This is a genomic window from Undibacterium sp. SXout7W, from assembly GCF_049339385.1.
In the GTDB taxonomy this organism is placed as follows: domain Bacteria; phylum Pseudomonadota; class Gammaproteobacteria; order Burkholderiales; family Burkholderiaceae_D; genus Undibacterium.
Genome location: NZ_JBMPPF010000007.1, coordinates 1 through 57,671 on the forward strand (window position 1 = coordinate 1; position 57,671 = coordinate 57,671).

Sequence of the window (57,671 nt, forward strand, 5' to 3'; positions counted from 1 at the left end):
GGCGCTTGATGCGCCTGCCATAGTGTGCCGATTGTGCGAGAAATCGCGCAAGAACAAGAAAAATTGGAAACATTCGCTCCAATTTCCACTATAAAACATGCTCTCGCGAGCATGTTTTATGAATGAGCGGCACTTAGTTTCGAAGTTTAAGAAAATTAGAACTTAATCAGACTTTCCTTATTATTAATGAAGCCAAAATATCATTTGCAATCAAATACTCGGAAAATCTCTGTTTTGCTGTTAAAAATCGATCATATTTTATTATTGTGATAAGTATGAGTAATACTCCAGCATGTGAAAATCAGATTAAAAATGAATTTTCTGACATCGCCTGAATCTGGTGTAATCTTAGCCCTTTGCTGCAAATGCACAATCGAATTGATGCGAATCAATTATGACTTTGATCTTGTTTGACACAATTCACCATCACTGAAAAGAGGAAATGCAGATGAAGTCCACGCAAGTGACACCAATGACATCAACCAAGGATCAGGATAAGCCGCACCACCTCTGCTATCTGACAGGCGATGAGATTGCCGTCAATCCGATTGATATGGCGCTGCAAAACCAGATTGCCAAACTGACTGGTGGTATCTCCCCTGCGAGTGTCTTGCTGGCGTGGACAGACTGGGCAATTCATCTGGCGGTTTCTCCCGGAAAACAAATGGATTTAATAAACCTGCTACAAAAGCAGGTGCTGGAATGGCCGGGCTTTTTAAGTGCAATGTTGCCAGCGGAGAGCAAGGAAAATCCTCCAGCACAGCCCCCCGCCGCACAAGACAATCGCTTTCAATATCCGGGATGGAATAGCTGGCCCTATAACGCAATGAGCCAGACCTTTCTGCAAAGCCAGCAATTCTGGCATGAGGCAACGATGGGGATACGCGGTGTTACAGGACATCATGAAAACGTCGTCAATTTTACTGCCCGTCAATTGCTTGACATGATGTCTCCATCCAACTTTCCGTTACTCAACCCGGAAGTCATTGAGGCCACCAAAGAAAGCGCCGGTAAAAATTTGCTGTCGGGCGCAGCGCACTGGATGCAGGATAATGGTCTGGAAATGAAGTCTCCCGATAATCATCAGCATACACGTCCTTCAGACCAGCTAGCCTATCAACCAGGCCGCGATGTTGCGCTTACCCCTGGAAAAGTGATCTTCCGCAATCATCTGATCGAGTTAATTCAGTACTCACCGCAAACCAGTAAAGTCTATGCTGAGCCTGTTCTGATTGTCCCTTCATGGATCATGAAGTACTACATTCTGGATCTGTCACCACACAATTCCATGGTGCGGTTTCTGGTCGAACAGGGACACACCGTTTTTATGATTTCATGGCGCAATCCAGATCGCAATGACCGTGATCTGGGGATGCATGATTATCTGGAACTTGGGCTATACGCCGCGCTGGATAAAATTGCTCATGCAACACATCATCAACCCATCCATACAGTAGGCTATTGTCTTGGTGGTACCTTACTGGCGATCGGCGCAGCAGCGCTTGCCAAAGATAATGCCACCAACACCAAACCAGCGATAGCGCCTATCGCGACAGTCAGCTTACTGGCGGCGCAAACTGATTTCCGCGAACCCGGAGAACTAGGCTTATTCATTGACGAAAGCCAGCTGGCGATGCTTGACGCGCAAATGTGGGAGCAAGGTTATCTGGCAGGCGAACAAATGACGGGTTCGTTCCAGCTGCTTAATTCACGTGATCTGATCTGGTCGAAACTAATGCGCGACTATCAGCTTGGCATACGTAACGAGCCAAATGATCTGATGTCCTGGAATGCCGATACCACGCGGATGCCTTATCGGATGCATAGCGAATATCTGAAACATCTTTTCCTGCACAATGATCTGGCGGAGGGTCGCTACGAGGTCAACGGCCACGCCATTGCACTCAATGACATTCATGCCCCCATGTATGTCGTCGGCACGGCAAAAGACCATGTCTCACCTTGGCGTTCGGTATATAAGATTCACTTTTTGACTGGTGCACCGATAGAATTTATCCTTGCGTCCGGTGGCCACAATGCAGGCATCGTATCTGAACCAGGTCACGCGCATCGCAGCTTCCAGATACAACCCCAAAACCAGCATAGCAAAGCCTATGCTGATCCGGATGAATGGCTAGGGCGAGCACAAACACAGCCAGGCTCGTGGTGGATACACTGGCAGGAATGGCTGAAGAAACATTCCGAGGGAAATCAAGTCAAGGCCCGACATCCGCATGCCGATCCAGAACTCGGCGACGCACCGGGCACTTATATTTTTGAAAAATAAAATAGACTAAAGTGCTCCCTGTTTGGGATCAATGCACAACTCAGCTTGAGGACGACTGTCGAGCCATATCAAAGTAAGGCAGTCGATTAACGATCATCAACGTGATCTTGACGTTGATGTCGTGTATGAAAGAGCTGAGTGTCAATAACTCGTATCACGGCAAAACAATACACGCCAAATGCCAAAAAATTGGCAGGCATTAACCACGTGATCTCGACCTTTATATTGAGTTCATGCACCGGCACAAATGATGTAGCTGAACAAGCTTCCTGAAGTGCCAACATAATTCAACATTCAGTTCAATGCCGAATCACGCTGATCATGCTGATCATGCTGATCATGCTGACAGTATCGTATGCAAGGCTTGCCACACGCGGACTGCGTCTAATTTCTGCATGCAGTCCTGATGCCCCAGAGGGCACTCACGTTGCTTACAGGGCGCACAAGCTAATCGTAGAGACAACGAGTAGGCGATATCTGAAAAAGGTGGTGCGTGATCTGGATCGGTCGGGCCGTAAATAGCAATGACGGGCCGATTCAATGCAGACGCGATATGCAACAGACCTGAATCATTGCTGACCATAGCCTTTGCCGAGGCAATTAAAGTGATCGCCTGAGTCAGCGAGGTCTTACCTGCCAGATCGAATATCTCAGGTCTGAGCGCTTTAATTTCATCACACACAGTCCTGTCTTTCGGCGATCCCAGTAAAACAATTTGTGCGCCAGGCAATGACAGCAATATCATTTTTGCCAGCTCTGCAAAGTGACTGGCAGGCCAGCGTTTGGCATTTCCAAATTCTGCGCCAGGAGCAAAACAAATGACGGGACGTTGCTCAGATAAACTCAGACTGTTCAACGTGGCACTAATCTGCTGCTGACTGACTGACAGCATTGGCCTTGGAAGATTGATGGGTGCCTGAGATGCAGGTGCCTCAGCAAGTGCGGCATAAAAAGGTACCATCGCACGCGGCTTTTCGGCATCATCATGATGCATCACATTGATTAAACCGTAGCGGCTCTCGCCTTTATAGCCAATCCGTTTTTTAATGCCGGCCATCCATGGCAGCAAAGCGAATTTCAGGGTATTCGGCAGCACATAGGCAAATACATATCGCTGCTGACGCAGGAGTTGCGCATAGCGCCAGCGCTCACGCAATTGAAGAGCACCATGTTTAAACGGTGTCTCCAGAACAGTATCGACCTCCTTCATTGCACGTAATACCGGCGCGACCCAAGACGCTGCCAGTACATCAATCGCATGTTGAGGATATTTTTTTTTCAGCAATTGCAGTAAAGGCTGCGCCATTACAGCATCGCCTATCCAGTTCGGTGCAATCACTAATATGCGTGAGGATGGCATCGCCTTTTCCCAGCTCATTTTGGCGCTCGTCCCATCAGAAAAAATTCTTCGTTGGGACGCATGGAAATCACATTCGCCATCCGGTTTGATAATCCGAAAAAGGCGGTAATGGCAGTAATATCCCAGATATCTTCGTCATCAAATCCCTGTTGATACAGGACGGCATAATCAGCATCAGTAACTTGATGGGAATTCAGGCAAACCTTGATTGCAAAATCCAGCATCGCTGACTGGCGAGGAGTGATATCGGCCTTCAGATGATTAACAGCTACCTGATCGGCAATCAATGGATTCTTTGCATAAATACGCAAAATGGCGCCATGTGCAACTACGCAATACAGACAATTATTTTTTGCACTGGTCGCAGTCACAATCATTTCTCTGTCGGCTTTTGTCAGATTACCTGTCGTCTTCAGCATCAACGCATCATGGTAAGCAAAAAAAGCTCGGAATTCGTCTGGTCTGTGGGCCAGTGTCAGAAACACGTTTGGTACAAACCCCGCTTTTTCCTGTACAGCCAAAATTTTTTCCCGGATGTCTTGCGGTAAATGTTCAAGATCAGGAACTGGGAAGCGTGAAATAGGAAAGGTCATTATTTTTTATCCTCACTTATCAATATGAGTACAGCGTCCATACATAGAACTTACGCGAAATTGCTCCAGCGAGCCAAGGCGACACAGGCAGTATAGGCTTGTAGCTGCTTGTAAAATTTACACTTCCGTGAACCAGACACCGCCGCTACTATTTTGTGTCTGTTCTGATATAAAAATGATGATCGGCAAGTGATTCAGGCAGCAAATTGCAAACGGTGCAAATTGGCATAGACGCCCCCTTTTTGCAACAGTTCCGCATGGGTTCCGACTTCCGCAATCTGCCCATCACTCATGACCACAATACGGCTTGCACGTTCTATGGTGGATAAGCGATGCGCGATCACTAAAGTGGTTCTGCCCATCATCAGTTCATCTAATGCCGCCTGCACTGCCCGTTCGGATTCACTATCAAGTGCTGACGTCGCTTCATCAAGAATCAGTATTGGCGCATCCTTATAGATTGCCCTGGCAATGGCCAGACGCTGACGCTGACCGCCAGAGAGGCGCATACCGTTATTCCCGACAAACGTATTCATACCATCAGGTAAATCACGAATCACATCGGTCAGATGCGCTGCCTGTACTGCGGCGGCAATACGTGCGCTATCAGGATGCGCATCGCCATAAGCAATATTCGCAGCGACCGTGTCATCGAATAACACCACGTTCTGACTCACCATGGCAATCTGTTCACGTAAGCTGCCGAGCGCAATAGATTGTAAGGAGCGACCATCGAGCAAGATATCACCTGAGGTCGGCATATAAAACCGTGGTACCAGATTGACCAGCGAGGTTTTACCGCCACCCGACATTCCCACGAGAGCGATCGTCTCGCCAGGGAGTATGCTCAGGTTAATGTCTTTTAATGCCTCTTGTTCCTGCTCAGGATAAGAAAATCCGGTATGAACAAATTCCAGTCGGCCACTGGCACGACCCTGCAGGACTTCGCCATCACCTGACTCCGGTGCCGTATCCATCAGGCCAAATACTGATTCCGATGCTGCCAATCCACGTTGCATAGGACCATTCAGATCAGCGAGACGTTTCAGCGGCGTCAACAGTAGCATCATTAAACTGACAAATTCAACGAAATGACCAACGGTTGTAGCGTCTTCCGTCGCCTGTGAGACGGCAAACATAATAACCACCGCGACTGCCACAGCCGCTGCAAGTTGTGTCAGCGGCGTGGTAGATGCAACAGCAACTGTGGTCCGCATTGCGTATCCGCGTAATTTTTCATTTTTTTCTTCAAAACGCTGCTGTTCATACTGCTGACCACCAAATATGCGAATGACCTGGCTGGCGCGTGTCGCTTCTTCTATCACTTGCGTCAGTTCATTATTAACATCCAGCTGACTCTGATTCAAGCGACGCAAACGCTTACTGACACCACGTACCAACAACGCCATCACCGGCATCAGTACCAGTGCGACGATCGTGAGCTTCCAGTTCCGCCACAGCAACGCGGCCATCAACACCATGACTGTCAGGGAGTCCCGAAACAGGGTTGTCATGGAGACTTTCAACATTTCCACGATCTGTTGAGCCTCAAACATGATCGTGTTAATAATACGACCACTGGATTCTCCATGATAAAAACTGACGGGGACGTTTAATATCCGGTCAAATACCTTGGCTCGCAATTCGTTCAGCAGTCGTGTGGATACCCAGGTCATCAGATAACTGGTGGTAAACGTGCACAAACCTCGCATCAAGAATATTCCGATGATGGCAACTGGTACCTTCCAGATTGCCAAATGGCTGGCATCACCTTTGAAGCCATGATCGAGTATGTAGCCTAATACTTTCGGGAACATCACCTCGGTCGAAGCAGTCCCCAACATTGTCAGTAAAGCCCACCATATCCGTGAACGGTAGGTTTGTACCAGTGTCCACAAACGTCGAAAAACAGTAATCGTTTCTTTATTAATTAATCGCATAAATCCATTGTTTTGTTTTACCTGTGCATCTGCATATATCTGTATGTGACAAAGAATTCATCAGCCCTTGCGGGAGGACGGAAGTATTGATCTTCATCGCATCGCCGCTTATCTGCCTGATACAGTAATATCTCGTTCACTCCGCATTCATGATGATTTCCGCGCCAATGACCGCCAACTGATTCCCGATAATGGAATGGCCAGCAAAATCATGAACGCCATACCAAATACACCATCACGCAAAATCGCATTAAACATCCCGCCAACCATCATGGCAACGGTCAGCATCGTCAACAACATCGCATGATCTCGGATGCTGGCATCATCAATCTGACCCGCTTGACTCACTTGACTCACCTGACTAACGTGACTCATATGGCGTGCAATGAATAACTGCATACCAAAAATCCCCAGTAGGGCCAGCAAACCACCTGCGCCTAACTCTGTCATATATAGCAAATAATCATTATGCGGCGTTGTCATGGTAGCGCTACTCAGTCCGACAGCACGCTGTCGGTAGTGCATCATCCAAGTGGCGACGCCATGCCCTGTCCAGGGTTTCTCTGCAATAATCTCTGCGGTGATTTTGTATATTTCCAGACGCATTCCATCTTCATTGACTTTTCGCCCCTCTGAAAAATCTCTGAGCTGATGAATGGTACACAAGGAACGCAATTTAAAAATCTCCCATGGCCCAGCCTGTACTAACCTGACTTCGCAGGTTGCCGGTGCAGGTAATCCTGTGGCATATTTCCAACCGCCATACAACAACAATCCAAATACGAACGGTATCAGCAAGCTACGCCACGACCAACGCAAGCGGCTCAACAGCAGGCACGCACATAACAATACAAACATGAGGCTGGCGGTTCTGGTTTTTGCCAGCAAAACCAAACTGATCACGACATACAGAAATGCCAGGGCGCGTAATATCGTGTAATCGCGGCGCAGTCGCCATTCGTGCAACATCCAGCCAGCAGCAACTGCCAGCAGGATGCCGAGCAAGATCGATTTATTTCCTTCATAAATCACATAACTTCTGAACAGTGTATTCGCCGGCAAAAGGTGAAAGAAGTTTGCGACAAATAAACTTGCCGCCATCAACGCGCCAGCAAAAAAAACATACACTGCCCTGCGCTGCCAAACACCCGCGCCTACTATTAAAAATGGAAACAAAAACAGATAGGTTTGATAATGTGAAAATCCCGGCCAGAATTCTTTGGCGATCTCCGGACTATGTTCCTGCGTTAATCCAATCAGACTACTGACAACGGTTAGTAACAACACCGGTATCAACATCGGACTATGGCGTATGCGTTGCCATTTTTGTGACCACTGCCCAGACACCGACAAAGCTGCATAAAACAGCAGCACGCCACCATACATAACGCCGACTGGAAAAAACAAAGTCAGTGGTAGCAAGGTCAGTATCTGCTGCGGCAAATTCTGTCGCACTCCTGCTTGATTGCCATATTGCTGACCTTGGTTGTCAGTACCTGAAACATACGCCTTGCCTGTATTCGACATGCCACTCGTCCTCATAGCCATGGTCATAGCATTACGCGTATTCGATGGCAACATGCTTGGCAGACAACCACTCGCTCAGACTATATTGCAAATGATCATCCGGATTGACGCGCCACTGATCTGACAAATACAACTCCGCGCTTGCTTCACTGTTCTGATAGCGAATCAATACTGGGCAACCATCCGGATTCAAATGAGGCTTGAGCAATTCCTGTAACTTCTTCGTATCAGCCATGGATGTCAGACGTAAACACAAGCCTTGAGAAAACTGTACTCGCGCCCGGCCTATGTCCATGACTTTTTCGGCTGAAATACGCAAGCCACCAGAAAAACGGTCTTCAGACACTTTACCCAACACAGCAAGAAACTCGTCTTCCTTGAACAGGTTTTTAAATTCATCGGCGATTTCGCTGTATACAGTGACCTCGACAGTCGCAGTACCGTCATCCAGCGTGACGATCAGAATTTTTCCACGTTGCGTCAGCTGCGTACGAACACCAGCAATGACGCCGCCAATCAAGCGCAAATCGCGCGAAGGCTCCAACTTGAGCAAAGTCGTCTTGATAAACTTGCGCACCTCTGGCGCATAGGCATCAAACAAATGTCCGGAGAGATAAAAACCAAGTGCCAGCTTCTCTTCGGTCAACCGTCGTTTATCACTCCATACAGGCACCTGTATGTATTCTGGTGGCGGAATCATGTCATTATCGTCACCAAATAAACTGACCTGATTTGCAGCGGCTTCTGCCTGTTCCGCAGCTTCCATTGCAAGCGCCATCGTTGCCAGTAAGATCGCGCGATCTTTTCCAAGACAATCCATCGCGCCAGCACGTATCAATGATTCTATGGTGCGACGATTAACCTGACGTTTATCAATGCGCTTACAGAAATCAAATAAATCGGTAAATGGCCCACCTGAAGTTCGCGCAGCGACAATACTTTCAATCGCATTCTGCCCCGATCCCTTGACAGCACCCATGCCATAACGAATTTGCGAAGCTTTTTTGCCAGGCTCACCGACTGGCATAAAGCGATATTCAGACTGATTGATATCTGGCGGCAGCATTTTCAGCTTGCAGACATCGATCGCATCTTCGACCAGAATTTTGACCTTGTCGGTATCGTCCATCGCGAGCGACATATTGGCTGCCATAAACGCGGCAGGATGATGCGCTTTCAGGTACGCGGTGTGATACGACAACAGCGCATAGGCGGCGGCATGGGATTTATTAAAACCGTAGCCCGCGAATTTTTCCATCAAGTCGAAAATTTCGTCGGCTTTTTCTTGTTTTAGTCCGTCTTTAGCAGCACCATCGCGGAAAATCTGGCGATGTTCTGCCATCTCTTCCGCTTTCTTTTTACCCATCGCACGACGCAGTAAATCCGCGCCGCCGAGTGAATAACCACCAACCACCTGCGCCATCTGCATCACCTGCTCCTGATACACCATGATGCCGTAGGTTTCCGACAAAATGCCTTCAGTACGCGGATCGGGATAATCAAACTTCTCGCCGTGCTTACGCTTACAGAAGTCAGGAATCAGATCCATAGGACCCGGACGATACAAAGCCACCAGCGCGATAATGTCTTCAAAGCGATCCGGACGCGCATCTTTCAACATGCCTTGCATGCCGCGGCTTTCCAGCTGGAATACGGCGACGGTTTTCGCTTTGGTCAGCAATTCATACGATGCTCTGTCATCCAGTGGCAATTTCGCCAGATCAAACTCCGCCATCGAAGGATCCAGCATTTTGATATAGCGTACGGCACGATCAAGAATCGTGAGTGTCGTCAAACCCAAAAAGTCGAACTTCACCAGACCGACGGCTTCGACGTCATCTTTATCGTATTGCGAGACCACGCCCGAATCGCCACCTTGCGTGTACAGCGGGCAGAAATCCGTCAGCTTACCGGGCGCAATCAACACACCACCGGCATGCATACCGATATTGCGCGTGATGCCTTCGACTTGCTGCGCCAGATCGAGCAGGGTTTTGACTTCTTCTTCGTTTTCCTGACGTTCGGCCAGCAGCGGTTCTTCGACGATGGCTTCTGCAATCGTGACCTGCTTACCCGGTTTGAATGGAATCAGTTTCGAGACGCCATCGCAAAACATATAGCCGAAATCCAGTACGCGCCCAACGTCGCGAATTGCGCCTTTCGCCGCCATCGTTCCGAAGGTGGCGATCTGAGATACGGCTTCCTTGCCATAGCGATCTTTTACATACTGAATAACGCGGTCACGACCTTCCTGACAGAAATCAATATCGAAGTCGGGCATCGATACCCGCTCTGGATTCAGGAAACGTTCAAACAGCAAGTTATATTGCAAAGGATCGAGATCGGTAATCAACAATGAATACGCAACGAGTGAACCGGCACCAGAACCACGGCCAGGGCCAACAGGCACACCATTATTTTTTGCCCATTGAATAAAGTCGGCAACAATCAGGAAGTAACCAGGGAAACCCATCTTGATAATGGTGTCGGTTTCAAACTTCAAACGCGCCTCATAACGGGCGCGCTCTTTTTCGCGCTTTTCTTCATTCGGGAACAAATGCTGAAGACGGAACTCCAGACCACGCTTGGCTTCGAACACCAGAAAATCGTTGATATCCATGCCATCAGGTGTCGGAAAATCAGGCAATTTTGGCTTACCAAGTTCCAGCTTGAGGTTACAGCGTTTGGCAATTTCGACTGAATTTCGCAAGACACCAGGCATATCGGCAAACAAAGCGGCCATTTCTTCCTGTGTCTTAAAGCATTGCTGGTCATTAAAACGACGAACACGTTTACCATTGGCCAACATATCGCCCTCAGCGATACACACTCTGGCCTCATGCGCCGTGTAGTCGTCCTTGCTCAAAAATTGAATCGGATGGGTAGCAACAACCGGTAACGAGAGTTGGCGGGCCAATACAATGACGGAACGAATATGATTTTCCATATTCGCCTGCCCGGCTCTTTGTATTTCAAGATAAAAATGATCCGGGAAAATTCTTGCCCAACGCTTGGCATGTGCTTCGGCCAGCGCCAGGTTTCCGTTATCAATGGCAACACCGATATCGCCAAAATGTGCACCGGAAAGCGCAATCAAACCACCGCCCTGACCTTGCTCATGCAATTGTTGCAGCCATTCGTAACGTATTTCAGCCCGACCGCGATGCTGGTTGGTCAGCCATGCCTGCGCTAACAGTTCACACAGCTGAAGATAACCAAGACGATTTTTGACTAACAACATCAGTCGTGTTGGTTTGTCGCGGTCAGCCTCGTTGGTAATCCAGACATCGCATCCGGCGATAGGCTTGATACCTTTACCACGTGCGGCCTTATAAAATTTCACCATCGCGAACAAATTCGCCAGATCAGTGATCGCCATCGCGGGTTGCTTGTCTTTGACCGCCGCTTTGATCACATCATCAATACGCACAAGACCATCCACAATCGAGTATTCAGAGTGAATCCGCAAATGGACGAATGTTGGATCAGGAGGTGTGGATGGGATAGTGGCAACAGTTGCAGTGCCAGCATCGGGAGAAATTGTCAGTTCTGTATTCATCTGCGTATTTTACAGCCTTGACCACCGGTATCAGAAGCACTGACCGGTATCCATCCGGAATTATCATCAAAACTTCGGGCAATATTTTCTTTTTTATATCATTACAAATGCAAATACCTTTAACGTCGGCTAAAAATGAGGGCTAATAATTTTAGTTTGTCTCAGAACGTTAAAAGTTGCTGCAACGCCACATTAAAAGGCAGACCTATGTGGTACGCTCCTTTCAGCCCGGTTGTCATCTGGAGAACACTTTGTTAGTAGAAATTCTGAGGCAGGTATATCGTCCTTCTCGACGTAGTCTGTTTGCTGCTTGCGCAATAACGATCTGCCTGCCATTTGAAGCAACTTTTGCTCAAGATAATGCCAGCAAAGAAGAGTCCATTTTCCTTGACGACATCCCTGTTATTCTTTCTGCATCACGCTTATCGCAACCGATCAATGAAGCGCCTGTGGCTGTCACGATTATTGACAGGCAGATGATCAAAGATTCAGGGGCATGGGACTTATCAGAGGTATTCAGGTTAGTACCGGGCATGTACGTCGCTTATCATGCCGATCCGTATTTTTCTGCCGACAGTACGGTTGCATATCACGGTATGGTGACCACCACCACGTCAGACCGCATGCAAGTACTGATCGATGGCCGCTCCGTCTATTCTAGCTTGTTTGGCGGAGTCAACTGGAGTGATTTGCCTATCGTACTGGACGATATTGAGCGTATTGAAGTCATCCGTGGGCCAGACTCGGCCAGCTATGGTGCTAACTCCTATTCCGGCGTGATCAACATCATTACCCGTCATCCTGCTGAATCGCAAGGAGCCTCCGTTTCTCTCAGTGAGGGCCCGGGCAGATCAGAGGGTGTGTTTCGTTATGCAGGCAAGGAAGGCGCGCTCAGCTACCGCCTGAGTGCCAGCGCAAGACACGACAAAGGCGAAGCAGATTTGGTAGAAAGACCGACCTCGCTCTTTAAATTCTGGACGCTCAATAAATACGATAATAAAACGATACAAAACTTTACCTTGCGTACCGATTACCAGGTCAATGCAGATGACACGCTGGAATTCCAGTTCGGTTATAACGGCGGACCGCGTCAGGTGGGTGAATACGGCAACGTATCAGCCGTTCGCCGGCAAGCAGAAAACCATTTCGAGATGCTGCACTGGCGCCGGGTTCTGGACAATGGCGGCGAATTATCTGTGCAGGCATTCCATACCGTAGAGCGCGTCTCGGCAACGTTGCAGGACTCTGATGGCTACAGCAACGGAGATGCCACGTTGCGCAGGTTTGATCTGGAAGTGCAGCATACCTTTTCACCATTTAAAAATACCCGGCTGGTCTGGGGTGGCAGCGTACGTTATGACCAGACAACAGCGCCGTATTATCTGGGTGTAGGTGACAATCAGTATCTGTTCGGCGATTTCCCTTATCACTTGCGACGGGCGTTTGCCAATGCTGAATGGCGTGCAACACCTGATCTGGTGCTGAATATCGGCGGAATGGCAGAAAACAATACCTACACCGGCACAGACATCACACCGCGTATCGCCGCGAACTGGCATTTTCAGCCCGGACATACCCTGCGCCTGAGCCATTCTCGTGCAACGCGCTCACCGTCGGCCTATGAAAAAGTCTATGAAGGTTATTGGCGTGGTGCTGATTTTTATCCAGACTTGCCGATACTACGGCCAGAACGCGTGCGTTCCACCGAAATTGGCTATATGGGTAAAATTGGAAAAATCGATGTGGATATGCGCTTATTCAATGACGACTACAGCGATCTGATTGATGTCCGCAATCAACTTTCTCCTGCCAGTGGTAATCTGAATGCAGGCTCGGCTATGATGCGTGGCTATGAAATGCAGATCAAAACACCTATCGGTGACAACACCCGCGTGATTTATGGCTTATCTGGTGGTCGGGTCAACAGTAACAATGTCAATGGTGTGATCTACAGCGACTCCTTGCCGCAATACAGCCATAGCCTGATGATCAGCCATGATTTCAATGCGCGTTTGCGTGGCAGCGTCGTCGCTTATCAAGTTGCAAGAACAAAATTTAATGCAACCGACTACAATCCCTCACAAAACCGTTATTATTTCATAGATGCCAACAAACGCATTGATGCAAGACTAGGTTATCAGTTCAATCTTGGCAATACACGTGCAGAACTGGCACTGATCGTACAAAACCTGGCCAATGCCCATTATTTTGAATATCGCCATGACAATGAATTACCAGGGCGACTTGCACGACTGAATTTAAAACTCGACTTTTAATACATGCCTGAGCCGTATCACCGCTGCGCTTCCATCAAATCACTGTCAAGCAAATCCACATTTGCTTCCGTTATTCTGATGGCACTCACAGCGTTGACGGCGTTAGTACTCAGCCTGCCCTTGAAAGCGGCAAACAGCACCAATACCCTGGCAATTGAAGGGATTACCGTGCTTCTGAGCGAAGATGCCGGTGCTTATTCTGAATTCGCACAAAACCTGATCAACTCGCTGGCACTACCGGGTAACAGCAAAACCAGCGTCAAGATCATTCCCCTCGCCTCTTTCAAGATCGAAGACTTATCCAGATCAGCGAATGGTCAACTCCTGATCGCCGTCGGCACACCTGCCATGCATGCGCTGCAACAAAAGCCTCCGGCGATGTCCGTGTTAAACGTACTGGTTCCCCGCACCAGCTATAACAAAGCCATCAAACAAACGGCAAAACCTCTTGATCCTCATCGGTTTTCGGCAATCTACGTTGATCAGTCCTGGAATCGCCAGATGGCGTTAATACGCGCTGCGATGCAAAAGATACAGCCACGCGTTGGCATGCTGATAGGAAAAGAATCGACAGAATTCATCCCTGGCTTGCAAGCCGCAGCCAAAGAAACTGAACTCAGCCTGCAATTTGAAACCATCAACGAGGATGCCGATTTATTACCGGCGCTCAGAAAATTACTGGTCAGCAGCGATGCCATTATGGCGATTCCAGACCCGGTCATTTATAACCGTAACAATATTCCCAGCATTTTGCTGACCAGCTACCGCCAGCAAATTCCGTTATTCGGGTTTTCAGCGTCCTACGTCAAGGCGGGCGCGCTGGCAGCGGTCTACAGCCTGCCTGCGCAGATCGCTCAGCAAGTCGCAGAGATCATACAAACCATGCCATCCAGCGGCTATCTGCCGCTACCGCAACATCCAAAATATTTCTCAGTCAATGTCAATGCACAAGTGCAACATTCGCTGGGACTGGCGATGGATAGCGAGGCTGAACTCGTCAAAAAAATCAAACATATTTCGGAGCGCGGGCAATGAGAAACTGGAAACTCAAGCATCGCATCCTGTTTCTGGCATTAATGCCGGTATGGCTGATCTCGGTGTTACTCACCATTCTGATCGTCGTTGTCGGTACAACAGAGATTGACGGCGCACTCAAAGCGCGTGGCGCAGTGATCGTGCGTCAACTCGCGCCAGCCAGTGAATACGGTGCATTTTCGGGTAATCGCGAAGTATTGCAGGCACTCACACAATCGGTCATGAAAGAAGACGATGCGCATGCCGTGATCATCACCGATCCGCAACACAAAATACTCGCTGTCAGCGGTAAGCCTAGTCGCCTGGAAGCGGCACATGCAGAGGCCGCGGACAGGGGAATAATTATTCGCGGCAAGAACCATTCACTCATTTTTGCCGCACCTATTTATCAAGGACATGCAGAACTCGACAGTTTCGACTTATTAGACCGTAGCCCCACTGATACCGTCAGCATCGCACCAAGTAATAAATTACTGGGTCGCGTCTATGTCGAACTCAGCACTGTCTCCAGCGAACAAACCAAGAGCATGTTCGTCATCATCAGCATACTGATCGGGCTCATCGGCACTGCCTGCGCATCCGTACTGGCTTTGCGGATGAGCCACGACATCACCAAACCATTATCACAACTGATACAAGGCGTGCATAACATGGCACATGGCGACCTTGGCACGCGGCTGGCGGCACGCGCAGGTGGCGAGCTGGAAGAACTCGAAAACGGCTTCAATCTGATGGCATCTGAAATTGAAAGCAGCCACAATAAAATGCTGGCCATCAACACCAATCTCGAACATCTGATCGCCGCCCGCACCATAGAGCTGGAACAAAAAAATCAGGAACTGGAAATGCTGTCGAATACTGACCGCCTGACCGGCTTGCATAACCGCTTCAAACTCGAAAAAATCCTCGATGCCGAACTCACCCGCAGCCAGCGTTATGGCAGCCATTTTTCGATTGCGATTATTGATATTGATAAATTTAAAAACATCAACGACACCTACGGCCATCAGGTCGGTGATCAGGTATTGATCGCCATTGCCAATATTCTCAAAGACAACATCCGTCAAATTGATGCCGTTGGGCGCTGGGGTGGCGAAGAATTTTTAGTGATTTTCCGCGAAACACCCATCAACGCCGCCATTTCCACGGCAGAAAAATTACGCCTCGCTATTGCCGATCATGATTTCAGTCTCATCGGTAAAAAATCTGCCAGCTTTGGTGTTACCAGCTATCGCCATCCAGATACCATTTCCGACATGATGATACGGGCAGATAACGCCCTGTATCACGCCAAACGCAGCGGACGCAACCGGGTCGAGTTCAAAGAACTCTGAAATTACGCCAGAGTTCCACCAGCACCGCCCCCGGTTTGCCATCGCCATCAGCGCAACAACTCCCCCGCCAGACGACAAACAAACGCGCTTTCCCTGCTGTGCTACGGTAAAATGCTTGTCATCCCATTATGGAAGCACTGAAGCGCACGTTCGCTCACGGGCACAGATCAGGTTGGGCGTCCCTTGCACACCACTGCGCAAAGCAATTTGCCAGAGACCTGCCTGCCATCTGCCTGCCGCACAACGAACCAGCACCTCAGTCTCGTTTCAAACATCTATTTTTTATCGGTTTAATTTATGAGCAACGACAACAAAAATAAGGCAGCAGCAGAAACCGCCGCACCCGTTTCCAATTTTTTACGCGCCATTATCGACAACGACAATGCTGCTGGCACTTACAAGCGTGATGGCATGCCAACAGTCATCACCCGCTTCCCGCCAGAACCGAATGGCTACCTGCACATCGGTCACGCCAAATCGATCTGCCTCAACTTCGGCTTAGCCCGCGATTACAACGGCGTTTGCCATCTACGCTTTGACGATACCAACCCTGAGAAAGAGGATCAGGAATACGTCGACACCATCATGGACAGCGTCAAATGGCTGGGTTTCGACTGGCAAGCCTCAGCACAAAACGGCGGCGGTAATCACCTGTATTACGCCAGCAATTATTTCGACACTTTCTACGCGATTGCCGAATACCTGATCAATGCAGGACATGCCTACGTCGATAGCCAAAGCCCGGAAGACATGGCGGCAAATCGTGGTGATTTCTCACGGCCTGGCGTGAACTCGCCTTTCCGCGACCGCACAGCCAGCGAATCTTTAGATTTATTCCGCCGCATGAAAGCTGGTGAATTTGCCGATGGTGCCCACATCCTGCGCGCCAAAATCGATATGGCGTCACCCAACATGAATATGCGTGACCCGGCGATCTACCGCATCCGCCACGCCCATCATCACAATACCGGCGACAAATGGTGCATCTACCCGATGTACGACTACGCGCATCCACTCGAAGACGCGATAGAAAACATCACGCACTCGATTTGTACTTTGGAATTCCAGGATCACCGTCCGTTCTACGACTGGATCATCGCCCGCGCAGCCGAAGGTGGTTTCTTCAAACAGCCCGTGCCACGCCAATACGAATTCGCGCGCCTGAACTTAACCTACGTCGTCACCAGCAAACGCAAACTGCGCCAACTGGTCGAGCAAAACATCGTCAGCGGCTGGGACGACCCGCGCATGCCAACCATCGTCGGCATCCGTCGCCGCGGCTACACACCAGAATCACTGCAACTATTCTGCGAACGCATAGGCGTGACCCGCTCTGATGGCTGGATCGATTACAGCACGCTCGAAGGCTGCCTACGTGAAGACCTCGACCCCAAAGCACCACGCGCCACCGCCGTGCTGCGCCCATTGAAACTGATTATCGACAATTTCCCCATGGTGGGAGAAATGAGTGAGAACGTCGCCTGTACAGCACCCGTTCACCCGCACCACCCGGAACGCGGCAACCGCGAGTTCACCATCGGCAAAGAACTGTGGATAGAACAAGAAGACTTCATGGAAGAACCAACAAAAGGCTACTTCCGTCTCTTCCCTGGCAACAAAGTGCGTCTGCGTTACGGCTACGTGGTTGAATGCACAGGCTGCGATAAAGATGAAAACGGCAACGTCATCGCCGTGCATTGCAACTACTTCCCCGATAGTAAATCCGGCACCGAAGGCAGTGCCAATTACAAAGTCAAAGGCAACATTCACTGGGTCAGCGTGTCTGATTCTTTAGAAGTCGAAGTACGCCTGTACGACCGCCTGTTCACCGATGCAAATCCGGATGCTGGTGGCAAAGACTTCATGACGTTGTTGAATCCATCATCCTTAGAAACCATCCGCGCCTACGTCGAGCCGGGCATGGTCAATGTCGAACCAGACACACGTTTGCAGTTTGAACGCCATGGTTATTTTGTCGCGGATCGCGTGGATTCGGTGAAGGGGAAACCAGTGTTTAATCGGGTGACTACTTTGAAGGATTCGTGGGGGAAGTGACGACTGTCCAGCTCCTTGTTATGCTCGGATCATTTTTACGTTAAGAAAATCTCCATCAGCAAATTTGAGAAAGGATTGAAAATCCTTGTGTCGGTGGTTCGATTCCGCCCCGGGCCACCAAGGAATATGTAGTAAAAAGAAGGGCTTACAGCGATGTAAGCCCTTTTTGCATTGGTCTGTTCATTCTACAAAAACCAACTCCATTCTACAATTCCCTATGTAGATATACGTGTACACTTCCGAAATGCTTGATTGAATGTACACACAAAAAAAAAGGACTATATGAGCGTAATTTACGGATTTGATACACCAAAAGACCTTCTTAAAAAACTGCATCGAGATGGCTATCAAACTTGGATAGCAGAAAACCACCAACAAAAATATGACTATTTTTTCAATTTCTGTATTACTGCACATGCTATGAGAGACTGGTGCATCAAGCACCTTAATCTTTCAAGCGTTGATAAAGCCGCATTTCATGAAGAGCTAAATCAGAAAACAGTTTTAACATATGTGCGTGATATTGCAAATGCTTCAAAGCATTTCTCACTTGATAGCTCGACCTCAACAGTCAGCGGTGTAGAAGCGACACAATCGCAATTTGCTGTTTTAAGAAGCGGGGTACATTCTGAACATCAAGAAATGAGCACTAAAAGTGATCTAGTGATTAAGTTGTCAGATGGCACAAGTAAAATATTATTTGAATTTCTTTTACATGTCATGCAAGAGTGGATTGAGGTCATGAAAAGCAAAAACATACCATATGATGAAACCTACCTCCCTGAGTATATGTTCATTGAATTTGAACGAAATTAAATGCTCCGACAACTTCTTTCTGTGACTGCCTAAATATAAGACAAACGCTACCACTACGTAGCGTTTGTTTTGTACTCTAAAAACCAACTAATCAAAATTCCATTTTTCAGTAAAGAATTACCAATTTCTTTGCTTATCTCAAATCGGCCATTTTTATAGAATTAAGTCAGTTTCGCTTACTAAGTGGTTTTACCACTTCACCGATTCTATTCCGAGTATAAATTTCTGTAGTTGCGCGATTTTTATGCCCCAATAATTTTTGCGCATGACCCAGGTCATTAATGTCAGTTGCGGCTTTGGCACGCAAATCTCGAAATTGAAAATTTACACCTGATTCTTCCCTGGCCTTATCAAACCTTGAACGCATCGCGGGATATGTCAGGCGCTGGCCATCTGGATCTTGCAAGAGTGCCTTGTTCACCCTATCACGCGGCTTAGCCATGATGCGAGCTATAACATCGGCCAGCTCGCCCTCAATAGCAATTCTCAATTTTTTACCAGCAAGCGTAGCGTGCGTATCTCCGTAGGGTGCGCCATGCGCACCATTTCACCGGGTATCCCCATTTTTAAGCCGTTCGTTTTTACATCATTGGTGCGCATGGCGCACCCTACGTGATGTTTCGGCTTGGGGCGTGTTTTTGTGCCACGAGGCGCATCTTTGCTGAGGGATCGTTTTCACAGAGATTGACGAGTGATCACGTTCAAGGCAGGCTGTGATTTTCTTTCTTGCGCCTTTCTCATGTCTAATTACCGACGTTCAAATATCGCTGGTGGTACGTATTTCTTTACGGTGAACAGTTTTCGTCGTCGGCCTATTTTGAGCAACGAATCTTTGCGCGACGCCTTGCGCCTGGCGATCCAAAAAACACGACTTACACATCCGTTTAAGATTGATGCATGGGTGCTGTTACCTGATCATTTGCATTGTATCTGGACGCTACCGGAGGGTGATGCAGATTTTTCTGTGCGCTGGTCGATGATCAAACGTCTGGTTTCGCAAGCTTGTGCCGATGAGTTTAGTATGGATGATGTATCTGCCTCACGAACGCAGAGAAAAGAATCGGGCATCTGGCAACGGCGCTTTTGGGAACATCAAATCCGTGACGATCATGACTTTGCACGGCATGTCGATTATATTCATTGGAATCCGGTCAAGCATGGGCTGGTTGCGCGCGCGGTGGATTGGCCCTATTCGACATTTCATCGTTATGTGGTGCAAGAGATGTTGCCGCCGGATTGGGGGGTGCGCGGTGATGTTGTTGGAGATTTTGGGGAGTAGCTGTTTGTTGAGAAATTGGTGCGCATGGCGCACTACGCAATCTCTGTGGGCTGGTGGCTTGTTTTCAAGAACAACACGAACGGGACAGTTCTCACATTTAAACATCAAACAAGTTACCTCGGTAGGGTGCGCCATGCGCACCGCCTTCCTTCTAGCTTTATTTTAACTATTCGTTCTTCTGCCATTGCTACGCGTGATGTGCCGGAACAGCCCGTGATGTTGCCCGCGACGTAATATCAATACACTTTCATGCCGTTAACCATCCCAAATGCTGCATTTTTTTTACGATGCATCGTTTGACACATACAGGCTGAGAATAACCTGTTCCAATCTTTACGTCGACAGTTCCCCGATACCATTGATCGCCTGACCTCATGCGGCAATGGCATGGTGCAATCCGCATCGGATTTGTGTTGAAAGTAGATTTAAAAAACTTTCTATTCAATATATATTTATCGATAAACGATAAATATATATTGATTTTCAAAATTACCGTCATTACAATGATTTTCATCGGAGCGTACAAATGACGCCCGAAAATGCAAACAAACCTCAACTCACCCGGGAGACTCTGATGGAAATCCGTCGACACGCGCGTATTCAAGCTATCCGTAAAGTCAGTGGTTATTTTTTGATCGCACTGACTTTTTCTCGTGCGGTGATTCCAATTTTGGGGTGTATTTTTGTCGGCCTCATTTTATTTGCGTCCGATAGTACGAGCAGTTTTCACGATTTCTTTTTGCAATATGCGCAATCGAAGCAAAGTATTTTTGATCTTATTGCCGACGGCGTGAGCCTGGAAATCAAGCTGGTATTCATACTCCTGATTTCCCTCCTCTTTTTCGTCATGGAAATGATTGTGATCTATTTGCGTAAATTGATAGCGTGTTTTTACGAAGGTAATATTTTTCATCATGCCGCCATTTCGTATGCAACAAAGGCATTTAATTGGAACCTTGCCCTGACGGCTGTGATACTTGCGCTGGAACTTTGTTTGAGTTTGATGAACATGATCTATGGCACCGAAAACCCTAGTCTGTCTATGTCAACATGGATAGGAAATGTGGTTGACGAGGCGATTTGGATAGGATGTCTGTTGCTGATTATTTGGTCGCTTGAAATCGGTGTTGATTTAAACGAAGAAGCTGAATTAACCATTTAAGGAGACGACATGCCGATTATCGTCAATTTAGATGTGATGCTTGCAAAACGCAAAATGCGCTTAAATACCCTTGCGGAATTAGTCGATATTACGCCGCAAAATTTATCCGTGTTAAAAACCGGCAAAGCCAAAGCAATCCGCTTCGATACCTTAGAAAAAATTTGTAAGGTCTTAGAATGTCAGCCTGGGGATATTCTTGCCTTTGACGCTAGCTCGCAACAAGATTGAATTTGTCATGCGTACGCATAACGCAGCTGAGCCACACCCGATAAGCGGTACGAAAAATAGGGGCAATTCTTGGCACAGCCTATTTTTGAATCGCTATGTAGGGCGAGTGCAACCCACGCTGTAAAACACACCAACGATTGCTCTTCAACGATGTTTCAAGCAACCAATCAACATCTCGGTATGTTGGACATGCTGGCGATGCGGGTGGCACCCGCTCTACAGTTTTTCGAATTAATGGGGGCAACTCACAGCGCAGGTGCTGTGAGGAAGCGAGGGATTTGTTGACACTCTGCGCTTTATATCAAGGATGCAGAACAACTTGATGAAGTAAGTCCCTTTGCACATCAAGCATTTTCGTTCTCAACAAGAATCTGTTATTGATATCGCAATGCAAGGTATCAAGAAAATTGCACCAGTTCCCCATTCTTGTTAAACGCGAGATACTGTCCGATATTTCCATTTTTGATCGATTCAACCATCGCTTCTTGTTTTACGTCTACGTGCATCAATGGCTTCTATCGAATGTGTCCTGCTGATGGTGCTGATCGAAACGCCTGAAGGTTATTGGCAAGCGCATTGACCATACGGATAGCAGGACAGCAAATGAGTTGATAAACTACGTAATATCAATGCACCTTCATGCCGTTGACCATAGAGAAATGCTGCATTTTTTCTACGATGGCATCGTTTGAGACATACACGCTGACAATGCTGTGCTCGGCATCATTGACCCAGAATTTGATATAACCGATGTCATTGGTTTTGTATAAAAAGCGACCCAGCATAGAGAAAAAGCCAACCCCGAACAGCGCGGCAATCGCACTGGCACCGTTGACGGAAACACCGCCAATCGCCAACCCTCCGCCGTCCTTGTATTCCATTTCCCAACGCAGGATATCGCTGTACGGCATGGCTTTTTGTTTGCCATCGTCGATGATGTAAATGGTCTTGTTGGCGTAATTCAGGGCAAGGGCGCTTTCACGGCAGGTATCAACATACGCCGGATCGCTGATCTGTGAAAACGATTGAATGTCAGCCAGTAATCGCTTCTTGGCGCCTCTGGCTTTGATGACCGTATTAACCAGTGCATAGATCGTCCAAATGATGACTGGCAAACCCAGAATATTGCGCATGGTCTGCGAATAGGTGACCTGTGAAATCACATAAAACAATACCCATGCTGTAAGCAAGATTCTGACAACCGGGCGTTGAATGAAACGGATCAGTCTTTGTATCATCTTTTTTGTTCTCGCAAGAAGATCAATAAAAAGCCTTTGCCTATGCTGATCATTCGCACATACAAGAGCCGGGCGAAAAATTATAAATGAGAAACATATTTAATTATCAATAAATTATTAATAATAATGTATCAAAAGTTACAAGATGGCGCACACGACGAGAAGGTAGCCTGTTGCCGCTGATGCATAGCCCATTAACAGTACGGACAAGTCTGATAGGACGCTTCTGCGACGATGAGGATTAGACTGCGCAACCACGCCTAAGTATGAGAGCACCCTGCCCCGTCGAGCCCTGTTCTTATATCAATTTCATTGTGCTGGTAAGGTCATTCAGCACGATGTTTGCCCTGCTGAGATGCTCCGTTACGCCTGCACAGGCTGGTCTTGTGACTGATCTTGTGGCGGATCGTAGCTTGATCGGACATCCATACTTTTTGTAAGATTCATCTCTTTGGATATGTCATTTGATTGACACAGAACAATATTAAGCTGTTGCGAAATAAGGTACATATCCATTGATTTTCCTATGTGAGGCGTATCATTGATATCAGACACCCTGATGATGGGATGAGGAAACAGATCAATCGCAAGCCCGCCATGCACACATTAAAAAAAATGCTATACGGTAATGTCGCTTTTCTTGAAGGTGAGGAATACCGTGCTTTTCAGTTCCGGTTTTTATGCATCGTTCTTTTAGCAGGCGCCGGGGTCACTGCGCTGTTGCTGATAGGTGTCGCTACCGCAGCTAATCACATCGACATGAGACATGTAGGGTCGATGACGGCTTTTACGATACTCAGCCTCATCGTCTGGCTGCTTTTGCGGGGACAGCCACAGCGATTTATCACGCTCGCCTGGGTGTATGAAACGGTATGTCTGCTGGAGTATGTCTCTGCTTTGTATTTTGTGTCTGAAGATGAAATGCGGGTAATCTGGTTTTTTACCAATATTCCGGGCGTCTACATTTTGCTGGGCCAGCGGCCGGGGATGTTGATTACTATTGCGACGATTATTGGTCTTGGTGCTGGCAACTCTTCACTACCCAAACCATATTCGCCGCATGCGATTGCGACGTTGCTGGCGGCGCTGGCTTATTTTGGTGCTTTTTTCCATGTCTATGGCGCACGCTCGATATCGTATTTTGTCCGTATGCGGGAATCCAATCGGCAACTGCGCCATATTGCCAGCCATGACCCGTTGACTGATTTGCTGAATGCCGGCGCATATTACGCGACTTGTGATCAGTTAATTCATCTGGCAAATCGTCATCAGCAACATTTTTCTGTACTGTTTGTCGATCTCGATCATTTCAAAAGAATCAATGACACTTACGGACATGAGGCTGGAGATATTGTGCTGAAAGCAGTGACTAAACAATTGCAGAATTCGGTGCGACAAAGCGATGCCGTCGGACGGATTGGCGGTGAGGAATTTTCAGTATTCTTGCCCGATACAGATTTAAGCGGTGCGACTAAACTAGCCGAATCCATGCGCAGCGAAATTGAAAAACTCATGCCACAAATCGGCACGCAACGCATTAAGGTGACAGCCAGCATCGGTGTAGCAAGTTGTGAACGCAGTGAAGACAGCATGGCGGCAATTCAGCGCAGAGCGGATCAGGCCATGTACGATGCGAAACAACAAGGACGAAACCGGGTATCGTGTTTTACGCAAACTACCTGATACGCGGAATCGAACGACTTGTGGCTTCAGTGATGCGCCATTGAAAAAACTTTACAGCATCTGCAGTGTATTCACTGACATAGACAAACACGGATGCAATCGCATACCGCAGCCGTGTTTGCCCCTCCCTGATCAGTGCAGGTTCGCACTGACGGACTTCAGCTGGAGGCGATCATGGTTTTAGAGCGGGCCGCATGCAGTTTTTTGTAGCTATCAATCAACCGCTGATGGCGATCCAGCCCTTCCAGATTCATGCTCGTCGGCGTTAAGCCATAGAAGCGCACACTACCATTGACCGATCCGATGACCGCATCCATACGTTCGTTGCCAAACATACGACGGAAATTGGTTTCGTAATCATCCAGCTCCAATTCATCATCGAGCGTGACTTCCAGCACCACGTTCAACGCCTGATAAAACAAGCCGCGTTCGACGCTGTTGTCGTTGTATTGCAAGAAGGCTTGCGTCAAATCCTGCGCGTCTTCGAGTTGTTCTAAAGCGAGGTGGATCAGCAGTTTTAATTCCAGCACGGTGAGTTGCCCCCAGACCGTATTTTCATCAAACTCAATGCCGATCAGGGTGGCGATGTCGCTGTAATCGTCGAGTTCGTTATTCTCTAAACGATCGAGCAAGTCTTCCAGTGCATCGTCATCGAGCTGATGTAAATTCAGAATATCGTTGCGGAACAATAAGGCTTTGTTAGTGTTATCCCAGATCAGATCTTCGACGGGGTAGACTTCTGAATAACCCGGTACCAGGATGCGGCAAGCGGTCGCACCTAACTGATCATACAACGCCATGTAGGATTCTTTGCCCATATCGGCAAGGATGCCAAACAAGGTGGCGGCTTCGTCGGCATTGGAGTTTTCACCTTGGCCAGAAAAATCCCATTCCACAAATTCGTAGTCGGCTTTGGCACTGAAAAAGCGCCATGACACAACGCCGCTGGAATCGATGAAATGCTCAACAAAGTTATTCGGCTCAGTCACAGCCTGACTGACGAAGGTGGGTTGCGGCAAATCATTCAGGCCTTCAAAACTGCGACCTTGCAGCAATTCTGTCAGGCTACGTTCCAATGCGACTTCAAAGCTCGGGTGTGCACCAAACGAAGCAAACACGCCGCCGGTGCGCGGGTTCATCAGGGTGACGCACATGACCGGATATTGCCCGCCTAGCGAAGCGTCTTTGACCAGTACTGGAAAGCCTTGTTCTTCTAATCCTTGTATGCCCGCAAGGATGCCCGGATACTTTGCCAGCACGTCTTGCGGCACATCAGGCAAGGCGATTTCACCTTCGAGGATTTCGCGTTTGACTGCGCGTTCAAAAATCTCAGACAAACATTGCACCTGCGCTTCAACCAGCGTATTACCGGCGCTCATGCCATTGCTGGCAAACAGGTTTTCGATCAGATTCGACGGGAAATAAACGGTCGCGCCATCGGATTGGCGCACGAATGGTAATGAGCAAATACCACGTTCTGCGTTACCCGAATTGGTGTCGATCAAATGCGAGCCACGCAGTTCTTTATCGGGGTTATAAATTGCCAGACTGTACGCATCCAGAATCTCTTTTGGCAGCGCATCTTTTTTACCCGACTTGAACCATTTTTCATTCGGGTAATGCACGAAATCCGCATTCGCAATATCTTCGCCCCAGAACGAACCGGCGTAAAAATGATTATTACTCAGGCGCTCAATGTACTCACCCAACGCCGACGCCAAAGCACTTTCTTTGGTCGCGCCTTTGCCATTGGTAAAACACATCGGTGAATGCGCATCGCGGATATGCAATGACCACACATTCGGAATGATATTGCGCCACGATGCGATTTCGATTTTGATGCCCAGGCCCGCGAGTAAGCCTGACATATTCGCGATGGTTTGCTCTAACGGCAAGTCTTTACCGAGGATGTAGGTCGCGGCGTCCGCATCTGGATTCAAGGTCAGCAAGGCCTGTGCGTCGGCATCGAGACTATCTACTTCCTCAATCACAAATTGCGGACCTTCCTGCACGACTTTTTTTACGGTGCAGCGTTCAATCGAACGCAAAATACCCTGACGATCTTTATCAGAAATATCAGCGGGCAATTCAACCTGAATCTTGAAAATTTGCGCGTAACGGTTTTCCGGATCAACAATATTGTTTTGCGAGAGGCGGATATTCTCAGTGGGAATATCGCGCGTGTTGCAGTACAACTTCACGAAGTACGCCGCGCACAATGCCGACGACGCCAGAAAGTAATCGAAAGGCCCGGGCGCCGAGCCATCGCCCTTATAGCGGATAGGCTGATCAGCGATCACCGTGAAATCATCGAACTTGGCTTCGAGGCGAAGCTTATCGAGAAAGTTGACTTTAATTTCCATAAGAGTGTTCCAAAAAGCGGCAAAAAGCGCGTTAAAAGTGAGTTAGGCGCCATTATCCGTTCTTTTAGCCGTAGACGCACCAATAGCCTTGCCCCCGAACCGCTAAAACCAGCAACCTGTTCGCATTCTTGTAATAACTGATGGAGCATTCCCAGCCCCGGTTCATAACATCGTGCCATTGAATCCAAGAATCGCAATCAATTTGCTAAGTATCCCTTGAGCAACAAGTAGCAGCAATGCCATCAATGTCATTCTTTACTCCCACGCACAATACGCCACGCCCTGCATCGCTAACTTAACAATACGGCCTACCGAAAACATGATGACGCTCATGCCTATACAAATGAATGCGCTCACGAAGATTAAGGTTGATAGATTAAGTGGCCTCATAATGCTTTTTTGTGCTTTCTTACAATGAAAACAGGCTTCGTTTTTTGTACCTGCGATTACCCAGATTTTTCCACTCCATCTTGCATTGAGATTTACACTACCCCTTGAAGAAATGATGGCACGCAAAAAAAACGCGCAACAACACGCGCAACAAAGGAAACCCATGCAAAACTGGCCTATGTTAAAGACACTCTGGCAACGCCATTGCGATCCAACTTATCAAGCCAGTGCGCGAGAATCAATGGAATGGGAACAACAAAAACAAGCCCTGTATGCCAATCAGATTGCGCACCCTGTCACACTCAGATTTCTACTGCAAGAGCGCCCGACGCTGGAAGAATTCCACGACTGGATCGCGTATACCAGCGCGCAGTATCAGGTAACAGAAGACAAATCGGACATTGATAATAACCGCTATCTTCTCTCGGCCGAAGAAATCGCTTTCTGGCAAGAAAACGGCTATCTGGTTCTGCATAATGTCATTGACGCTGCCGCTTGTACTGCCAGTTGCAATGCGATCTGGCAGTACATCGGTGCAACGCTGCAAGAAACATCAAGCTGGTATCAGCCACAATGTATTCAGCACGGTCTGATGCTACCTTTGTACAATCATCCGCAATTAAACAGCAACCGCGCATCACAGCGTATTCGCGCTGCCTATGCGCAACTCTACGGTAGCGAAGCACTTTACAAAACTATAGATCACGTCAGTTTCAATCCACCGGAAACGCCCTATTTTTCTTTTCGTGGAAGTACCCTGCACTGGGATTTCAGCATCGCGCAACCGATACCGGAACGCTACCAGGGATTACTGTATTTAACCGACTGCGCCAGCAGCGATGGAGCGTTTCATTGCGTGCCTGGCTTTCATCACCAGATCGCAGACTGGCTCAGGCAATTCAAGCCCGGAGACAACATCCGGCAAATTGCAGCAGAAACACTGGCGACTCGCGCCGTGCCGGGCAATGCAGGCGATTTCATTATCTGGCATCAGGCCCTGCCTCATTGCGCAACGCCTAACCACGGCCAAACACCGCGCATGGTGCAGTATCTGACTTATATTCCGACGAATCATGTAGAACATAGTATATGGATTTGAAGACTGACAGCATTGCGCCGGATTCACATCTCCGGGTTATCGCTTTACGCCAGAATACATGCGTGACACCATCGCAGAAAAGCACCGTCGCCACACCTGATGCGTTCATTGTCGAAGCCGGTCGGAACAATACGACATGCCCTGCGATGAAGGACATAAGAGGGGTACCGGATCAAAAGAATGCCTGTGTTAAACTTTTGCCCTCAGCCGCTACAACGCACACATGAACACACATGAGCGCAAAGGCTTCACAGGACAATCATGACAACCGCAATTCATCAACTTTTCCCTCAGCCTTTATGGCAATGGTTTGAACAAATCTGTGCAATTCCGCACCCATCCAAACACGAAGCCGCACTCAGCGAATTTATCCAGCAATGGGCAAAGCAACGCGGCTTGCCGGTGGTGGTCGATCATGTCGGCAACCTGATCATCCGCAAACCAGCCACCGCTGGCATGGAAGACCGCAAAACCGTCGTGATACAAGCGCATCTGGATATGGTGCCGCAGAAGAATGCAGATAAAGTGCATGACTTCACGACCGATCCTATCCAGCCATGGATCGACGGCGAATGGGTCAAGGCAACTGGTACAACATTAGGTGCCGACAACGGCATCGGTATGTCATCCGCGTTGGCGATTCTGGGTTCGGACGATATTCGCCACGGCCCGCTGGAAGTACTGCTGACAGTCGATGAAGAAGCCGGCATGACAGGCGCGTTCGGCTTGCAGGCAGGCATGTTGAATGCCGAAATTCTGATCAATACCGACTCCGAACAGGAAGGCGAAATCTACATGGGTTGCGCCGGTGGTGTGGATGCCGAAATCAGCGTCGCTTTGCAATGGCAGCCAGCGCCAGCAAATCAGCAAGCGTTCACGCTCAGCATCGCAGGTCTGAAAGGCGGTCACTCCGGCGTGAATATTCATCTGGGGCGCGGCAATGCAAATAAACTGATTGCCCGCTTCCTTGCCCGGCATGCGAAGGAACTCGGATTATCGTTATCCGACATCAAAGGCGGCTCGCTGCGCAATGCAATTCCACGCGAAGCGCAGTGCAGCTTTACGATCGCCCCTGCACAAGCTGCATTGTTAGAGCAACGCGTCGCTCAATATCAGGCGATATTGCAAGCCGAGCTGGCCGTCGTGGAACCCGCATTAAAACTCAGTCTGCAAAGTACACCATTGCCTGCGCAGGTCTTGCAGGCAGCAACGCAGACAACACTGATTAACCTGATCAATAGCTGCCCGAACGGCGTGATCCGCATGAGTGACGAGATCACAGGCGTCACCGAAAGCTCACTGAATGTAGGCGTCATCAATACCTCGCAAGACAAAGTGAGCATCCTATGCCTGATCCGTTCGCTGATCGATAGCGGTCGTGAAAACATCGAAAGCACGCTGCAATCGCTGAGCGACCTGGCGGGTGCACAGATCGCGTTTTCCGGTTGCTATCCAGGCTGGAAGCCTGATACCAGCTCTGCGGTGATGGCGATCGTGAAAGACACCTATCAAAGCATTTATCACAAAGAACCGGTGATCATGGTCATCCATGCGGGACTGGAATGCGGTCTGTTCAAAAAGCATTATCCTGAACTGGACATGGTTTCTATCGGCCCGACCATCCGTTATCCGCACGGCCCCGATGAAATGGTGAATATCGAAACTGTCGGTCAATACTGGACGCTCTTGCTGGCCGTACTGGAACGCATCCCAGCAAAAGAATCTGTTTGATTTTTCGTTTTATTTTTCGTTTTATTTTTGACTATTTTTTTCTGAATTCTGATGTGATGATGAGCGTATATTGACAGTCGTGAAGCCTGTCATCACATCGGATTTGTGGTTGAATTCAGCGGCAATGTCGCCATCGTGTTTTTCTGTGTGCATTTACTTTACTACCTTCTTTTTGGCATCATGATATTTTTAAAGTGGCGACGGCAGTACAAACAGGCATTGATTTTTTTGCTGATACTATCCGTGAATATCGCTCATGCGGGTGTTGTGGGTAACGCTGATACAGGCCAGATCGCATTTCGCAAATGTGCCTCCTGCCATCAGACAGGCCCTTCCGCGCGAGGTGGTTTTGGGCCGCAGTTGAACGGGATTATTGGCAGAGTGGCAGGATCAACAACTGATTATTCTTACTCGACGGAAATGAAAAATTCCAGAATCATCTGGACAGAAAAAAATCTGGCTGCGTTTCTGAAATCGCCCAGTGATGTTGTTCCCGGTACCAAAATGCGTTTTTACGGCATCAGTGATGAGCAACAAATCGCCAACCTGCTAGCGTATCTGCGTGGTGTTCGCTGACAACATGACTTGAAACAGAACAAGTTATTTGCACAGATAAACATAAAACAAACATACAGCAAGCGAGGAACGGGCTTACAGCCCGTTATTTTTAGCTACAATCAGTTATTTATCTATCGTCCTGCAGCGTTTAACTCTTTATCATTCAATGAAAATTCATGGGGCATGGGAGATTACTCTCGTCAGAAATGTGCTGGTTCGCACGACAGCGGGCAGTTTCAATGAACCAGGCACATTAGCCTGTTTTCGGGAAACACAAGAAAAAGCGCCGCTCGATCAGCCATGGGCAGGGCTCACCAATGCGGCAAATTGGGAAATGTCGAATGCCGCATCGCTACAGGCTTTTCCGCAAATGCGCGAATGGGCATTCGCTCATGGCTGCGCCTGTCTGGCGGTCATTGTGCCAAATGCTGTGCGTATGAATATACATCAACGTCAAACAGGTAATTTACCGCAAGAGCTGGTGCATTATTTTGCAGACATGGAAACAGCTTGCCAATGGCTGACGGGCAAGGGTTTTCCTTTTACTCCGGACGATTATCCACACGCAGAATTTGTGGCAAAAACTGCCCCACCCTCCTGATCCGCCCTCTCCTCTCTACCTGCATGATCCACCTGAGCAATCGCAGACACATCGCTGTTTAAAGCAATTGTTCCCATTCTTCACGCAGCAATGCATACATCGCGATATCAATATGCTTGCCTCGGCTGAATACGGCACCGCGCGCAATCCCTTCCTTACGATAGCCGCAACGAATCGCGACTTTTTCAGAAGCGAGGTTCAATGTATTCATGTGGATTTCCAAACGATTAATCAGCATCGTCCTGAACAGATACTCCGTCAGCAACGTTACTGCCTCAGTCATCAGACCTTTACCACGGGTATCGCTGGAAAATAATGCGTATCCTATTTCTCGGGAATTGAAATACGGTACGGTTTTAAAATGAAAAATCTGCCCCAGTATTTTCCCCCGATGTGAGTCATGCCCATCAACGATCAAGAACGTCTCGCGTGCTTCTTTGGAATAGGCTTCTGTTTCGTATTTTTTTTCGATGACACCGGGCAAATTCAATTCCAGCGACAAAAAATCGCCTTTAGATTCGGGAGCATTGATCAGCTCTGTATACAGCGCAACTTCGTCACGGCGCATATGACGTAAGTGGAAATTACTTCCTTGAATCATCTTCAGCCTCCTATGTATGTGTGCAGACAGTAACAACAGACCGTTATCTGGTGAACAAGTTCCGGTTGGATTTTCAGTTCAATATCCGCCATCGTTTTTTGTATAACAGCGATACGGTGACGATGTCGGCTACAATGCCTGCCTTCACCAGATTACTGGTAACTCCGTTTAAATCAGAACTGATGACGCAAAACCACGCCGACGGCGTGATAGCTCCTTATTGTGCAGACCAACTACAGGATGGCACGACATTCGTCGCCATGGTGTGACCAGGGTTTCAGGCAAGATGTTACTTGCTGGCGAAACGAGCATCACGTGCAAGTGGTGTTTCCCACGGCAAAGGAAGCTTGTCCGGCTTTGCCGGGACCATGTTGCGTCAGTTCTATGAATGAAAGAAATACCATGAAATTATTTTTCAGAATGCTGCGTGCAGTTCTTGGCCCTGTCTTGCTGCTCAAAGAACAATTGACCAAACCGAAGGGGTTGGTACGAGCGGCAGCAGAACAAAAAAAGATTGATCGCGAATGCGAGTCTCTGGCTTTGTATCAGTTCAGCACCTGCCCTTTCTGTATCAAAGTTCGTCAGGAAATCCGTCGACTGTCGCTCAATATCGCACAGCGCGATGCACAGCATATTGAAGAACACAAACAAGCATTGCTGGCTCAGGGCGGCAGCGCCAAAGTCCCTTGCCTGCAAATCAAACATGATGATGGCACTTTTCAATGGTTATACGAATCCAGCGACATCATCCGCTATCTGCAGCAGCGTTTTGCCGCAACCGTCTGACAATAGCATTCTGCAACTTTGCAGAACATCAAGAATCCGGCGACGTGACGCCAGCGTTTTCGGATTCCTATTTTTTTGAGAATTTGTTTTGCACGAAAATACACAATCAAACCATGATGAACCTCTCTCAGATCAGCCTGCTGAAGAGGAAGATACCCGGATTTTTGAAGCTCGCTTATGGCGGGATAAAGGCTGGACTGCCCGCGTCATCAAGAACGATGACGACGACGGCTGGGCTGTTGCGATGATCATGGATGGTGAGCCGGAACCAGCGCTGATTGGTCCCTGGACAATGGGGCGCGATAAAAAAAATCCCAAACCGCTGGATGCCAATGCATTCGGTACGCTGGTAAAAACCGCCAGAGAATTCGTCCGCAGACACGAGCAGCAAATGCATGCCATGTTGCATAAAAGTGTTTCTGTCAGCACCGATGACGCCGATTACCAAATTTTGCTTGATATCGTTCCTGACGAGTACGAGCCCTATGCCTGCCTGATCGCACAAGACCGGTTCGGGAATGAACTGGCAATGGTCAAAGTCGCACCTAACTTTGTGCTGAACCGGCAAACGGCATTGCGCTGGATAGAAAACGAATTCCGTCGCCCGGCGAATTCATGACACATCCTGACACATTCTGGCTTACACTCCATCGCCCCATTCCCCTATCTATCCACTGATGCAGCCTGATTGGTTGCGTCAGTCTCAGATGATCCATCCCCTCGCTGTTTCATTGATTGATCGCAGGCACTGGATTTGCATCAGCATCGTCATACCAACGACGGTAACAATCGCGGTAACGAGGGTAAATGAGCTCCTAACAAGCTGCCAAATAAGCTCGGCAAGAAACCGTCGTTGAAAAAATGCTGAGAAATAGTGTTGTATGCATCCTGCATGGATCCAGCACCTCGCTCAACATCACATCCAGCAATCCACTCAATCACAATCGAGAAATAATGTTAAATAAGCGCAAACAAGTAATTAGTCGTTAAAATCGTTGATGTTTTATATTTATTTCTCTTAAGACATTCACTTATCAATGAAAATTGTGCTCCTTATCGGTTTGCTAGCAGGACAAATGCTCTATGCGAACGCAGCACAAGCAGAGGTTTATACCTGCAAAGATGCTAACGGAAAGGTGTTTGTTTCTGACAGGCCCATTCCTGAATGTGCATCCCGCACCATGAGCGTACGTAAAGAAAACGGCTCCGGTCTGCGCGACATTCCTCCCCCGCCAACGGCTGAAGAACGAAAAAGAGCTGAACTCGAAAAACAGAGGCAGCAACAGGAAGCAATTGCTGAGGAGCAGAGAAAAAAAGAAGAGCGCTATCTGAGTGCGCGCTATCGCAGTGAGGCCGATATTGAAACCATGCGCCAGAAATCACTCGATGTTAATCGTGAAAAAATAAAAGCGGGCAACGAGCAGATCAAAATGATTCAGCAATTGATTGCTAATATCAACAATGAACAAAAAAATCGAAGTAAGAATTCCAACTCCAATACCAGCGCTGTCGACGGACGCATCAAGGAGTTAAACAACTCGCTAAAAGAAACCGCCGCCCTGAACGCCACGTATCAAGCCGAGCAAACACGCATCAACAGCGAATATGATGCCACGCTGAAACAATACCGGGACATTATGGGGAATAGGCATTAATAGTATCGATGACACCTATAGCGGCAAAAACACCTGAAATATACTCCCCCGAGTATTAAAATCCACGCCTTATTTTATGCTGACAAGCGAGCAGTTATGCAAATTTGAAGGGGGAGTATATGAAAACTGCAATAATTCATCATCGACTGGCTGCAATAAAGACAGGCTCGGCCTCCAGCTGCACGCCAAAACGCAATCCAACATCCCGCTGGATAGCACTAGCCAATTCACGCACGTCGTTGCCACTGGCGCCACCGAGATTGACTAATACCAGCGCTTGCTTTTCGTACACACCAGCGCGCCCGAGATGCTTGCCTTTCCAGCCGCATTGATCAATCAACCAGCCTGCCGCAAGTTTGTATTGCCCATCCGCCTGCAAATAGCTGACCAACTGCGGATATTGCTGCAATAAGGACTCGCGCTTGCCTGCATCGACAATCGGATTTTTGAAGAAACTACCCGCATTACCAATCACCGCAGGATCGGGCAGTTTAGCCTGACGAATAGCGATAATGGCCGCGCTGATATCAGCCGGTTGTGGCGCCGCGATCTGATGCTTTGTCAGATAATCAGCAACGTCAGCATAAGCGCAGCGTGCCTGCCACTGCCTGGGCAAGGCGAACGTCACATCCAGAATGACCAGACGATCGCGATAAGCATGTTTGAAAACACTGTCGCGATACGCAAAACAGCAGTCGGATTTATTCAGCGTTACGATCTCGCCCGTCTCAAAATCAAAGGCACTGAGCTGATGAAACACGTCCTGAATTTCAACGCCATACGCACCCACGTTTTGTATCGGTGCAGCGCCAACAGTTCCCGGAATCAGCGACAGATTTTCCAGACCACCGATTCCCTGCTGCAAAGTCCACTGCACAAAATCATGCCAGGATTCGCCAGCTTGTCCTTGTACAAAGACGTATTGCTCATTTTCGCCAACGATACGTCTGCCTTTAAGCTGCATATGCAACACGAGCGCATCAACCTGATCGGGCAAGAGCAGGTTACTTCCGCCGCCAAGGATAAGTCGCGGCATGCATGCCAGCTCTTTATCCTGATACAGTGCCTGTAATTGTTCGCGCTCAGTAATCGTTAAAAAAGTACGCGCACGCGCTGCGATGCCAAAGGTATTCAAGCCTTGCAACGAATAATCGCTTAAAAGTGAAAGTTTATTCTTCATAAGCGGCAAATTATAGCCTTTGCGCTTTGTGATAGTCGCGCATTTGATAAAATGGCTGCCATTCATTATTTTACGCAAGGAAGCAACATGCCCTCATTTGATACCGTCTCTGAAGCCAACATGGAAGAAGTCAAAAATGCGGTGACGCAGTCAAACAAAGTCATCACGAATCGCTTCGATCTGAAAGGTACCAGCGCTAAAATCGAATTGAAAGATAAAGAACGGGAAATTATTGTATTTGGTGATTCTGATTTTCATCTTGATCAGATCATCCTCGAATTGACTCAGACCCTGGGCAAACGCAAAGTGGATGTGCGCTTCCTTGATATGGGTAAAGTAGAAAAAATTGGTGGCGACAAGGTCAAACAAGTCATCAAGGTCAAGAATGGCATAGAAACCGAAGATGCAAAAAAAATCGTCAAAGCCATCAAAGACAGTAAGATGAAAGTCCAGGCAAGTATTCAGGGCGATGCGGTACGCGTTCAGGGTGCCAAACGGGATGATCTGCAGGCAGCGATGGCATTGTTGCGCAAAGAAATCAAGGATTTGCCTCTGGAATTCAACAACTTCCGCGATTAATCCTTGTCCATTGCCGGGTACGTCACGGATTCAACACTGACTATGTTAAAAAAAATTGCCTTACTCTGCGCCCCACTTTGCATGTTCCATGTTCATGCAACGGATATCGGCGTAGTTGGATTATTTCCCGGTAAGGCAATTCTGGTTGTCGATGGCGCACCACCCAAAACCTATTCCATCGGCAGCACTATCAGCAGCGACAGCAAGCTGATTGATGCGGACCGGGAATCTGCGACGATATTATCAAACGGTAAAAAACAGGTGCTGACGATGGGGCAAACCGTCCATCGTTCCGCAGCGGGTTCCGGCAACAGCATCGTCCTGCAAGCCGACCCCCGTGGTCATTTTTTTGTGAAATGCAATATTAATGGCAGTGAAAGTACCGTCAACATGCTGGTTGATACGGGAGCCAGCTTCATCGCCCTTCCGGCAGCCGACGCGCAGCGACTCGGCATCAATTACAAAAGTGGCAAAGTTGGCTATAGCAGGACAGCGAACGGGATTGTCGCGTCGTATCTGACCAAACTGGATACGGTAAAAATCGGCGATCTGGAATTACACCAGATTGAAGCAGCGATACAGGAAACCGGTTTAACCCAGCCATTACTCGGCATGTCTGTCCTGAACCGCCTGGAAATGCGGCGCGAAGGTGACCAGATGACCCTGACCAAGCGTTACTGATCAGGGTATCCGGGTGAGCCAGCGTGAGGTGAGTGACGGTGGATCACTTTGCCTCGCTTTGCATCACCTTGGATGACTGTTTAGCGCTGAATAACTCAGTTCATATTATTCTGCTCAACAATCCCCAGCTGGAGATCACTCAGCTTGCTTCAGACGACGTTGCTTGACCGCCTCTGCCAGCCCTTCCAGCACCTTCACACTGGAATCCCAATCAATACAGCCATCCGTTACTGACTGGCCATACACCAGCTCTTTGCCTTGTACCAGATCCTGACGCCCCGCCACCAGATGGGATTCAATCATAACGCCAACAATACGCGTGTCGCCAGCAGCAATCTGAGTGCTAATATCGGCGCAGACAGGAATCTGGTTCGCTGGATTCTTGGAACTATTGGCATGAGAAGCATCAATCATCAGACGCGCTGCCAGACCAGCGCCGGCGATATCCTTGCACGCTGTATCCACACTGGCTGCATCATAGTTAGGTGTTTTTCCACCGCGCAGAATAATATGGCAATCTTCATTGCCATTGGTCGACACAATCGCAGAATGTCCGCCTTTAGTCACCGATAAAAAGTGATGTGGCTGTGATGACGCCTTAATCGCATCGACGGCAATTTTCACGTTGCCATCAGTGCCGTTCTTGAAACCAACCGGGCAAGACAATCCAGATGCCAATTCGCGATGCACCTGAGACTCGGTGGTACGCGCACCAATCGCTCCCCAGCTAATCAGATCAGCAATGTATTGTGGGCTGATCACATCCAGATATTCCGTTCCCGCAGGCAAACCCAGCTCGTTAATATTGAGTAGTAATTCACGCGCCAGACGCAAACCATCATTAATACGGAAGCTGTTATCCATATACGGATCATTGATCAAACCCTTCCAGCCAACCGTGGTCCGTGGTTTTTCAAAATACACACGCATCACGATTTCAAGTTCACCTGCAAAGCGATGGCGCTCTTTAACCAGACGATGCGCGTATTCCATGGCAGCCTTCGTATCATGAATCGAGCACGGCCCGATCACCACCATCACGCGATCATCCTTGCCGTGCAGGATGTTATGTAAAGCCATTCGTGCATTCGCTGCTGTTTCAGAAGCCTTATCGGAACAGGCAAACTCACGGATCAGATGTGAGGGTGGAACCAGTTCCTTCATTTCGCGAATACGTAAATCGTCAGTGCGCTGCATGCTTTCTCCTAAAATCATTCAAGATAACTGTATGTGATGCGTTGTGTGATGCATTTTGTGGTGCGTTGTATCGTGCTGCTGATCTATCAAAATAAAACGTGTATAAAACTAAAAGCTAAAAAAAAACCGCCATTCCTGGCGGTTTCTTAGAAATTTGGTTGGCTCTTTTTCTTCGTGCACTTACCGTTTTTCCACCGCCGTTGGCTGGGAATAGCTAAAGTAAAAAAAGAAAAAGAAACGTGTGAACTTCATTTTATTCGTGATTGTTCGTCAATTTAAATAATAATCTTCGGGACAGTAGTTGGAAACCAAATAATCCTTCCCTGATATTGCATTAAAACTGCGTCTTTGGCAAGCCCATTCAGACGTTTATGATGCATCTGGATTGATTATTTTTTCCATAATGCCGGTGGTTCCGGCGGCACATCATTTTGATTTGGATACACGTTAATCACAGGTGTACTGTTTGGCGAAGTTTTTAATTGCGGTGCATTACGGTTCATCCAGCGTCGCAACTCTGTCAAATTTGCCGCAATATCTTCCCGATTTGGACTCAAACGATTCGCTCTTTCGAGTAAATTCAAGGCCTTTTCACTATCCCCCTGCGCAGCATATGCAACCGCCTGGTTGTTTAATGCAGAAGCATCAAAGGGATTGATTTTTGCCGCTTCGGCAAATTTTTTACTGGCGGCAGCGGCATTGCCTTCCGCCAGAAAATTTCGCCCTTCCACTTGCGGATCTGCGGCCCATACTCTGGACGATAGCAACAGCGCAAGCAGGCATCCTTTAGCACTCATGTTCATCTTTTAATTTCCGAGGTAATAAGGTTTTGGTGCTACTGGTGGAAATGCCACTGCACTTTTTCTCGGTTCAAACGTATAGCGTAAATAAAGCAAACCAGCGGCATCGGTAAAATCACCGGAATTATCAGCAGAAATACGTCCACCCAAAGATAGCTGTGGCGTCAGCTGATATTCAGCCGCCCCCGCCAGACGATACTGAACACCAGTACGACTTTGCCCTGGATAATTCGTCTGAATTGCCAGCGTAGGATTAGCAGCGGCAAATACTTCCAGCTCGGCCTGATCAGCACTGGAGTTAGGATAATACGGCGCTGCTTCTTCTCTGAAATGCTGTACCCCGATCGATGTTGCCACCTGATAAGAAAAACGCCCCAGACGACCAGAAACCTCTAACGGAATACCCAGCGCGAGGTAAGACTTCGGACTGAAATAACCGCCATGACCATAAGTGAAGTAGCGCAAATTACGGTTATAGAACATGGTGGTCAGGCCAAGGCCCGTCGTCACCAATGTATCTTTACCACGGTAAGCACGCCAGTAAGCACCGGCTCCCAATTCAAACATGGTATTTTTGGCGACATTTTTACCGGTCAGACTGTAATACCCAGTGCTGGCATAGACACCGCCCTCATCACCGTCATACGACGTATCGAGGTGTACACCAGTCTTCGCTACCCCACCCCAGGTCAACCCATAAATACTGTCTTTTGTCCCGGCATAGGACAAGTAGCTGTCTGTCACGGAACGTCGCACCAGCTCGGCACCAAAATTAGCACCATCCGATTGCGTACTCCAACGCAAACCACCCACCACATTTTGTATCGGGAAGCCTATCGGACTGGAGCCAATATCGGCTTTGACACCTGCAATTTCATAACTCAGATTTAATGCCATGCCTTTGGCATCTTGCTCCAGTGCAGCAACCGTTGATAAACCTTGTTGTCGTGCAATCGTCGTAAATGGAACTTTACTGAATTTTGCCCTTTCGACCAGAATCGCATTACGCCCAAACTGTCCTGAAATCGACGGATCATTCAGGTACATCGTGCCAGCATCAAGCACGACTGGAATAATTTTTAAACCAAACTGTCCCATGCCCAAGGTGCTGACCTGGACTTCCATTGGCATTTCCAGGTCTTTTAACTGCGAAAGACCTTTTTCACCGCTTCTGACGCGAGTTGAAAACTCGGCTGTGACTTGAGATCGATTCAACTCATTCAAGGACTCAATTTCTTTTGCCAGCGCAGCTTCTTCCTGAGTCACATAGGGCTGATTTAGCTGGTTGGGCTGATTACGGCTCGTACTTCCTGTGGTTGCCTGCGCCTGCCTGAGCGAGCCAGCCGTTGAGTTGGTCGATGTATAAGATGAAGCAGGGGCACTACTGTAGTTTGCCTTATTCACTTCCGGCAAAGGTCTGGCAACAGGAGGCACATAAGGCATCACCGCAACCACCGTGCTGGCACCAGAACCGCCCGCTGAACTGACTGATGGGCTGATCGCCGCCGCAGGTACATTCGACACAGGTCTGACAGGAACATTGACCTGTCCGCCTGGTGCAGTAAACAAAGTGGCAGGTGCCGGAGCCGGGGCTGATGATGGTACTGGTGGTGGAACCGACCCTGGCACCGATGCAGGAACAGATGTCGGCACCGCCGGTAATTGCGGCACAACAGGCAGCATCCTTTGCGGTGCGGCAGTATTCGTCTGCGGCAAAGAAGGAAGCGCGCTATTGAATCCCGCATTCGTCGCAGGCACCTCTTTGAGCGCAGGAACCTGTGCACGGACAACATTAGCAGCTGGAGCTGCGCCCTTGCGATCGGCAAACGGATTCACTCTGAAATCAGCCAATGCAGAAACTGGAGCCTGCGCAACCAGACGCAAACCGTTGGCTCCCATGCCATTCACCGGATGCTGCGCCTGCTCTAATGCCAATGCCTGTTTGAAATAACCCAGCGCCTTACCATTATTACCCTGTGCTCTGGCGACGTTGCCAGCCAACGCGATAAATCGTGGATTGTCAGGCTGCAATCGCATCAACGTGGCCAAATATGTTTCGGCACCAGAAAAATCTTTCGCCTGAATAGAGGCATACACCAAGCCCTGAAGAACTTCCGGATTCTCAGGCTCTGACTGCAATACTTTATTGAATAATTCTTTGGCTGAATCAGTATCACCGGCAGACGTGTAGATTCTGGCCAATGCCAGCAGTACCAGATTATCGTCCGGATCAGCCATCAGCATCGGTTGCAGATAATTATATGAAGCAGCGTAATCGCCCGCTTCACGAGCCCGCTCTGAATACCGCATCGATAAAACACGTTGCAGATTTTTAAAGTCAGCTATTTCTTCGGGCTGGAGATTTGGCATGGCAGCGATTTTTCGCATCACCGCTTCTAATTCTGCCTCCTGATTTGCGCGCAGCAGCGTACTGGCATATTGCAGTAACAAGCCAGCAGAAGGCTGGGGCGTGTTTTGCACAGCCTGGCGTATCAATCCGTAACCACGTTCCGGATCGCCAATTTTGATCTCCATCGCAGCAATCGTGCCGATGAACTCAGGCTCGTAGCCGGCCGCCGCTTCAGTTGCTGCCAGTATCTGACGTGCGGCATCAGGATTTCCTCGCTGGATCAGAAAATTCATTCTGTCTAACTGCACCCGTATCCACAAACGCTTTTGCAATTCAAACATCACAGGTTTTCTGGCAGCCACAGGGATACGCTCCAATGTCATCAGCCCTTCCCACCAGAATTGCTGTATCGCACTGAGCGACGCGCTGACGTATAAAGCTTCCGCCGAAGGCGCTTCAACATTGGTCAGCGCATCAAGCAGCGAACGCGCCTGGCCGGGCATGTCACGCTTCAGGTAGATCTTTGCCAGCGCCATGCGAAGCCACGGATTTTCTGGCGTAATCAAGATAGCATCTTCGAGCAAACGCTGCGCCGTCGGAATATCTCCTGCAGTTTCTGCAACTTTGGCCTTTTCCTGCAAATCATTGGCCTTAAGATCCGCCACAATCGTCAACTGACGTGCTGACATATCCGGAGTCAGCTCTTCCAGATCCTTCAAGCGTTTTTGCAGCACCAGAATCGACATCAGTCCATCCAATGCCCCCTGGTTTTTTCTGTTACTTTTTAAAACCAATCGGTAATTTTCTTCCGCACCAGGGAAATCATTTTCCGCCTTTAATGCATCTGCCAACTGAAGAATCCCGACCGCCTCCTGCCCATTCAGGCTTACCGCTTTACGTAAAAACTCAATGCCTTTTACACTGTCACTGTCCTCAAATGCCGTCCTTGCTTCTTCCAGCGTCGCCCAGTAATTAGATTCAACATATAATTTTTTCCACTCGTCTTTCCCTTTAGTGGAAGCGAGATCCAATGCTTTCTGGAAAAAAGTACGTGCATCGATAAATGCCTCTTGTCGCATCTTTACCAAGCCCATGCCGCCATGTCCGGCAGGGTCTTTAGGATGTGTTTTGATCAATGACTGAAATTCAGACTCAGCCGTTTTCAGGTCATCGGCTTCAAGCGCTTTATATCCGGCAGATTGTGTTTTCACCACAGGATTTTCTGGCCTTGGTTTTGGCGGTGCTTTTTTTTCTTCAGGAGCAGCGCTTGCCGCAGCGACAGGGGCAGGTCTGGTCAGATTCGCCAGTCGGTCTTGAATTGCCTTGTCATTAGGGAATTTTTCTAAATAAGCATGAAAATATTTGGTATTAACGTTTTTACCACCCATCCACGTGAGTGTCTGACGCCAGGCATCTGTCGCCTGTTTGCCGACATCGGCTTTATTACTCAGGCTCTCCAGCATCGCCAAGCCTTCGAGACGGGTATTTTCGCGATAAGTCAAAACCTGTGCTAATGCCAGCGCATATTTGGTATTCGAAGGATTTTCTTTGGTCAGCCGCTCCAGGCCTCGTCTGGACTCAGGATATCCGGCAACGGTGCCCGCCAGCACTTGATAATACTCATATGCTGCGTCCCCTTTTAACTTGCTGGGGTCGCCCATTAATTTATAACTTTCGACCGCCGCTTCTGCATCACCCTGCTTGGCGAGTCTTCGGGCATCGTCCAACTGAGCGTTACCACCACTGGTACCGCGTCGTATTGCTTCTTCTGCAACTTTAATCTGTGGGTTATTCGGAGCCACCTGCCTTAGCTTCGCCAAATAACCTTTTGCCAGTTCAGCATTACCGCTGCGTGCCTCATGGACAGTCAGCGCTACTAATGCGTCGACACTCCCGGGATCAACATTTAACAGCTTTCGCCAGGCATCGGCTGCGTTGTCAGGACGTCCACGCTGAGTCCAGAACTGTGCCTGTTCTATTAATTTCTGATTCAAGGGAGAATTTGCGAGCGCAACCCCGCTGTCGAAATACATCGATAAAAGCGCCACTGCGATCGCTTTTTTCTTAAGAACCATTCATTTTCCCCTGTTTAGCACTTTTCATCAGCGCTGAAAATCTATGCACAAATACAAATATCCTAATCTTGCAGGATTAGGATATTTGTCGGCTAAATTCGAACCATGTCAAATTTTAATATGGACCGTCAGGAAAGCATATTGCTATAGTCACTGCGGCTTACTTATGTTCATTTCTTTTCGTCTATTTTCAATCTTGCTGCGGCTTTTGTTCTCAAAAAGCGGAATAACAAGGTAGCAGCAATCAAGGACGCCAACATTAAGAAAAGAATCAACAGAATCGGCTGACTGGACAAGTGCCATTTGATCCATGTCCATGGCGGTAAATGTCCTGCGTAATAAGTATCGCCAATTTGCGCACTCACCACTTTTTCACCTTTGATCAGCACCAGATCGCCTTGGAATTTACTACGTGTGTCTGGTTTATTTAAACCATCGGTAATCGACAGTAATTCATTTGCATTTCCCGCTGTCAGGACTACGACACTATGACCCGATGACAAAGGTGATTCAAACTGCATCATGGCACCAAAGGCATTCCCTGTCACCGCCAGCATTTCACCAGCACGACGTTCTATGTCATCCAAATCACGCCCAGCCCATCTTGCCAGTACACGCAAAAATCCTTTTGGTAGCTCAAGACGGTTGCCATTTTCATCCATCGACATTGGCATGTATTTTTGCCATTGTTTCAGTAAAGGTAAATTGCCGTTGGTTGCAATCAGAATAAAATCTTTATCACTATATTTATCGACATCAGTGCCACGTATCATGGTGTTATTCAACACTGGATAACCGGTTGACTCGCCCATGCGCCCCATCATGTTGAAAAATACTTCCATCTCCTGCGCGCTTGGCTTGTCCGGCATCACAATGGCTGTTTGAGATAAATCGGCCATTTTTGTATAAGGAAAACCCGCATTGGCAACGTAAGCAAGATTCGGATATGCCGAATAATGTGGCATGCTGGAAAAATCAATTGTTGAATCAGGATCAATCGCTGAACGTACGTTATCCAGATAGACATCTTTACAGGCACCTTGCTTAGGATAATCGTAGAAAAAATGGAATTGCAGCTGATTTTCGGCACCAATCTGGAAGGTCGGCAGTTGGATATCTTCTTGCGCAAAACGATGTCCGTCCTTGAAGAACAACATGACTGACTCTTTGATCTTCCCCTTCTCCGTCTGACTGCCAGATAATGGCAAGGAACGCACAAACTCGCCATTGATACCGATATTGAGTGTGGATTTGTCTGGATTAGGACGCGGAGTAAAACGGTAACGTAAATCAATTGGCACACCATCGGTCTGCCAGGTGAACAAGTCAGGGGCAACGCGCATGTTAACGCGGATCAGATCAGGTGTCAGGCCGCTGACTTGCAGGTCTGGCATCCGCACTAATTCTCCGAAACGTACGGGGCGTGTGGTTGGCAGCCACTTTGGCGCATCGTAAGGCTTACGAGCATCAACTTCCTTTAAGTCTTTGATCAATGCCGTCTGACCAGAAAAAGCGATTTGTCCCAGTGTCAGTGCCTGAACTGCTTTTTTCAATTCAGCGGCATCACGTCCCATCACCAACAACAATTTAGCTGTTGTACTTTGAGGATTAGGCACGATCATCAACGTTGGGCCATTAATCGCTGGCAATTGCAGACCCGCAGGGGCTTCTGCTGTCGTCGCGAAAACGACCGCATTACCCTTCGGTAAAGTATTTGACGCGATCGGAAAACGGGCACCCCGATATGACGCCAGATGTCCGAACCACGAAGCAACCGAACCTGCATTGCGCAAAATATCCAGCGATGGTGCTTGCGGTAATACAAATGGCAACTCTAGTAATTTAGAGTCACGAACATCAAAAAATGGGGCTGGCAACAACGCCAGATCATTTGGCAAATTAACAGAACTGACCGTAAATTCTATATGTGTCGTATTACTGACTTTGGCCCAGAGGCTGGAATGCGCAGGATCTTCACAATCTCTTGTGTAGTGACCAATCAATTTAAAACTAAGTTGATTAAAATCAGCGAAGTACCGCGGATCAATCGAACTCTCCCCCACGATACCGCTAGCTTTTTCTTTCGGTAATGGAATGACCGTCACCAACTCATTATTCACCAGGATTTTTATATGGGATAAATCTGGCAACAACGCTGGGGAATAGGCAATCCCGTACTTAATCTTTGCCGAAGTGATAATTTCATCGCTACGTATCGTGAAAGGAACTGAGCGCTCACCCTCTACACCGCGTAGTTCGAAATTACTTACGCTACCTAATTGCTTGAGACTGATACTGTAGGTTTTCTGCCCCTGTAACGGTTCAGGTGCAAATCCGGAAGGTACATCCACAGATTGCGTTTTTGCCGGGGTCTCTTGCACATCCTCGCGAACGCGGTGACTCTTGGATTTTGCATCAGCATGATCTGAACCGAACAAACTCAGTCCAAGAAGCAGCGCCAATACCGTTGTCGTTCGTTTCCGATTTAATCTGGCTCTTATTTTTGTCATAAAATTAACTTCATTTGGTATATTAAGATGCGCTGTTTTACTCATGATGTATTGCCTGATACTGGTGCCGAAACGACTGAATCCTCGAATGCTGTGGAAAGTAATTTCTTTTAATCCGTTCAGAGGATGATCCATATCCCTGTCTTCTGACCAGTTCAGCCATACGTCTGCGCGGCCAATCGTACAATTAATCAAATCCATTTCCTGCTGCTGTGACAATGGTAGAAACTGCAAACTTAATAATTTTTCTTTAGAAAAGATAACTTTCGCAGGAAATACGCATTCACCGTTAGTTCCGTATAGCGAAATCATGACAGCATCATCTTTGCTCATCTTGAATCCGGCAGGAACCCGCAGTGACATTCCACCCATAGAAAAATCTTCAGTCTGGCAAACAACTGAATGGCCGTTTGTCAGACGCAAGGTTGCGCCTAGTACAGCTCTGACCCTGTGTGTACGTCGCACCTGTTTTGATTCCGTCGCAACAGCCAAAGTTGCCCCCAGAATCACCAGATTGTAAACAGTCCACAACATATTCAGAATGACCGTATCAAGCTCGTAAGTATTCCACCATATCGCCCTGCCAATCCCAACGAAGAAGCCCAGAATATTCAATCCCAGCATCACCAGATAGGGCTTAGAAATAGTCCAGTCGAAATGTTCTTCCTCAACCAGACCGCCTTTGGCAGTCACGTTAAATTTGCCTAGTTTGGGGTTAATCAATGCCACCAGCGTGGGGCGGAAAATATACCAGGCCAGAGTTGCTTCATAGACTTCAGCCCAGAACGAATGACGATGCGCTCCCTGGATTCGCGAGTTCGTTAAATTGGCATGTAAAAGATGAGGCAAGGAGTAAGCGGCGATTGAGAGCGCGGATGCCTTGATGATATGTACTTCAAAAAATAAATAAGAAATCGGCGCCAGCAAAAACACCATGCGCGGCAAACCATAAAAAAAGTGCAACATCGCATTGCTATAGCACAGACGCTGACCAAATGTCAGCCCTTTACCCAGCAAAGGGTTATCAACCCGGAAAATCTGAGCCATACCGCGCGCCCAGCGTATCCTCTGCCCCACGTGCGCCGACAAACTTTCTGTTGCCAAGCCTGCTGCTTGTGGGAGCGCAAGATAGGCGGTGTTATATCCGCGCCTTTGCATTTTCAAGGCAGTATGCGCATCTTCTGTTACCGTTTCCACGGCAATACCACCAATTTCTTCAAGACACGTACGACGCAAAATTGCACATGATCCACAGAAAAAAGTGGCATTCCATAAATCGTTACCGTCCTGAATCAGGCCATAAAACAGTTCACCCTCGTTCGGTACGTGGCGAAAGGTCTGCAAATTACGTTCAAACGGATCTGGCGACAGAAAATGATGGGGCGTTTGTACCATCGCCAGCTTTGTGTCTACCAAAAACCAGCCCATCGTATATTGTAAAAACGACCGGGTCGGCATGTGGTCGCAATCAAAAATCGCAACAAACTCACCGGAAGTGCGCTTCAGTGCTGCATTAATATTTCCAGCTTTCGCATGGTTATTATCTGCGCGGGTAAAGCACTGCACACCGATTGATTCAGCAAACGTTGCAAATTCAGGACGGCGACCGTCATCCAGAATAATGATATTGAGTTTATCCTTTGGCCAATCGATACCCAGCGCAGCCATAACAGTTGGCTTCACCACGCTCAGATCTTCGTTATAGGTTGGAATAAACAAATCAATCACAGGCCATGTCGACGTGTCTGCTGGCATCATGACTGGCTTACGCCGCAAAGGCCATGCGGTTTGCAGATAGCCAAGCAACAGCACCAGCCACGCATAGACCTCGGCCATAATCAGCACCAACGCAAAAAACATGTCGATGAAATTTTCAGTGCCTATCGTATAGTGAATACGCCAGTAGATATAGCGACTGGTCGCACTTACGGAAAACATCACCATCACCAAAGAAACTAAAGTGCCGGTATAACGCCGTAAATACAGTGCTGTAAAAAAGATAATCGCAGAAAATAACGTTTGCAAAGGCAGATCAAGCGGGATGCTGATACTGGACCAATACAAAAATACCGCAACAATCAGGGCAAAAATACGTGACAGTTTGTGTTCCCAGCCCGACCAGTTAATCATGGCACGTCCAAGATCATTCAGACGACCATATAGATAGCGGGAATTCAGTATGGAACGCATCAGTCAATCAGTCCGAAATTTTTTTGCAGCCAGGCACTTACTTCATTCACATCGTGTGTGGCTGAACAGTGTTGGGCGTAATAGGAAACCGGTGTCTGACATGCCAATGCCTCACTCACAGCCTCATCTCTATGTATTGTTGTTGGAATGAATTTAGAACCTAAACTTGATCTCAGCATGCCATAAACATCACGACTAAGCTGCTTGGCGGCATCCATCTGGTTGAGCACGTAGCAATATCCAAAAAAATCTTTACGCCCATCGCAATAATAGTGAATCAATGATTCTATCGACGGTATCGTTGAATAAGAAGCAGCATCTGGCTTCAATACTACCAGTCCAATATTCGCGAATTTCAAAACTTGCTGTAAATAAAGGCTGGGGCCTGGAGGCGTATCGATCAGAACAATACTGTTTTCCGGCAGTTGAAGACTCAACAGATGCGCTTTCAACCAATCCGGCTGATCTTTAATACCTTGCTCAAATTTGTTTCGTTGCGTCTCATCGACACTACCATAAGGCAAAAAATCAACGCCATAGGCACTTTCATACAACAGATCAGACCAACGGTCCGTCACCGAAAACTGCTGTGCTATGCCGACTGCCTCATCGTGCGCCATACCAAAGTGCAATCGCAATGCATTTTGAGGATCCAGATCCAATACCGTCACGCGCGGCCCAAAACGGGCAAGCGCCGCAGCCAGATTAGCAGTCACCGTAGTTTTACCAACGCCGCCTTTCGGTGAAATTACCGCGACCACTCTCATGGTTTAAAGATTTTTTTGAAAAAAGAGTTAACGCCGGACTCTGCAGGCTTTGCCTGTTCAGTTTTGCCAGCAAGACGATTAAATACGCTGCCGATCGAATGATTTTTACTATCCTCATCCGCCGACGTTACTTCGACAGCCTTAGTACTCACCGGATTAAATTGTTGTCCAGCACCACCTAAAAATCCAGAACCATTGATCGGAGATACACTATCTACACCATGTTTGATCACTGCTGCCGGTGCTGCTGGAATAAATTGTGCTGCCGGTGCCGTCGCCAAAGATGGCGCAGGCTCTACGTTTGCAAAGAGAGACCTTGCTGGTACCGCTGGCGTACTGACCGTTGATGGACGCTCACTAAATAATCCCTGTGCTGGCACTTTTCCATCAGACAAGGGTTTAGCCCCAACTGGTCTGGAAGACATTTCATTCAATGAAAATGCCTGTACCGGTTCGGACTCCGATGCACGCCTCATCGGCGCCGATACCTGATTCAGATTCACTTCCTGACGCTCCGCAAGTGCTCTCTGAGGTGCAACAACATCGTGTTCCTCGACACGCACGGGAATGGGAGATGGATGCAGATGGACGTCGCGCAGCAAAGGCCAGCGCTGTTTGGCTTGTTCACTATCCGTCTGGCGATTGATTTCCTGATAGCCATCCGTAGATTGGCCGAATCTCTGAAAAAGATTTTTAACGTCATCGTCCATGGTATCTAACATCTCTGTTCATTTTTACGCGTTTCTTTTTTCAAACTTAACGACGTGTGAAATAAGACGGCTCTTCTGCTTGCTTTTTCAACTCATAAATAAATAATTGCCCATCCTCTTGTACTCCACCACGTTGCTGCAGACGCAAGGATTTATCCATGCCCAAACCATCAAACCACTGAGCATATATACCTTCGAGTAGAGCGGGAGACCATTCCAGAGCAGCAGAACCAAATGCGACCTTCAGAGGAGATGCATGATGAACAACGATCAGACAATCCGCTTCTTCAATCAGCTGAGCCCAACCCCAGTTCAATGAGGACCATACACGGTTCATACAATCCTCCAGAGACTGTAGGCTACTGCCGTCGTTAACCTGAAAACCGGCAGCCATGGTTCTGCCTAACTGATGCATGAACATGCGTAAATCTTTTACTTCTCCCTTGGAAGCAAATTCCGTAGAAAACGCTGCCAAAAACGCTCTCCATTGAACAGAGCACTGTTGTTCTTCGTAATATTGAGTATTATTTTTCAGCATACCGAACTAAGTCCTTGTATTCACTCTATGGAATATCGAATTTATATACTTGCTTATGTGAAGCAGTAAATGTATCAACTTGTTACGACTTTATCATTCGCCTGCATCATTAGTCCAGCGTAGACAGAAAGACAAAGGTTAACAATTCATAATTCGAAAAAGACCTCATTGATACACATCAAATTTTCGGATTTTTCTTACAAATCCGATGAAAACACCTCTAAAATCAGTTACTTTACAGCAACTTCATTATTTCGCTACTCAACACAACATCACAAAATTACGCCATAACAATACGGATACACATATTATTGCAACGACTCAATATGACATTACTTTAAGTAAAATGGTAAAAAAAACATGTTAATTAACAAAATATAATGATTGATTATTCTCAAAATCTTCAGTGAAGTCCCGCCAATACCCAGTCAATGATTTTTTGTATATGCTCAGATGCCAGATTATCCGGTTCATATAGCACGACAGGTTTTTCAAATGCCAGCGCCTCTTCCACCTGAGGACTCTCCGGTACGATGTAAGGAACCATCCGTTTTCCAAGTCGCTCAGCAAACAATGACGTAACATCCTGCGCCAACTGACGCTGAGATCCTTGATTAACAATGTAGAAAGAACCTACTTGCGAACCAGAGCGATTCCCATACGTGGCAATCAGATCTTCCATTTCCGGCAAAGTGGAATAAGATGCCGCATCTGCCAACACGACCACAAATAAGAAATCTGCCGCATACATCGCCTGTTTCAAGTAAACAGAGGGCCCTGGTGGCGTATCCAGCATCACGATGGTGTTACGTGGCAGGTTTGCAGCTTCCAGCTTTTTCAGCAACCAGTCTTCTTTTTCTTCCAGCACCTGCTCAAAACGCATGCGCTGAACTTCGCCACTTTGTCCGTATGGCACAAAATCAACACCGTAAGGGCTGGTATAAGAAACTCCGGCAAGGCGTGTACGCGAACCGGTCAAATCACTGATACCTTTACTATTCACAGCGTCCATTCCACCAAGATGCCATTGCATGGCATTTTGTGGGTCCAGATCGACGATCAGTACTGGATGCTTCCTTTGTGCAAAACCAACACCAAGATTGGCGGAAATAGTTGTTTTACCCACGCCTCCCTTGGCGGAAACAATCGCGATAACGATCATAAAGCACACTCATAGGAACATGGTTTGACGATGAAAATCAAACTGTACCTCCGACTGTCAAACCTTCAATGCGCAAGCTAGGTTGTCCAACACCAACAGGCAAACTCTGGCCTTCCTTGCCACATACTCCCACGCCCGAATCCAGCCGCAAGTCATTTCCTATCATCGATACATGATTCAGCACTTCCGGACCATTGCCGATCAGCGTTGCGCCTTTGACCGGGTAGCTAATTTTGCCATTCTCAATCATGTAGGCTTCACTCGCAGAAAAAACGAATTTACCATTCGTGATATCGACCTGACCACCACCAAAATTGACCGCATACAACCCATTTTTAACGGATGCCAGAATTTCCGCCGGATCTTTATCACCAGCCAACATGTAGGTATTGGTCATCCGCGGCATAGGCAGATGGGCGAAAGACTCACGTCGTGCATTACCTGTCACTGACGTTTTCATCAGACGGGCATTCATTGTGTCCTGCATATATCCGCGCAAAATGCCATCCTCAATAAGTGTATTACATTGAGTAGCATTACCCTCGTCATCCATATTCAATGATCCGCGACGATGTTGCATGGTGCCGTCATCAACCACTGTCACACCTTTGGCAGCCACCCTCTGTCCAATACGACCAGAAAAAGTACTGGAACCTTTACGATTAAAATCGCCTTCCAGTCCATGCCCGATTGCCTCATGCAACAATACGCCGGGCCAACCAGGCCCAAGCACCACTGTCATTGGGCCGGCAGGCGCTGGGCGAGCATCCAGATTGACCAACGCTGATTTGACAGCTTCATCTGCATATTGCTCCAGCAGCGCATCGCTGAAATAGCTATAGTCATAACGTCCACCGCCACCACTGGAGCCCACCTCACGTCGGCCATTCTGTTCAGCAATGACCGTTAAAGACAGTCTGACCAACGGTCGTATATCTGCAGCAATGACACCATCACTGCGCGCCACCAGAACGACATCATATTCACCGGCAAGACCCGCCATGACCTGAACCACTCGGGGATCTTTTGCTCTGGCAATCTTTTCAACGCGTTCAAGCAGGCTGACTTTTTGATTCGCATCAAGGGAGTGAAGCGGATCATCGCGCAAATACAAGTCTCGGCCATTCAGGCCTTGCAGAGACGATGCCACCTTGATTTTTCCCGCACCCTGACGACCAATGGTACGAGTCGCTTTTGCTGCATCAAATAAGGCTTGTTCAGAAATTTCGTCGGAATATGCAAACGCCGTTTTGTCACCAGAAACTGCTCTGACACCAACCCCTTGGTCAATCGAAAAATGGCCAGTTTTAACAATACCTTCTTCCAGACTCCAGCCTTCATTCCGGGTGAACTGGAAATACAGATCGGCATAATCAACACGGTGGCTGAACATAGAAGCGAGCACTTTGGATAAACGACTTTCATCAAGACCAAAAGGTGTCAATAAAATGTCGCGGGCAATCGCGAGATGGCTGAGAGCCGGATCGTATGGGGTCATAGCAATTAATCGTCAATACAAAAGGGTATAAATGGTTTCATTGTAGATCAGTTGTGCTCATCAACGCAGATGAGTGCAACTGATTTCGGACATAAGGCTACAATTTTCGGTGTTTCAGTGCCGGGAGACTTTCACGCACACTGGCAATCACATCCGGCTCGATTTCACCATCAACAATCCCCTCCCCCTCGGACAACACATTTAAGACTTTCCCCCAAGGATCAATCAACATGCTGTGTCCCCAAGTACGGCGACCATTGATATGCTTTCCGCCTTGCCCACAAGCAAGAACATAACATTGGTTTTCAATGGCACGGGCGCGCAACAATATCTCCCAGTGAGCCTGTCCGGTGGTATAGGTAAAAGCGGCCGGGACAACAATCAATGTGCAAGGCCCCATCGCCCGGAACATTTCGGGAAAGCGCAAGTCATAACAAACCGACAAACCGACTCTGCCAAAATCAGCATCAAAACTGACTACCTGATCACCGGCGGTGATAGTGCGCGCTTCTTCGTAGGACTCATCACCTTTGGTAAAACCAAACAGGTGTATTTTGTCGTAACGAGCAACCTGCTCCCCCTCAGGGTTATACACGAGGCTGGTATTCATTACCTTGCCAGCTTCATTTGACTGCAAAGGCAGTGTCCCGCCAATCACCCATACCTTTAACTGGCGCGCCATTGATGCTAAAAAATCCTGTATCTGCCCGACGTGCTCAGGTTCGGCAATACTTAACTTATCCACATCCTGCCAGCCCATTAAAGGCCAATACTCCGGCAACAGCAATAAACCGGCGCCGTCTGCAGCAGCCTGCCTGAGCAGACGATCAGCAGTGGCAATATTTTCTGCCAACACCGGAGTAGAAATCATTTGTATCGCAGCGACTTTCATTCATTTCCCTTTTTTTGCGCAGATTTAATGGCATTGTTCTGAAGTTCACGATGTTCTATTTTATTCACGATCGGGTCTTTCCAGGGGCCAGTCACCTGGTATTCAAACGTAAATGCTCTGGCTAGAGGTTCGCGCAAAAATAGCTGGGCTAAAAATGTCCCCAGTCCAATCACTGGATTTACCGCCAAACCATAGACAACAGATGCTGTACCTGCGTTCACTTCCGGAATCACGGCGACGTGCAGATTTTGCGATTCACGCACCACATCAGCACTGCCATCAAGTAATACCGTCGCATTCACACCGCGCATCTTGAGATTTTCGGTCATTGCTATTCCCTGATGAATCTGCGCGGTACCGGCAATCGAATCGAATGCAAAACCATCTGAGAACACATCTCTGAAATCCAACGTCAGTCGTCTGGGTAACGATTGCATACTCAGTACCCCCAGCAATTTCGCGGCTCCCGGATCTACTTTCAAAAATTGCCCAGCTGCCAGCTCCATTTGAATTTTCCCTGTCATACTAGAGATATCCAATGCGAACGGTAAGCCATTCCATTTGACGTCGCCTTCGAGTTTGCCACGTCCACCACGTAAGATATCCGGAAAACCCAAGCGTTCCAATAGCTTACCGGCATTACCAACGTCCAGCACATAATCAAGCTGGGTTGTTCCTTGACCAAGCCGGCTAGACCATTTACCACTCCCTCTCAGCTCTGCATCGGCATTTTTCAATAGAATTTTGCTGATTTGCCATTCACGTCCGACAGGTGTCAGCTGATTGCTGGCCAGGAGTTCAACTCGTCCGAGTTTTTTATTCAGCAAATCAAAATTATCGGCGATAAGGTCAATTCCCGGAATCACGGTGGTCGCGTTTTTTCCTTCCAGTAAGTCACTGACTTCTGATGCTGCGGATGACGGTATCGTCAAATGGCTGAGTCTGGCCGAAATATTACCTGCTGTCTGGCCACTACCAGTACTCCAACTCAGGTGGCCAGATGCCTGCGCCGCATCAACATTTGCCTGCCAGTTACCTTTTTGCTGTGACATCCCCAGCACTACATTCTGAAATTGTTTGCCCATCAACTGTAACTCGTTGGCTCGTATCGACAGGCTGGCTGGCGCCATATACGACGACGCATCAAATAATACCGAAGCATTACCGGCATTAGTAGTATTGATGACATTAGCATACGAGCCGGAAGGAACGCTCGCCGCCAGTTGTCTCCAGTCATCGATGTTCAACGTCTTCACATCAAGATTCATGGCCAGACCAGCATCGGCATCGGGCGCTGGCACGTTCACGCCAACACCACCGTGCAATACCTGCCAAGCCCCGTTTTTGTCATTGATTTTTTGCCGGAAATATCGGGCATGGACTGAACTGCCGACATCAATCCGCATCTCGTCGCGCCAGATGTTGGCATCACCCGACACCTGTGGCACTAATTCAAAGCGCAACGGTAAAGCTTCTGCTGATGCTTTGCGTAAAGGTGACGGAAAGTTCAGATTCAACCCAATCAACGAGGACTCAACCATAATTTCTGGCTGGCGTTTTTTGACATAAACGCTGGCATTGTAGCGAGTAGATCCGCTGATACGGTCAAGCACCTTCTCGATCGAGTTAGAAGGAAGTGCTTTGCGCACACCTTCAGCCGTTGCCACGCCATCAAGACGGATGCGGATACTATTATCCTTTTGTGATCCACCACTGATGCTGACGTTGCCGCCCAGCAAATTTCCTTTTAATGTACCGAGATTTACGCCACGTTCATTAAATTCGAGTTTTCCAGTCAAATTGGATACTTGTGGCAAGCCCGTCTGTAATATCACATCATTGTTGGTGAACTGCAGCACGCCCTGCACTTTTGAATCCAGTAAATGACGCAGCGGCAACTGAAGCTTCAACCCCAGATTCGCATTATTGCTGGCCTTGGTTTCCTGTAAAAAATGTCCGAGCCAGTTATCTACCGGGCTCGCGTTCACGTACATCAACATCGTTTGCAAGGTGCCGCTGGCATTGCCGTCAATTTGTAATACCGAACGGGTACTCAATAAATCAGGAATAATCGCTTTCACCTTGTGCAAATCAGCATCCAGCGTTTTAGCACTATCGCCATGAATCTCCATTCTGGCTCTATCAAACACAAAACTACCTTTGATGTCGTTGATGACAGGCCATAGCGGGGCCTTACCGTCATCCGTCAATGCGCCAGCGGTGAAATCCAGTGTGCCGCCAGTCAAATTCCCTTTGACCAGAAATTCACCTTTTTGCGCTGCCTTCCCGTCACTCAGGGAAAAAGGAAAGTGTGCCAGATCGCCTTTGATTCTGACGCTGACATCATCGGCACGACCACCAACAATTGCCTTGGTTAACCAATGACGTAAATCGGGCTCGGCCATGGCAGGAATAAAACGATCAAGCTGCCGCAGATCGAAGCCAGAAATTCTGGCTGATAAATCGACTTCTCCCGGATGTGTTTCTACCGACTGGCGCATGGAAATCACATGCTTACCTGTCACCGATGCTTTCATTCCATCTTGCTGCGCTTCCATTTTCCGGACCTGAAAGCTTAACTTATCGTCAGCTTCGAATGTCCAGTCCGCCTGCATTTGCAGATGACTGAACGGCATCAGCGGATCCACAAAATAACTCGATAAGCGCAAAGACAAATCTTTGGAATCGAGCGTAAAACTACCCCCTTTATCGCTGGCATCAATGCTGCCAGACAAGTTCTCGAAACCCGGGATTGCCGGAACGGCTGCCTTTGCCGGCATCGTTGCGGTTTTCGCCCTGCCCAACTGCGCGGCTTGCTGTTTCATCGACAAGTTGATGAACTGCCCTTTGAGCTTGTAACTGATAATTTCTGGATACGTTCCTTGCCAGGTTGCAGTGAAGTCCCTGAGCTGCCCTTGCGGTGCAAAATCTGTCAGCATCTGCCGCTGATCTTCAGGCAAAGGTAAATGCTCAGCGAAGTTGGCCAGCGTCTGTAAATCAAGTGTACGGGCATAAATTTCGACTTTTTCCGGCTGCCCTTTTTCTCCGGGAATGAATGTCTCTCGTATGGTAGTAGCTGGCAAACGGTTACCATCACGCGCTTGCATCGAGAAATTAGATAATTCAAGAGAGTGTCCTGCGGGACCAAAGAATGCAGGCAGATACTTTTTACCCAGAGGAGATTTTTCACTGGCAATCAGGCGTCCGCTGACAAACGCCATATCGAGCTCTGGCAAATCGCGACGGAACTGGCCACGCACGTCGGCCAGATGTACATCTGCCGTCAGATCGGCAATCCGTCCGGCATCTATCCGCACCCAGGTGCGAACGGAGCCATAGCCTTTCTGCAGTTCCGCCGGGTAATCAATATATTGCTTCAGCGCTGGCAAGTCTGCCTGACGCAAATCGGCGTACAGATCACCTGTCCAGGATGAGACGTCGGATACTTTTTTAGAAAAAACCCGATGCTGAAAGTCGCCCCGGATGTCCAGTACCTGCGCCAAACTGGCTGGTGGTGTCGCCTTGAGCGCAAACTGATGCCGACGCCACTGATTCTTGAGCACAAAGCTCACATCCGGCAGGACGACCTCGTCAGCGTGGCGCCAGTGATCGTTCCAGCGTATGCCGCCCTGATGTATCACAATCTGCCGTTGTGCCAATACCCAGTCAAGGCCAGTCCCATTTCCTTCCTGAGCAGGATCAATAAAAAAACCGCCGATAAACCAGTGTCCATCGGCATCGTGCTGAACATCCAACGAAGGCCGGTAAATATCAATGCGCTCAAACCGCAGATCGGCAAAAAACAGCGTCCACCAGGAAAGTGTCGCTGAGACTTCCGGCAACGCCAGCGCTTGCTGGCCGTTACGGTCACGGATAACAACGTCATTAAGTATCAGTTGCGGATTGAGTCCTTGCCAGGATGCATGCAGCATACCAATATTGATCGTTCTGCCAACAGCCTCGCTGGCCATTTGCTCGACCTGTGATTTGTAGTGAATCACATTCGGCAAGGCGACGTAGCGTAGTGCCAACAACAAAATACAAAAAAGAAAATATAAAATAACAACAATTTTTAGTGCTAGCTTCAGACTTTCTGCACAGGTAGAAAAAGTCAGAGAACAGAAACGTGAAACAAATGATCGTTTGGGGATCACATCATCCCCTGTTTCTGGTGATAAAGGCACTTCTGTCGTCATTGCACTTCATTAACCAAAATAAGCCAGCTAAGAAGTCGAAAAACACGACCAATAAACATATGTCTCAATATACTCCCCTATTTTTTGAAAAACTACGCACTTTCCGCCAGTAACTAAAGCGGGTTAAAAATATACTACCCAGGAGTATTTATTTATTCTGCTCTTTACTTTATTTTTCTTGGTATTGCTC

41 protein-coding genes are annotated in these 57,671 nt (G+C 48.1%); 20 read left to right on the plus strand and 21 right to left on the minus strand.

The features are described 5' to 3' along the window. Nucleotides 1–448: 448 nt before the first annotated feature. Nucleotides 449–2,287: a PHA/PHB synthase family protein gene (locus ACO0LB_RS08420; RefSeq protein ID WP_423048407.1), complete on the plus strand. Its 1,839-nt coding sequence runs from the start codon at nt 449–451 to the stop codon at nt 2,285–2,287. Between the two features lie 337 nt (nt 2,288–2,624). On the opposite strand, the gene waaF is transcribed toward ACO0LB_RS08420, so the two are convergent. From waaF to dnaE, 5 genes are all read right to left on the minus strand, one after another. Then, nucleotides 2,625–3,665, minus strand: a complete 1,041-nt coding sequence (gene waaF, locus ACO0LB_RS08425) for a lipopolysaccharide heptosyltransferase II (protein ID WP_423048409.1) — start codon at nt 3,663–3,665, stop codon at nt 2,625–2,627. Further along, on the minus strand, nt 3,662–4,240 hold the full coding sequence (locus ACO0LB_RS08430; protein WP_423048411.1) for a peroxidase-related enzyme: 579 nt from the start codon (nt 4,238–4,240) through the stop codon (nt 3,662–3,664). The genes waaF and ACO0LB_RS08430 overlap by 4 nt, the downstream gene beginning before the upstream one ends. 194 nt (nt 4,241–4,434) lie before the next feature. Beyond that, nucleotides 4,435–6,180 (minus strand): lipid A export permease/ATP-binding protein MsbA, encoded by a 1,746-nt coding sequence (gene msbA / locus ACO0LB_RS08435; RefSeq protein ID WP_423048413.1) that lies wholly within the window; start codon nt 6,178–6,180, stop codon nt 4,435–4,437. A 147-nt stretch (nt 6,181–6,327) separates the two neighbouring features. After that, nucleotides 6,328–7,707 carry an O-antigen ligase family protein gene (locus ACO0LB_RS08440; RefSeq protein ID WP_423048415.1) on the minus strand — a complete coding sequence of 460 codons (1,380 nt, stop codon included), beginning with the start codon at nt 7,705–7,707 and terminating at the stop codon, nt 6,328–6,330. Between the two features lie 31 nt (nt 7,708–7,738). Next, the gene (gene dnaE, locus ACO0LB_RS08445; protein ID WP_423048417.1) at nt 7,739–11,266 is read right to left on the minus strand and encodes a DNA polymerase III subunit alpha; all 3,528 of its coding nucleotides are present in this window, start codon (nt 11,264–11,266) and stop codon (nt 7,739–7,741) included. A gap of 251 nt (nt 11,267–11,517) precedes the next feature. On the opposite strand from dnaE, the gene ACO0LB_RS08450 reads away from it, so the two are divergent. From ACO0LB_RS08450 to ACO0LB_RS08470, 5 genes are all read left to right on the plus strand, one after another. Beyond that, nucleotides 11,518–13,542: a TonB-dependent receptor plug domain-containing protein gene (locus ACO0LB_RS08450; protein WP_423048419.1), complete on the plus strand. Its 2,025-nt coding sequence runs from the start codon at nt 11,518–11,520 to the stop codon at nt 13,540–13,542. A gap of 78 nt (nt 13,543–13,620) precedes the next feature. Beyond that, entirely contained in the window at nt 13,621–14,577 is a 957-nt protein-coding gene (locus tag ACO0LB_RS08455) for an ABC transporter substrate-binding protein (RefSeq protein WP_423048421.1), read from the plus strand. Continuing rightward, entirely contained in the window at nt 14,574–15,911 is a 1,338-nt protein-coding gene (locus tag ACO0LB_RS08460; RefSeq protein WP_423048423.1) for a diguanylate cyclase, read from the plus strand. Before ACO0LB_RS08455 ends, ACO0LB_RS08460 begins: the two co-directional genes overlap by 4 nt. A gap of 297 nt (nt 15,912–16,208) precedes the next feature. Continuing rightward, entirely contained in the window at nt 16,209–17,966 is a 1,758-nt protein-coding gene (locus ACO0LB_RS08465) for a glutamine--tRNA ligase/YqeY domain fusion protein (protein WP_423048425.1), read from the plus strand. A 282-nt stretch (nt 17,967–18,248) separates the two neighbouring features. Next, on the plus strand, nt 18,249–18,782 hold the full coding sequence (locus ACO0LB_RS08470) for a hypothetical protein (protein ID WP_423048427.1): 534 nt from the start codon (nt 18,249–18,251) through the stop codon (nt 18,780–18,782). A 166-nt stretch (nt 18,783–18,948) separates the two neighbouring features. On the opposite strand, the gene ACO0LB_RS08475 is transcribed toward ACO0LB_RS08470, so the two are convergent. Beyond that, a complete protein-coding gene (locus ACO0LB_RS08475; protein ID WP_423048429.1) occupies nt 18,949–19,272 on the minus strand; it encodes a tyrosine-type recombinase/integrase in 324 nt (107 codons plus the stop codon). Nucleotides 19,273–19,521: 249 nt separating this feature from the next. Between ACO0LB_RS08475 and ACO0LB_RS08480 the strand changes: the two genes are divergently transcribed. The 3 genes from ACO0LB_RS08480 to ACO0LB_RS08490 all read left to right on the plus strand — a co-directional run bounded on the left by ACO0LB_RS08480 (nt 19,522) and on the right by ACO0LB_RS08490 (nt 21,451). Then, entirely contained in the window at nt 19,522–20,061 is a 540-nt protein-coding gene (locus ACO0LB_RS08480) for an REP-associated tyrosine transposase (RefSeq protein ID WP_423048431.1), read from the plus strand. Between the two features lie 526 nt (nt 20,062–20,587). After that, nucleotides 20,588–21,223 (plus strand): hypothetical protein, encoded by a 636-nt coding sequence (locus tag ACO0LB_RS08485; protein WP_423048433.1) that lies wholly within the window; start codon nt 20,588–20,590, stop codon nt 21,221–21,223. 9 nt (nt 21,224–21,232) lie between these two features. Further along, a complete protein-coding gene (locus ACO0LB_RS08490; protein WP_423048435.1) occupies nt 21,233–21,451 on the plus strand; it encodes a helix-turn-helix domain-containing protein in 219 nt (72 codons plus the stop codon). A 626-nt stretch (nt 21,452–22,077) separates the two neighbouring features. On the opposite strand, the gene ACO0LB_RS08495 is transcribed toward ACO0LB_RS08490, so the two are convergent. After that, nucleotides 22,078–22,689 carry a hypothetical protein gene (locus tag ACO0LB_RS08495; protein ID WP_423048437.1) on the minus strand — a complete coding sequence of 204 codons (612 nt, stop codon included), beginning with the start codon at nt 22,687–22,689 and terminating at the stop codon, nt 22,078–22,080. Between the two features lie 597 nt (nt 22,690–23,286). Here ACO0LB_RS08495 and ACO0LB_RS08500 point away from each other — a divergent pair. Then, entirely contained in the window at nt 23,287–24,372 is a 1,086-nt protein-coding gene (locus ACO0LB_RS08500; protein ID WP_423048439.1) for a GGDEF domain-containing protein, read from the plus strand. 158 nt (nt 24,373–24,530) lie between these two features. Here ACO0LB_RS08500 and ACO0LB_RS08505 read toward each other — a convergent pair whose 3' ends face one another. Then, the gene (locus ACO0LB_RS08505) at nt 24,531–26,735 is read right to left on the minus strand and encodes an OsmC domain/YcaO domain-containing protein (RefSeq protein WP_423048441.1); all 2,205 of its coding nucleotides are present in this window, start codon (nt 26,733–26,735) and stop codon (nt 24,531–24,533) included. A 553-nt stretch (nt 26,736–27,288) separates the two neighbouring features. Between ACO0LB_RS08505 and ACO0LB_RS08510 the strand changes: the two genes are divergently transcribed. From ACO0LB_RS08510 to ACO0LB_RS08525, 4 genes are all read left to right on the plus strand, one after another. After that, complete coding sequence (locus ACO0LB_RS08510; RefSeq protein ID WP_423048443.1) at nt 27,289–28,224, plus strand: phytanoyl-CoA dioxygenase family protein; 936 nt, start codon at nt 27,289–27,291, stop codon at nt 28,222–28,224. Nucleotides 28,225–28,485: 261 nt separating this feature from the next. Further along, a complete protein-coding gene (locus tag ACO0LB_RS08515; RefSeq protein WP_423048445.1) occupies nt 28,486–29,955 on the plus strand; it encodes an aminoacyl-histidine dipeptidase in 1,470 nt (489 codons plus the stop codon). A 243-nt stretch (nt 29,956–30,198) separates the two neighbouring features. Next, nucleotides 30,199–30,531: a c-type cytochrome gene (locus tag ACO0LB_RS08520; protein ID WP_423048447.1), complete on the plus strand. Its 333-nt coding sequence runs from the start codon at nt 30,199–30,201 to the stop codon at nt 30,529–30,531. Between the two features lie 148 nt (nt 30,532–30,679). After that, a complete protein-coding gene (locus ACO0LB_RS08525) occupies nt 30,680–31,114 on the plus strand; it encodes a hypothetical protein (protein ID WP_423048449.1) in 435 nt (144 codons plus the stop codon). Nucleotides 31,115–31,172: 58 nt separating this feature from the next. On the opposite strand, the gene ACO0LB_RS08530 is transcribed toward ACO0LB_RS08525, so the two are convergent. Next, nucleotides 31,173–31,715, minus strand: coding sequence for a GNAT family N-acetyltransferase (locus tag ACO0LB_RS08530; protein ID WP_423048451.1), 543 nt, complete (start codon nt 31,713–31,715; stop codon nt 31,173–31,175). A 20-nt stretch (nt 31,716–31,735) separates the two neighbouring features. On the opposite strand from ACO0LB_RS08530, the gene ACO0LB_RS08535 reads away from it, so the two are divergent. The 4 genes from ACO0LB_RS08535 (at nt 31,736) to ACO0LB_RS08550 (ending at nt 34,156) form a co-directional block, all read left to right on the plus strand. After that, nucleotides 31,736–31,984, plus strand: a complete 249-nt coding sequence (locus ACO0LB_RS08535) for a hypothetical protein (RefSeq protein WP_423048453.1) — start codon at nt 31,736–31,738, stop codon at nt 31,982–31,984. Nucleotides 31,985–32,117: 133 nt separating this feature from the next. After that, a complete protein-coding gene (locus ACO0LB_RS08540) occupies nt 32,118–32,501 on the plus strand; it encodes a glutathione S-transferase N-terminal domain-containing protein (RefSeq protein ID WP_423048455.1) in 384 nt (127 codons plus the stop codon). An 88-nt stretch (nt 32,502–32,589) separates the two neighbouring features. Beyond that, nucleotides 32,590–33,120, plus strand: coding sequence for a hypothetical protein (locus tag ACO0LB_RS08545; RefSeq protein WP_423048456.1), 531 nt, complete (start codon nt 32,590–32,592; stop codon nt 33,118–33,120). A gap of 418 nt (nt 33,121–33,538) precedes the next feature. After that, nucleotides 33,539–34,156 (plus strand): DUF4124 domain-containing protein, encoded by a 618-nt coding sequence (locus tag ACO0LB_RS08550; protein ID WP_423048458.1) that lies wholly within the window; start codon nt 33,539–33,541, stop codon nt 34,154–34,156. Nucleotides 34,157–34,295: 139 nt separating this feature from the next. On the opposite strand, the gene murB is transcribed toward ACO0LB_RS08550, so the two are convergent. Next, nucleotides 34,296–35,336: a UDP-N-acetylmuramate dehydrogenase gene (gene murB / locus ACO0LB_RS08555; protein WP_423048460.1), complete on the minus strand. Its 1,041-nt coding sequence runs from the start codon at nt 35,334–35,336 to the stop codon at nt 34,296–34,298. A gap of 87 nt (nt 35,337–35,423) precedes the next feature. Here murB and ACO0LB_RS08560 point away from each other — a divergent pair, with 87 nt between their 5' ends. Next, nucleotides 35,424–35,915, plus strand: coding sequence for a YajQ family cyclic di-GMP-binding protein (locus ACO0LB_RS08560; RefSeq protein ID WP_423048461.1), 492 nt, complete (start codon nt 35,424–35,426; stop codon nt 35,913–35,915). Nucleotides 35,916–35,957: 42 nt separating this feature from the next. Continuing rightward, a complete protein-coding gene (locus ACO0LB_RS08565; RefSeq protein WP_423048463.1) occupies nt 35,958–36,596 on the plus strand; it encodes a retropepsin-like aspartic protease family protein in 639 nt (212 codons plus the stop codon). A 135-nt stretch (nt 36,597–36,731) separates the two neighbouring features. On the opposite strand, the gene aroG is transcribed toward ACO0LB_RS08565, so the two are convergent. The 11 genes from aroG to ACO0LB_RS08620 form a co-directional block, all read right to left on the minus strand. Next, nucleotides 36,732–37,793, minus strand: coding sequence for a 3-deoxy-7-phosphoheptulonate synthase AroG (gene aroG, locus ACO0LB_RS08570; protein WP_423048465.1), 1,062 nt, complete (start codon nt 37,791–37,793; stop codon nt 36,732–36,734). Nucleotides 37,794–38,182: 389 nt separating this feature from the next. Beyond that, nucleotides 38,183–38,590: a tetratricopeptide repeat protein gene (locus ACO0LB_RS08575; RefSeq protein ID WP_423048467.1), complete on the minus strand. Its 408-nt coding sequence runs from the start codon at nt 38,588–38,590 to the stop codon at nt 38,183–38,185. A 9-nt stretch (nt 38,591–38,599) separates the two neighbouring features. After that, on the minus strand, nt 38,600–43,018 hold the full coding sequence (locus tag ACO0LB_RS08580; protein WP_423048469.1) for a cellulose synthase subunit BcsC-related outer membrane protein: 4,419 nt from the start codon (nt 43,016–43,018) through the stop codon (nt 38,600–38,602). Between the two features lie 170 nt (nt 43,019–43,188). Then, the gene (bcsA, locus tag ACO0LB_RS08585; RefSeq protein WP_423048471.1) at nt 43,189–47,718 is read right to left on the minus strand and encodes a UDP-forming cellulose synthase catalytic subunit; all 4,530 of its coding nucleotides are present in this window, start codon (nt 47,716–47,718) and stop codon (nt 43,189–43,191) included. Beyond that, nucleotides 47,718–48,485 carry a cellulose biosynthesis protein BcsQ gene (bcsQ, locus tag ACO0LB_RS08590; protein ID WP_423048473.1) on the minus strand — a complete coding sequence of 256 codons (768 nt, stop codon included), beginning with the start codon at nt 48,483–48,485 and terminating at the stop codon, nt 47,718–47,720. Before bcsQ (ACO0LB_RS08590) ends, bcsA begins: the two co-directional genes overlap by 1 nt. Continuing rightward, nucleotides 48,482–49,207 carry a cellulose biosynthesis protein BcsP gene (gene bcsP / locus ACO0LB_RS08595; protein ID WP_423048475.1) on the minus strand — a complete coding sequence of 242 codons (726 nt, stop codon included), beginning with the start codon at nt 49,205–49,207 and terminating at the stop codon, nt 48,482–48,484. Before bcsP ends, bcsQ (ACO0LB_RS08590) begins: the two co-directional genes overlap by 4 nt. Nucleotides 49,208–49,241: 34 nt before the next feature. Further along, nucleotides 49,242–49,670: a cellulose biosynthesis protein BcsD gene (bcsD, locus tag ACO0LB_RS08600; protein WP_423048477.1), complete on the minus strand. Its 429-nt coding sequence runs from the start codon at nt 49,668–49,670 to the stop codon at nt 49,242–49,244. 466 nt (nt 49,671–50,136) lie between these two features. Beyond that, nucleotides 50,137–50,895 (minus strand): cellulose biosynthesis protein BcsQ, encoded by a 759-nt coding sequence (bcsQ, locus tag ACO0LB_RS08605; RefSeq protein WP_423048479.1) that lies wholly within the window; start codon nt 50,893–50,895, stop codon nt 50,137–50,139. A gap of 37 nt (nt 50,896–50,932) precedes the next feature. After that, a complete protein-coding gene (tldD, locus tag ACO0LB_RS08610) occupies nt 50,933–52,393 on the minus strand; it encodes a metalloprotease TldD (RefSeq protein WP_423048481.1) in 1,461 nt (486 codons plus the stop codon). Nucleotides 52,394–52,490: 97 nt separating this feature from the next. After that, nucleotides 52,491–53,285 (minus strand): carbon-nitrogen hydrolase family protein, encoded by a 795-nt coding sequence (locus tag ACO0LB_RS08615; RefSeq protein ID WP_423048483.1) that lies wholly within the window; start codon nt 53,283–53,285, stop codon nt 52,491–52,493. Further along, the gene (locus ACO0LB_RS08620; protein WP_423048485.1) at nt 53,282–57,481 is read right to left on the minus strand and encodes a YhdP family protein; all 4,200 of its coding nucleotides are present in this window, start codon (nt 57,479–57,481) and stop codon (nt 53,282–53,284) included. Before ACO0LB_RS08620 ends, ACO0LB_RS08615 begins: the two co-directional genes overlap by 4 nt. Between the last annotated feature and the right edge of the window lie 190 nt (nt 57,482–57,671).

What these genes read in the sequence shown, in the direction of transcription:
- ACO0LB_RS08550 (WP_423048458.1), top strand. Translation starts at nt 33,539, where the DNA reads ATGAAAATTGTGCTCCTTATCGGTTTGCTAGCAGGACAAATGCTCTAT.
- bcsQ (WP_423048479.1), bottom strand. Translation starts at nt 50,895, where the DNA reads ATGATCGTTATCGCGATTGTTTCCGCCAAGGGAGGCGTGGGTAAAACA.
- ACO0LB_RS08500 (WP_423048439.1), top strand. Translation starts at nt 23,287, where the DNA reads ATGCACACATTAAAAAAAATGCTATACGGTAATGTCGCTTTTCTTGAA.
- ACO0LB_RS08530 (WP_423048451.1), bottom strand. Translation starts at nt 31,715, where the DNA reads ATGATTCAAGGAAGTAATTTCCACTTACGTCATATGCGCCGTGACGAA.
- ACO0LB_RS08460 (WP_423048423.1), top strand. Translation starts at nt 14,574, where the DNA reads ATGAGAAACTGGAAACTCAAGCATCGCATCCTGTTTCTGGCATTAATG.
- aroG (WP_423048465.1), bottom strand. Translation starts at nt 37,793, where the DNA reads ATGCAGCGCACTGACGATTTACGTATTCGCGAAATGAAGGAACTGGTT.
- bcsA (WP_423048471.1), bottom strand. Translation starts at nt 47,718, where the DNA reads ATGCGTTCCATACTGAATTCCCGCTATCTATATGGTCGTCTGAATGAT.
- ACO0LB_RS08565 (WP_423048463.1), top strand. Translation starts at nt 35,958, where the DNA reads ATGTTAAAAAAAATTGCCTTACTCTGCGCCCCACTTTGCATGTTCCAT.
- ACO0LB_RS08470 (WP_423048427.1), top strand. Translation starts at nt 18,249, where the DNA reads ATGAGCGTAATTTACGGATTTGATACACCAAAAGACCTTCTTAAAAAA.
- ACO0LB_RS08525 (WP_423048449.1), top strand. Translation starts at nt 30,680, where the DNA reads ATGAAAATTCATGGGGCATGGGAGATTACTCTCGTCAGAAATGTGCTG.
- ACO0LB_RS08485 (WP_423048433.1), top strand. Translation starts at nt 20,588, where the DNA reads ATGACGCCCGAAAATGCAAACAAACCTCAACTCACCCGGGAGACTCTG.
- ACO0LB_RS08495 (WP_423048437.1), bottom strand. Translation starts at nt 22,689, where the DNA reads ATGATACAAAGACTGATCCGTTTCATTCAACGCCCGGTTGTCAGAATC.
- ACO0LB_RS08490 (WP_423048435.1), top strand. Translation starts at nt 21,233, where the DNA reads ATGCCGATTATCGTCAATTTAGATGTGATGCTTGCAAAACGCAAAATG.
- ACO0LB_RS08480 (WP_423048431.1), top strand. Translation starts at nt 19,522, where the DNA reads ATGTCTAATTACCGACGTTCAAATATCGCTGGTGGTACGTATTTCTTT.
- ACO0LB_RS08420 (WP_423048407.1), top strand. Translation starts at nt 449, where the DNA reads ATGAAGTCCACGCAAGTGACACCAATGACATCAACCAAGGATCAGGAT.
- ACO0LB_RS08440 (WP_423048415.1), bottom strand. Translation starts at nt 7,707, where the DNA reads ATGTCGAATACAGGCAAGGCGTATGTTTCAGGTACTGACAACCAAGGT.
- ACO0LB_RS08510 (WP_423048443.1), top strand. Translation starts at nt 27,289, where the DNA reads ATGCAAAACTGGCCTATGTTAAAGACACTCTGGCAACGCCATTGCGAT.
- ACO0LB_RS08575 (WP_423048467.1), bottom strand. Translation starts at nt 38,590, where the DNA reads ATGAGTGCTAAAGGATGCCTGCTTGCGCTGTTGCTATCGTCCAGAGTA.
- msbA (WP_423048413.1), bottom strand. Translation starts at nt 6,180, where the DNA reads ATGCGATTAATTAATAAAGAAACGATTACTGTTTTTCGACGTTTGTGG.
- dnaE (WP_423048417.1), bottom strand. Translation starts at nt 11,266, where the DNA reads ATGAATACAGAACTGACAATTTCTCCCGATGCTGGCACTGCAACTGTT.
- ACO0LB_RS08455 (WP_423048421.1), top strand. Translation starts at nt 13,621, where the DNA reads ATGGCACTCACAGCGTTGACGGCGTTAGTACTCAGCCTGCCCTTGAAA.
- ACO0LB_RS08620 (WP_423048485.1), bottom strand. Translation starts at nt 57,481, where the DNA reads ATGACGACAGAAGTGCCTTTATCACCAGAAACAGGGGATGATGTGATC.
- ACO0LB_RS08615 (WP_423048483.1), bottom strand. Translation starts at nt 53,285, where the DNA reads ATGAAAGTCGCTGCGATACAAATGATTTCTACTCCGGTGTTGGCAGAA.
- ACO0LB_RS08580 (WP_423048469.1), bottom strand. Translation starts at nt 43,018, where the DNA reads ATGGTTCTTAAGAAAAAAGCGATCGCAGTGGCGCTTTTATCGATGTAT.
- ACO0LB_RS08540 (WP_423048455.1), top strand. Translation starts at nt 32,118, where the DNA reads ATGAAATTATTTTTCAGAATGCTGCGTGCAGTTCTTGGCCCTGTCTTG.
- bcsQ (WP_423048473.1), bottom strand. Translation starts at nt 48,485, where the DNA reads ATGAGAGTGGTCGCGGTAATTTCACCGAAAGGCGGCGTTGGTAAAACT.
- murB (WP_423048460.1), bottom strand. Translation starts at nt 35,336, where the DNA reads ATGAAGAATAAACTTTCACTTTTAAGCGATTATTCGTTGCAAGGCTTG.
- tldD (WP_423048481.1), bottom strand. Translation starts at nt 52,393, where the DNA reads ATGACCCCATACGATCCGGCTCTCAGCCATCTCGCGATTGCCCGCGAC.
- ACO0LB_RS08465 (WP_423048425.1), top strand. Translation starts at nt 16,209, where the DNA reads ATGAGCAACGACAACAAAAATAAGGCAGCAGCAGAAACCGCCGCACCC.
- waaF (WP_423048409.1), bottom strand. Translation starts at nt 3,665, where the DNA reads ATGAGCTGGGAAAAGGCGATGCCATCCTCACGCATATTAGTGATTGCA.
- ACO0LB_RS08560 (WP_423048461.1), top strand. Translation starts at nt 35,424, where the DNA reads ATGCCCTCATTTGATACCGTCTCTGAAGCCAACATGGAAGAAGTCAAA.
- ACO0LB_RS08505 (WP_423048441.1), bottom strand. Translation starts at nt 26,735, where the DNA reads ATGGAAATTAAAGTCAACTTTCTCGATAAGCTTCGCCTCGAAGCCAAG.
- ACO0LB_RS08515 (WP_423048445.1), top strand. Translation starts at nt 28,486, where the DNA reads ATGACAACCGCAATTCATCAACTTTTCCCTCAGCCTTTATGGCAATGG.
- bcsP (WP_423048475.1), bottom strand. Translation starts at nt 49,207, where the DNA reads ATGTTAGATACCATGGACGATGACGTTAAAAATCTTTTTCAGAGATTC.
- ACO0LB_RS08430 (WP_423048411.1), bottom strand. Translation starts at nt 4,240, where the DNA reads ATGACCTTTCCTATTTCACGCTTCCCAGTTCCTGATCTTGAACATTTA.